General features: G+C 49.6%; 53 protein-coding genes, 1 tRNA gene, 1 other RNA gene and 2 other annotated features (2 of these 57 running past the window's edge). Of the genes, 50 read left to right on the top strand and 5 right to left on the bottom strand.

The genetic code is table 11. The features are described from left to right. The 6 genes from NQ534_RS18235 to ilvC all read left to right on the top strand — a co-directional run. Nucleotides 1-1,096 carry the 3' portion of an MFS transporter gene (locus NQ534_RS18235; RefSeq protein ID WP_006863482.1) on the top strand. 212 nt of this gene lie to the left of the window's left edge, so only the last 1,096 of its 1,308 coding nucleotides appear in the window; the start codon falls outside the window, past its left edge; its stop codon occupies nucleotides 1,094-1,096. A gap of 96 nt (nucleotides 1,097-1,192) precedes the next feature. Further along, the gene (locus NQ534_RS18240; protein ID WP_006863481.1) at nucleotides 1,193-2,035 is read left to right on the top strand and encodes a DegV family protein; all 843 of its coding nucleotides are present in this window, start codon (nucleotides 1,193-1,195) and stop codon (nucleotides 2,033-2,035) included. 11 nt (nucleotides 2,036-2,046) lie between these two features. Next, nucleotides 2,047-3,210, top strand: a complete 1,164-nt coding sequence (locus NQ534_RS18245) for a C39 family peptidase (protein WP_006863480.1) — start codon at nucleotides 2,047-2,049, stop codon at nucleotides 3,208-3,210. A gap of 197 nt (nucleotides 3,211-3,407) precedes the next feature. Next, entirely contained in the window at nucleotides 3,408-3,833 is a 426-nt protein-coding gene (locus NQ534_RS18250) for a CBS domain-containing protein (RefSeq protein WP_006863479.1), read from the top strand. Nucleotides 3,834-3,951: 118 nt separating this feature from the next. After that, nucleotides 3,952-4,428 (top strand): acetolactate synthase small subunit, encoded by a 477-nt coding sequence (gene ilvN, locus NQ534_RS18255; RefSeq protein ID WP_006863478.1) that lies wholly within the window; start codon nucleotides 3,952-3,954, stop codon nucleotides 4,426-4,428. Nucleotides 4,429-4,617: 189 nt separating this feature from the next. Beyond that, nucleotides 4,618-5,637 (top strand): ketol-acid reductoisomerase, encoded by a 1,020-nt coding sequence (ilvC, locus tag NQ534_RS18260; protein WP_006863476.1) that lies wholly within the window; start codon nucleotides 4,618-4,620, stop codon nucleotides 5,635-5,637. Nucleotides 5,638-6,044: 407 nt separating this feature from the next. On the opposite strand, the gene NQ534_RS18265 is transcribed toward ilvC, so the two are convergent. Continuing rightward, the gene (locus NQ534_RS18265; protein ID WP_006863475.1) at nucleotides 6,045-7,373 is read right to left on the bottom strand and encodes a serine hydrolase; all 1,329 of its coding nucleotides are present in this window, start codon (nucleotides 7,371-7,373) and stop codon (nucleotides 6,045-6,047) included. A 114-nt stretch (nucleotides 7,374-7,487) separates the two neighbouring features. On the opposite strand from NQ534_RS18265, the gene leuC reads away from it, so the two are divergent. Continuing rightward, the gene (leuC, locus tag NQ534_RS18270; RefSeq protein WP_006863474.1) at nucleotides 7,488-8,756 is read left to right on the top strand and encodes a 3-isopropylmalate dehydratase large subunit; all 1,269 of its coding nucleotides are present in this window, start codon (nucleotides 7,488-7,490) and stop codon (nucleotides 8,754-8,756) included. A 14-nt stretch (nucleotides 8,757-8,770) separates the two neighbouring features. Beyond that, complete coding sequence (gene leuD / locus NQ534_RS18275; RefSeq protein ID WP_006863473.1) at nucleotides 8,771-9,256, top strand: 3-isopropylmalate dehydratase small subunit; 486 nt, start codon at nucleotides 8,771-8,773, stop codon at nucleotides 9,254-9,256. Nucleotides 9,257-9,368: 112 nt separating this feature from the next. On the opposite strand, the gene NQ534_RS18280 is transcribed toward leuD, so the two are convergent. Both NQ534_RS18280 and NQ534_RS18285 read right to left on the bottom strand, forming a co-directional pair. Further along, complete coding sequence (locus tag NQ534_RS18280) at nucleotides 9,369-9,941, bottom strand: DUF305 domain-containing protein (protein WP_006863472.1); 573 nt, start codon at nucleotides 9,939-9,941, stop codon at nucleotides 9,369-9,371. A gap of 180 nt (nucleotides 9,942-10,121) precedes the next feature. Next, entirely contained in the window at nucleotides 10,122-12,359 is a 2,238-nt protein-coding gene (locus NQ534_RS18285; protein ID WP_006863471.1) for an LPXTG cell wall anchor domain-containing protein, read from the bottom strand. 248 nt (nucleotides 12,360-12,607) lie between these two features. Between NQ534_RS18285 and NQ534_RS18290 the strand changes: the two genes are divergently transcribed. The 6 genes from NQ534_RS18290 to NQ534_RS18315 all read left to right on the top strand — a co-directional run bounded on the left by NQ534_RS18290 (nucleotide 12,608) and on the right by NQ534_RS18315 (nucleotide 19,037). Continuing rightward, a tRNA-Pro gene (locus tag NQ534_RS18290) sits at nucleotides 12,608-12,681 on the top strand. A 163-nt stretch (nucleotides 12,682-12,844) separates the two neighbouring features. Next, nucleotides 12,845-13,204 (top strand) — a binding site (T-box leader). Between the two features lie 126 nt (nucleotides 13,205-13,330). Next, nucleotides 13,331-14,998, top strand: a complete 1,668-nt coding sequence (locus tag NQ534_RS18295) for a 2-isopropylmalate synthase (RefSeq protein ID WP_040784650.1) — start codon at nucleotides 13,331-13,333, stop codon at nucleotides 14,996-14,998. A 223-nt stretch (nucleotides 14,999-15,221) separates the two neighbouring features. Continuing rightward, the gene (locus NQ534_RS18300) at nucleotides 15,222-16,094 is read left to right on the top strand and encodes a cell wall hydrolase (protein WP_006863467.1); all 873 of its coding nucleotides are present in this window, start codon (nucleotides 15,222-15,224) and stop codon (nucleotides 16,092-16,094) included. A 126-nt stretch (nucleotides 16,095-16,220) separates the two neighbouring features. Beyond that, the gene (locus tag NQ534_RS18305; protein ID WP_040784645.1) at nucleotides 16,221-17,192 is read left to right on the top strand and encodes a carbohydrate kinase family protein; all 972 of its coding nucleotides are present in this window, start codon (nucleotides 16,221-16,223) and stop codon (nucleotides 17,190-17,192) included. Continuing rightward, nucleotides 17,176-18,678, top strand: coding sequence for a threonine synthase (gene thrC / locus NQ534_RS18310; RefSeq protein ID WP_006863465.1), 1,503 nt, complete (start codon nucleotides 17,176-17,178; stop codon nucleotides 18,676-18,678). Before NQ534_RS18305 ends, thrC begins: the two co-directional genes overlap by 17 nt. A gap of 14 nt (nucleotides 18,679-18,692) precedes the next feature. Next, nucleotides 18,693-19,037: a hypothetical protein gene (locus NQ534_RS18315; RefSeq protein ID WP_006863464.1), complete on the top strand. Its 345-nt coding sequence runs from the start codon at nucleotides 18,693-18,695 to the stop codon at nucleotides 19,035-19,037. Between the two features lie 35 nt (nucleotides 19,038-19,072). Here NQ534_RS18315 and NQ534_RS18320 read toward each other — a convergent pair whose 3' ends face one another. Further along, the gene (locus NQ534_RS18320; protein WP_006863463.1) at nucleotides 19,073-20,431 is read right to left on the bottom strand and encodes a citrate/2-methylcitrate synthase; all 1,359 of its coding nucleotides are present in this window, start codon (nucleotides 20,429-20,431) and stop codon (nucleotides 19,073-19,075) included. Nucleotides 20,432-20,621: 190 nt separating this feature from the next. On the opposite strand from NQ534_RS18320, the gene ssrS reads away from it, so the two are divergent. The 8 genes from ssrS to queA all read left to right on the top strand — a co-directional run bounded on the left by ssrS (nucleotide 20,622) and on the right by queA (nucleotide 30,415). After that, a non-coding RNA gene (ssrS, locus tag NQ534_RS18325) (6S RNA) lies at nucleotides 20,622-20,804 on the top strand. Between the two features lie 159 nt (nucleotides 20,805-20,963). Then, nucleotides 20,964-22,007, top strand: coding sequence for an aldose epimerase family protein (locus NQ534_RS18330; protein ID WP_006863461.1), 1,044 nt, complete (start codon nucleotides 20,964-20,966; stop codon nucleotides 22,005-22,007). A 184-nt stretch (nucleotides 22,008-22,191) separates the two neighbouring features. After that, a complete protein-coding gene (locus NQ534_RS18335; RefSeq protein ID WP_006863460.1) occupies nucleotides 22,192-23,625 on the top strand; it encodes a SpoIID/LytB domain-containing protein in 1,434 nt (477 codons plus the stop codon). 114 nt (nucleotides 23,626-23,739) lie between these two features. Beyond that, nucleotides 23,740-24,672: a YihY/virulence factor BrkB family protein gene (locus tag NQ534_RS18340; protein ID WP_006863459.1), complete on the top strand. Its 933-nt coding sequence runs from the start codon at nucleotides 23,740-23,742 to the stop codon at nucleotides 24,670-24,672. Nucleotides 24,673-24,705: 33 nt separating this feature from the next. Then, nucleotides 24,706-24,957, top strand: a binding site (T-box leader). A 203-nt stretch (nucleotides 24,958-25,160) separates the two neighbouring features. Further along, a complete protein-coding gene (pheS, locus tag NQ534_RS18345; RefSeq protein WP_074679882.1) occupies nucleotides 25,161-26,180 on the top strand; it encodes a phenylalanine--tRNA ligase subunit alpha in 1,020 nt (339 codons plus the stop codon). Nucleotides 26,181-26,272: 92 nt separating this feature from the next. After that, complete coding sequence (gene pheT / locus NQ534_RS18350) at nucleotides 26,273-28,690, top strand: phenylalanine--tRNA ligase subunit beta (protein ID WP_006863455.1); 2,418 nt, start codon at nucleotides 26,273-26,275, stop codon at nucleotides 28,688-28,690. A 17-nt stretch (nucleotides 28,691-28,707) separates the two neighbouring features. Continuing rightward, a complete protein-coding gene (locus NQ534_RS18355) occupies nucleotides 28,708-29,316 on the top strand; it encodes a histidine phosphatase family protein (protein ID WP_006863454.1) in 609 nt (202 codons plus the stop codon). Nucleotides 29,317-29,389: 73 nt separating this feature from the next. Beyond that, nucleotides 29,390-30,415 (top strand): tRNA preQ1(34) S-adenosylmethionine ribosyltransferase-isomerase QueA, encoded by a 1,026-nt coding sequence (queA, locus tag NQ534_RS18360; RefSeq protein ID WP_006863453.1) that lies wholly within the window; start codon nucleotides 29,390-29,392, stop codon nucleotides 30,413-30,415. A 433-nt stretch (nucleotides 30,416-30,848) separates the two neighbouring features. Here the strand turns inward: queA and NQ534_RS18365 are convergent, their stop codons facing one another. Next, complete coding sequence (locus NQ534_RS18365; RefSeq protein ID WP_157200752.1) at nucleotides 30,849-31,415, bottom strand: TetR/AcrR family transcriptional regulator; 567 nt, start codon at nucleotides 31,413-31,415, stop codon at nucleotides 30,849-30,851. A 520-nt stretch (nucleotides 31,416-31,935) separates the two neighbouring features. Here NQ534_RS18365 and NQ534_RS18370 point away from each other — a divergent pair. The 28 genes from NQ534_RS18370 to NQ534_RS18505 form a co-directional block, all read left to right on the top strand. Next, a complete protein-coding gene (locus tag NQ534_RS18370) occupies nucleotides 31,936-33,372 on the top strand; it encodes an ABC transporter ATP-binding protein (protein WP_006863451.1) in 1,437 nt (478 codons plus the stop codon). Nucleotides 33,373-33,424: 52 nt separating this feature from the next. Further along, nucleotides 33,425-33,799, top strand: a complete 375-nt coding sequence (locus NQ534_RS18375) for a TnpV protein (RefSeq protein ID WP_006863450.1) — start codon at nucleotides 33,425-33,427, stop codon at nucleotides 33,797-33,799. A 111-nt stretch (nucleotides 33,800-33,910) separates the two neighbouring features. Continuing rightward, the gene (locus NQ534_RS18380) at nucleotides 33,911-34,363 is read left to right on the top strand and encodes a MerR family transcriptional regulator (RefSeq protein ID WP_006863449.1); all 453 of its coding nucleotides are present in this window, start codon (nucleotides 33,911-33,913) and stop codon (nucleotides 34,361-34,363) included. Next, the gene (locus NQ534_RS18385) at nucleotides 34,353-35,147 is read left to right on the top strand and encodes an SDR family NAD(P)-dependent oxidoreductase (RefSeq protein WP_006863448.1); all 795 of its coding nucleotides are present in this window, start codon (nucleotides 34,353-34,355) and stop codon (nucleotides 35,145-35,147) included. Before NQ534_RS18380 ends, NQ534_RS18385 begins: the two co-directional genes overlap by 11 nt. Before the next feature lie 120 nt (nucleotides 35,148-35,267). Further along, nucleotides 35,268-35,942, top strand: a complete 675-nt coding sequence (locus NQ534_RS18390) for a DUF5680 domain-containing protein (RefSeq protein ID WP_006863447.1) — start codon at nucleotides 35,268-35,270, stop codon at nucleotides 35,940-35,942. After that, on the top strand, nucleotides 35,943-36,776 hold the full coding sequence (locus NQ534_RS18395; RefSeq protein ID WP_006863446.1) for a radical SAM protein: 834 nt from the start codon (nucleotides 35,943-35,945) through the stop codon (nucleotides 36,774-36,776). A 440-nt stretch (nucleotides 36,777-37,216) separates the two neighbouring features. Further along, entirely contained in the window at nucleotides 37,217-37,660 is a 444-nt protein-coding gene (locus tag NQ534_RS18400) for a sigma factor-like helix-turn-helix DNA-binding protein (RefSeq protein ID WP_040784601.1), read from the top strand. 66 nt (nucleotides 37,661-37,726) lie between these two features. Next, on the top strand, nucleotides 37,727-38,200 hold the full coding sequence (locus tag NQ534_RS18405; RefSeq protein WP_006863444.1) for an RNA polymerase sigma factor: 474 nt from the start codon (nucleotides 37,727-37,729) through the stop codon (nucleotides 38,198-38,200). 151 nt (nucleotides 38,201-38,351) lie between these two features. Then, nucleotides 38,352-39,347 (top strand): AAA family ATPase, encoded by a 996-nt coding sequence (locus NQ534_RS18410; protein WP_006863443.1) that lies wholly within the window; start codon nucleotides 38,352-38,354, stop codon nucleotides 39,345-39,347. 410 nt (nucleotides 39,348-39,757) lie between these two features. Further along, complete coding sequence (gene mobV, locus NQ534_RS18415) at nucleotides 39,758-40,723, top strand: MobV family relaxase (protein ID WP_006863442.1); 966 nt, start codon at nucleotides 39,758-39,760, stop codon at nucleotides 40,721-40,723. 8 nt (nucleotides 40,724-40,731) lie between these two features. Next, nucleotides 40,732-41,586 (top strand): ParB/RepB/Spo0J family partition protein, encoded by an 855-nt coding sequence (locus NQ534_RS18420; protein ID WP_006863441.1) that lies wholly within the window; start codon nucleotides 40,732-40,734, stop codon nucleotides 41,584-41,586. A 78-nt stretch (nucleotides 41,587-41,664) separates the two neighbouring features. Further along, nucleotides 41,665-41,895 (top strand): YdbC family protein, encoded by a 231-nt coding sequence (locus NQ534_RS18425; RefSeq protein ID WP_006863440.1) that lies wholly within the window; start codon nucleotides 41,665-41,667, stop codon nucleotides 41,893-41,895. A gap of 111 nt (nucleotides 41,896-42,006) precedes the next feature. Further along, nucleotides 42,007-42,156, top strand: coding sequence for a stage II sporulation protein R (locus NQ534_RS18430; protein WP_465220233.1), 150 nt, complete (start codon nucleotides 42,007-42,009; stop codon nucleotides 42,154-42,156). 54 nt (nucleotides 42,157-42,210) lie between these two features. Continuing rightward, complete coding sequence (locus NQ534_RS18435; protein WP_006863438.1) at nucleotides 42,211-44,439, top strand: recombinase family protein; 2,229 nt, start codon at nucleotides 42,211-42,213, stop codon at nucleotides 44,437-44,439. Then, on the top strand, nucleotides 44,436-46,193 hold the full coding sequence (locus tag NQ534_RS18440) for an ABC transporter ATP-binding protein (RefSeq protein WP_006863437.1): 1,758 nt from the start codon (nucleotides 44,436-44,438) through the stop codon (nucleotides 46,191-46,193). The genes NQ534_RS18435 and NQ534_RS18440 overlap by 4 nt, the downstream gene beginning before the upstream one ends. A gap of 14 nt (nucleotides 46,194-46,207) precedes the next feature. After that, nucleotides 46,208-46,813: an MptD family putative ECF transporter S component gene (locus NQ534_RS18445; RefSeq protein ID WP_157200751.1), complete on the top strand. Its 606-nt coding sequence runs from the start codon at nucleotides 46,208-46,210 to the stop codon at nucleotides 46,811-46,813. Nucleotide 46,814: 1 nt separating this feature from the next. Then, a complete protein-coding gene (locus NQ534_RS18450) occupies nucleotides 46,815-47,507 on the top strand; it encodes an energy-coupling factor transporter transmembrane component T family protein (protein WP_006863435.1) in 693 nt (230 codons plus the stop codon). Between the two features lie 4 nt (nucleotides 47,508-47,511). Further along, nucleotides 47,512-48,789, top strand: a complete 1,278-nt coding sequence (locus tag NQ534_RS18455) for an ATP-binding cassette domain-containing protein (RefSeq protein WP_050778356.1) — start codon at nucleotides 47,512-47,514, stop codon at nucleotides 48,787-48,789. Nucleotides 48,790-48,922: 133 nt separating this feature from the next. Beyond that, complete coding sequence (gene pckA / locus NQ534_RS18460; protein ID WP_006863433.1) at nucleotides 48,923-50,527, top strand: phosphoenolpyruvate carboxykinase (ATP); 1,605 nt, start codon at nucleotides 48,923-48,925, stop codon at nucleotides 50,525-50,527. A 137-nt stretch (nucleotides 50,528-50,664) separates the two neighbouring features. Beyond that, nucleotides 50,665-51,279 (top strand): DUF1349 domain-containing protein, encoded by a 615-nt coding sequence (locus NQ534_RS18465; protein ID WP_006863432.1) that lies wholly within the window; start codon nucleotides 50,665-50,667, stop codon nucleotides 51,277-51,279. A gap of 106 nt (nucleotides 51,280-51,385) precedes the next feature. Further along, complete coding sequence (locus NQ534_RS18470) at nucleotides 51,386-52,528, top strand: metallophosphoesterase (protein WP_006863431.1); 1,143 nt, start codon at nucleotides 51,386-51,388, stop codon at nucleotides 52,526-52,528. A 308-nt stretch (nucleotides 52,529-52,836) separates the two neighbouring features. Continuing rightward, on the top strand, nucleotides 52,837-53,298 hold the full coding sequence (locus NQ534_RS18475; RefSeq protein WP_006863429.1) for a MarR family winged helix-turn-helix transcriptional regulator: 462 nt from the start codon (nucleotides 52,837-52,839) through the stop codon (nucleotides 53,296-53,298). Between the two features lie 95 nt (nucleotides 53,299-53,393). Beyond that, entirely contained in the window at nucleotides 53,394-54,089 is a 696-nt protein-coding gene (locus tag NQ534_RS18480; RefSeq protein WP_006863428.1) for a cytidylate kinase-like family protein, read from the top strand. A gap of 3 nt (nucleotides 54,090-54,092) precedes the next feature. Then, entirely contained in the window at nucleotides 54,093-55,421 is a 1,329-nt protein-coding gene (locus NQ534_RS18485; protein WP_006863427.1) for an MATE family efflux transporter, read from the top strand. A 16-nt stretch (nucleotides 55,422-55,437) separates the two neighbouring features. Further along, on the top strand, nucleotides 55,438-55,863 hold the full coding sequence (locus tag NQ534_RS18490) for a hypothetical protein (protein ID WP_006863426.1): 426 nt from the start codon (nucleotides 55,438-55,440) through the stop codon (nucleotides 55,861-55,863). A gap of 120 nt (nucleotides 55,864-55,983) precedes the next feature. Continuing rightward, nucleotides 55,984-56,313, top strand: a complete 330-nt coding sequence (locus NQ534_RS18495) for a helix-turn-helix domain-containing protein (protein ID WP_242655393.1) — start codon at nucleotides 55,984-55,986, stop codon at nucleotides 56,311-56,313. Nucleotides 56,314-56,317: 4 nt separating this feature from the next. After that, nucleotides 56,318-57,136 (top strand): ImmA/IrrE family metallo-endopeptidase, encoded by an 819-nt coding sequence (locus NQ534_RS18500; RefSeq protein WP_006863424.1) that lies wholly within the window; start codon nucleotides 56,318-56,320, stop codon nucleotides 57,134-57,136. 195 nt (nucleotides 57,137-57,331) lie between these two features. Continuing rightward, nucleotides 57,332-57,671: the 5' portion of a hypothetical protein gene (locus NQ534_RS18505; RefSeq protein ID WP_040784594.1), read on the top strand. The gene runs 92 nt beyond the window's last position; the window shows 340 of its 432 coding nt (coding positions 1-340); it begins with the start codon at nucleotides 57,332-57,334; the stop codon falls past the right edge of the window.

Below are 57,671 nucleotides of genomic sequence, written 5' to 3' on the forward strand. Positions count from 1 at the left end.
CGTACAGAAGCTGACGGCAATTCTTGCCGGTCTGACACTGCTCGCATTGCTTTTGCAGTACGCCGTACCGGACAGGATTCTGCCGGTGGCAGCGCTGTTTATCATTGCAGACGCGCTGCTGCAGGTGCTGCAGCCGCTGGTGAATTCTGTCAGCGTCTATTATATCAACCGCGGCGTCAACGTGGATTTTGGCATAGCCAGAGGTATCGGCTCCCTCTGCTATGCGATTATCTCCAGCGTTCTCGGCGCGCTGATTGCCAGAAGCGGAAGCAGCATAATTCTGGCAGTGGGAAGCATTCTGCTTGCCGTCATGATTATCCTGCTGTGCAGAATGCCTGTATATAAGGGCGCGTATACATCTGCAGCGAAGGCGGATGCAAAGCTGTCCCCGGACGAAAAAACGGAGGCGGATGCAGCCCAGGCTGCCGGAGGGGAAGGCGCGGGTGCGGTATCCTCTGCCGGGAAACCGGACGCAGAGGCGTCTGGCGGGACCGGGCGTACAGTGAAGGCTCCGGGCGGTTTTATCCGGCGCTATCCTTATGTCTGCATTGCAAGTATCGGTCTGACACTGCTGATGATGAACCACAATATGCAGAACAGCTATCAGATTCAGATCATTACCCCGCTCGGCGGCGATTCCGTTGCGCTTGGCAATACGCTTGCCATTGCCGCGGTGATGGAGCTGCCGACGATGTTTCTGTTTTCACGGATGGTGAAACGGATTTCCAGCAGCCGCCTTGTGATGCTCTCCGGTGTCTTTTTCTTCGCGAAGGCGGTCGCATATCTCTTCTGCGGCAATATGACGCAGATGTACGCCGCGCAGGTGCTGCAGATGGGCGCATTTGCCCTCTATATTCCGGCGACGGTATATTATGTGAATGAGGTGATGGATCCGCAGGATACCTTCCGGGGGCAGGCGCTGATGGCTGGTACAAGCACGCTGGGCGGCGTTTTTGGAAGCCTCATCGGCGGTCTGCTAATTGATTATCTAAATGTATGTATGATGTTAATTTTTGGCACAATTATTGCATTTATCGGTATGCTGACAGTATTTTGGGCGGCGCCGAAAGCAAAAGGCGCACCTGGAAAATGTTGATTTTCTGTTAAGAATTTGTTACAATGGGAGCAGGTGGCAGAGTCTGCCACCCAGAAAAGGTTATATCTAAGAGTATAAAAAAACGGGGGAAGTAAAATGGCAATAAGGATTATCACAGATTCGGCAGCGGATTATTCCGCACAGGAGATTGCACGCAGGCAGATTACATGTGTCCCGATGTCCGTGACCTTTGGGGAGGAACAGTTTCAGGACGGCGTGGACCTGACGAAAGAGCAGTTTTTTGAAAAGCTGCTTTCCGGAAAAGTATTTCCCAAGACGTCGCAGCCATCGCCCACCATGTTTATCAACTGCTTTGAGGAGGCGAAAGCGGCACAGGATACGGTGATCGCGATTCTGGTCTCCGGGGCGCTGAGCGGTACCATCCAGAGCGCAGTGCTTGCAAAGGAAATGGTAGAATATGAAAACATCCACATCGTTGACAGCCAGAATGCCACGCTTGGGATGCGTGTGCTGGTGGACCGCGCGGTTTTTCTGCGGGAGCAGGGGTGTGATGCCAGAACGATTATAGAAGAGCTGGAGGCGTTAAGACCGCGCATCCGTGTGTATGCGGGGCTGGATACGCTGGAATATCTCCAGAAGGGAGGCAGACTTTCCAGAGGGCAGGCGGCGCTCGGAAGTCTGGTAAATTTAAAGCCGGTGGTGAAAATTACGCAGGAGGGATGCGTGGAGCTGTGTGGAAAGCAGATTGGAATGAAGCATGCTTTCCGGCAGATTGCGAACATTCTGGAGGAGGACGCTCCGGATGTGGATTTCCCGGTATATTTTCTGTATGCGTACGACCGGAAAAACTGTGTGAATTTTATCCGGTATCTGAGCAAAAGAGGAATGGATTTCGGGACGCCGAAGCTGCGCGGCATCGGACCGACGATTGGCAGCCATATCGGTACCGGGGCATTCGGCATAGTGTATGTAAAGTAAAGGAGCGGTTTATGAAAAAGAAGAAAGTAATTTCAATTCTGATGGCATGTACGCTTCTGTCCGCCGGTTTTGGAAATGCCGTTGTACTGGGAGAGGATATCGCGGTATGGGACAGCCTGGAGGGCGAAATGGCGGCCGGGGGCGGAGACGGCTATGCGGAGGCGCCCGGTACGGAGCAGTATGTGGAGCCGACGGAGAGCTATATTCCGGAGGCGACGGAGGGGTATGTGCCGGAGCAGACGGAAGGCTATGTGCCGGAGGCGACAGAGGGCTATGTTCCGGAAAATACGGACAATTTCCAGGAGTGGACGGAAAGCTATTATTATGAGGAAGCAGGAACCGTCAGCTATACGGAGGAATCGTATCAGCCGGAGGAGCGCCAGGAATTCTGGGACGAACGCGAGGCTGCCTATGAAGAACACCGGGAGGGCACCATCAGCAAAAACTCGGACGAGGTGTATACGGTGGAGGATTTCGACATTCCGGGGATAGAGGAAGCGCAGGAGGGTTTTCAGCTCAGTGAGACATCCGAGCTGCCGGAGCAGATGTATCTGCAGGTCCCGGAAATCCTGCAGAACCCGGAGCTGCCCACGGGCTGCGAGGCGGTGTCGCTTACGATGGCGCTGCAGTACGAGGATTTTGATGTGGACAAGATTACGATTGCAAGTGATTTCCTGATTTATAATCAGGAGACGGACAATATGGCAATCGGCTACGTCGGCGACCCGTTTTCCGAGTCGGGTGCGGGCTGCTTTGCGCCGGCAATCGCCGCGACCGCGCTCGCTTTCTTTACAGACCAGGAGGCGGAGTATAAGGCGTACGATATCACAGACACGGATTTTGAGGATTTATTCGCCTATATTGCTGCCGGAACTCCGGTGATTCTCTGGACGACCATGTATATGGCGGATCCGGAATTTACCCGCATGGATGCAGAGTACGAGGGGCACGTTTATCGCTGGTACAGCCAGGAGCACTGCGTTGTGCTCTCCGGTTACAACCGCACGGAGGGAACCGTGCAGGTCAACGACCCGCTGGAGGGAATCGTGACAAGAAATCTTGACGAGTTTGCCGCGATTTACAATCTGACAGGGAAAAATGCAGTCGTTTTAAAGGAAATTACGGAAACGACGTCCGACAGCGCATCCGTCAACACCGAAGTGGGGCTTCCGTAGCGCAGGCTTTTCTGCACAGAAAAGCGTGCTGGTCGCGCTGCATGGAGCACCCCGGTATGCGACCGGGCATTCATGGTGAAAATCGTAAAAAAATGTGTTTGAAATCTTAAAAATATGTGAATTCTGCACAGGGCGCGTTGACGCATTCCCGCCTTTGGAGTATACTAGAGACATCAAGAAGAACAGGGCGGGTGATTATGAATATCTTATTTTTTTTAAAGCCAAAAAGTGAAGTGGCATATTTGTACGAAGATTATTCGCTCCGTCAGGCACTGGAAAAAATGGAGCATTACCGCTACAGCGCAGTGCCTGTCATCAACCGGAGCGGTCATTACATAGGAACACTGACAGAGGGGGATTTACTCTGGTACATTAAAAAGATGCGCCTGGGTGATTTGTATGAGGCGGAGGATATTCCGCTGCGGTCGGTAGAGCGCCGCTGGGATAACCAGCCGGTCAATGTGCAGTGCAACATTGAGGATCTGATGCTCACCTCCATGAACCAGAACTTTGTTCCCGTGATTGACGACAACCGTACTTTCATCGGGATCGTTACCAGAAGGCAGATTATGCAGTACATCTGCGAAGGCTATATGGAAGCAACGGGAAGCAGCGCCGGATAGGCGCTGCTTATATTTTTAGAGGATTGACAAAAAAAAGCATAGTTGGTAGAATAAAATAAATGTGCATCCGCACAGTTTTTGCAAAGGAGTGAGAAGAGTGAAACAGAGAGTTTTATCTATGCTGGTAGACAATACCTTCGGCGTTCTCAGCCGTGTGGCTGGTCTGTTCAGCCGGAGAGGCTATAATATCGACAGTCTGACAGTAGGAGAAACCGCAGACCCGCGTTATTCGCGCATGACGGTGGTTGTCAGCGGCGATGAGCAGATTCTCGACCAGATCGTCAAGCAGCTCGGAAAGCTGATCGATGTGGTTGATATCAAGACCCTGAAGGAGGGCGAGAGCGTAAACCGCGAGCTTGTCATGATCAAGGTGCGCGCGGAGGCGAAGGACCGTCAGGGCATTAACGCTATCTGCGATATTTTCCGCGCGAAGGTCGTGGACGTGGCAAAGGATTCTATGATTATCGAGCTGACAGGCGACCAGAGCAAGCTGAAGGCATTCCTTGAGCTGATGAATGATTACGAGATTCTGGAGCTGGCGAGAACCGGTATTACCGGTCTGTCCAGAGGCGCGGAGGATGTGCGCTATCTGTAAGCGCAGACTCCGGCCGTGCGGCTGTTTCCGGCTGCGGTCAAAGCGGGATATGTGTTTCTGGCTGCATACAGGCGGAATAAAGCAGACGTTTTTGTATCTGTGTGCAGACGAATGACTGCGGCACGATAGATGCGTGCTAGAGGTAAAATTTTACCTTTAACCAATATATTTTTATGGAGGAGAAGAAAAATGGAAGCGAAGATTTATTATCAGGAAGACTGTAACCTGTCACTGCTGGAAGGCAAAACCATTGCCATTATCGGTTATGGAAGCCAGGGACATGCTCACGCGCTGAATGCGAAAGAGTCCGGCTGCCACGTAATCATCGGTCTGTACGAGGGAAGCCGTTCCTGGAAAAAGGCTGTGGAGCAGGGATTTGAGGTATATACCGCGGCGGAGGCTGCAAAAAAGGCAGACATCATCATGATTCTGATCAATGATGAAAAGCAGGCTGCAATGTATAAAAAGGATATCGAGCCGAACCTGGAGGAAGGCAACATGCTGATGTTTGCGCACGGTTTCAACATCCATTACGGATGCATCGTACCGCCGGCAAATGTTGACGTTACCATGATTGCGCCGAAGGGACCGGGTCATACGGTAAGAAGCGAATACCAGGCTGGCAAGGGTGTTCCGTGTCTGGTAGCGGTACATCAGGATGCAACCGGAAAAGCACTGGATACGGCGCTGGCATATGCGCTGGCAATCGGCGGTGCGCGTGCTGGCGTTCTGGAGACGACCTTCCGCACCGAGACCGAGACCGACCTGTTTGGTGAGCAGGCAGTGCTCTGCGGCGGTGTATGCGCGCTGATGCAGGCGGGCTACGAGACGCTGGTAGAGGCAGGCTACGACCCAAGAAACGCTTACTTTGAGTGTATCCACGAAATGAAGCTGATTGTCGACCTGATTTATCAGTCCGGCTTCTCAGGCATGAGATACTCTATCTCCAACACGGCAGAGTACGGCGATTACATCACCGGTCCGAAGATTATCACCGAGGAGACCAAGAAGACCATGAAGAAGATTCTTTCCGACATCCAGGACGGAACCTTCGCAAAAGACTTCCTGCTGGATATGTCTTCCGCAGGCGGACAGGTACACTTCAAGGCGATGCGTAAGCTGGCGGCAGAGCATCCGTCAGAAATCGTCGGCGAAGAAATCCGCAAGCTGTATAGCTGGAACGGCGAGGACAAACTGATCAACAACTAGCGCGAAGGCACCAAGCCGTGCACGAGTGAATAACAATTCTCCCGGCGAGAGTTTACTCTCAGCCGGGAGAATTGTTATAAACGAGTATAGGGCGGGAGCCCGCGTGCGAGCAATCACCGATTGCGAGAACGGAGCACGGCTTGCAGGCAGGAGGCGGGAGCCCGCGTGCGAGCAATCAACGATTGCGAGAACGGAGCACGGCTTGCAAGCAGGAGTACGCGTGAAAAAATCCCGGCGAGAGTTTACTCTCAGCCGGGAGAATTGTTATAAACGAGTATAGGGCGGGAGCCCGCGTGCGAGCAATCAGTGATTGCGAGAACGGAGCACGGCTTGCAGGCAGGAGCCCGCGTGAAAAAATCCCGGCGAGAGTTTACTCTCAGCCGGGATTTTTTTCCTAAAAAGCTTTTTTAGTTAAAGTAATTATACACGATTTTTGAAAATTTTGTAATGTTCGCCGTACTGGCCCAGCCGGAACCCGGCGTATCGCCCATGACGACCAGTATGTAATCTGCTCCTTTGGAGTAGACAATCGCCGCATCGTGCGTAGTATCATCTGTCTCGCCGGTCTTGTTGGCTACCGTCACGCCGGAAGGAACCCCGGCGGGAATCTTGGAGCGCCGCGTCTGCTTTTTCAGATAACCGAGCATTTTTTTGGAGGCGGATTTGCTGACGCAGGTTCCGCGGTAAATGCTCTCCAGGAGCTTTCCGCAGTCGGCAGCGGTCGTCACATTGGAGCCGGTGCCGTTTGACAGACCGTAATTGTTGCTGGACGGGGAGAGCCCGTGCCCCTGGTTGGTGCCGGTGTAGCCGTTCGCCTTACACCAGGTATTGATATAGGAGGTGCCGATTGTGCGCACGATCGTATTAAAGGCGGTATTGTCGCTGACGGTAATCATGCTGCTGATAGTGTTCTTTACGGAGGATTCCTTCAGCTTTCCGTCCTTTATGCGCTGATAGGCGGCGCTCATGGCGTAGAGCTTAATCAGGCTTGCCGCATATACGCGGCGGTTGTTGATCGTGAAGGATTCGTTGGTGTCCAGATTCTTTACATAAATGGACCAGGTACCGCTGCAGGATTTGATGGCGGTTTTCAGCTCCTTCTGCAGATTGGAAAGCGGCGGCTTTTTGCCGGGCACATAGGCGCCTGCGGAATTTACGTAGCGCTCTCCAATCCAGGTGCTCCTTGCCATCACACCGTTTTTGTCAAAGTAGTATTTTTTGCCGTCGATTTTTGTCCAGCCGGTCGCAGCCGCTCCGGTGGAAGGAGAGAGGTAGTACGTCTTCTTGTCTTTCGTATACCAGCCTGTCTGCATAATGCCGGTCGACGCAAAAAGATAGCGTTTTCCTTTGATGGTCTTCCAGCCCGTGGAGACCCTTCCGCTGGAATTTGCGTAATATTTTTTGCCGCGGTATGTGCAGATGCGGCTTTTCTGCAGGACTCCCTTATACGAAAAGATATAGCGTTTGCGGGAGATGACGGCGATACCGGTGGCGGCGGAGCCGTCTTTGGTGAAATAATATTGTTTGCCGCTGATGGTTTTCCAGCAGTTTTTAACGATTTTTCCTTTGGAATTGTAGTAATAAATTTTTCCGTCAACGGTGCGTAGCTTATTTTTATATGTAATTTTTGAAGCCGCGCTGACTGTGGTATCCACAGAGCGGATGCCCGGAAGCGACGGAAGAATGCCGGCGATAAGAAATGCCAGCAGAAGCGTGATACATAGTTTTTTCTTCATTCTCTTTCCCTCGATTTCAATGTTTATACTTTAGTATATCATATTTTTTACTGACAGACCAGAAGATTTGTGATATAATAACAGACAATGATTTAAGAAAGGCAGGAAAAACTCATGGGAATGACAATGACACAGAAGATTCTGGCGGCAGCGGCTCATCTTCCTTCCGTAGAGGCGGGGCAGCTGATTGAGGCAGATCTGGATCTGGTTCTGGGGAATGATATCACCTCCCCGGTGGCAATTCACGAAATGGATAAATTCACAAAGGAAGGCGTTTTCAACAAGGATAAAATTGCGCTTGTTATGGATCACTTTATTCCGAATAAAGACATCAAATCGGCGGAGCACTGCAAATGTGTGCGTCAGTTCGCGGCAAAGCACGACATCACAAACTATTTTGACGTCGGGCAGATGGGCATTGAGCACGCGCTGCTCCCGGAGAGTGGTCTGACTGTGGCGGGCGATGTAATTATCGGAGCAGATTCGCATACCTGCACCTACGGCGCTCTGGGCGCGTTTTCCACGGGTGTTGGAAGCACCGATATGGCGGCGGGCATGGCGACCGGAAAGGCATGGTTTAAGGTGCCGTCCGCAATCCGCTTTCATCTGGTCGGAAAGCCGTCAGAATGGGTGAGCGGCAAAGACGTCATTTTACATATTATCGGCATGATTGGCGTGGACGGCGCGCTGTACCGTTCTATGGAGTTTACCGGTGAGGGCGTGAAGAACCTCTCGATGGACGACCGTTTTACCATCGCAAACATGGCGATTGAGGCGGGCGGAAAGAACGGCATCTTCCCGGTGGATGACCTGGCGATCGCCTATATGAAGGAGCATTCCCAGCGTCCGTATAAAATCTACGAGGCGGACGAGGACGCCGTATACGATGAGGAATACACCATTGATCTGAGTGCACTGAAGCCGACGGTTGCTTTCCCGCATCTGCCGGAGAACACGAAAACCATCGATGAGATTACAGAGGATGTGGTAATCGACCAGGCGGTAATCGGTTCCTGCACAAACGGAAGAATTGACGATCTGCGCTGTGCGGCAAAGATTCTGGAAGGGCGCAAAGTGAAAAAAGGCGTGCGCTGCATCGTAATTCCGGCGACGCAGAAGGTGTATCTGCAGGCGATGGAGGAAGGACTGCTGAAGACCTTTATCGAGGCGGGCGCAGTTGTCAGCACGCCGACCTGCGGTCCGTGCCTTGGCGGCTATATGGGCATCCTGGCGGAGGGCGAGCGCTGTATCTCCACCACAAACCGCAACTTTGTCGGAAGAATGGGACATGTAAATTCAGAGGTATATCTGGCGAGCCCGGCGGTGGCAGCGGCGAGCGCTGTGACCGGTAAGATTTCCGCGCCGGCTGAACTGGGATTATAAGGAGGAAGAGAAGCATGAAAGCACATGGAACAGTTTTTAAATATGGCGATAACGTGGATACGGATGTCATAATCCCGGCAAGATATCTGAATTCCTCCGACCCGGCGGAGCTGGCGACGCACTGTATGGAGGATATCGACAAGGAATTTATCCATAAGATGCATAAGGGCGACATTATTGTTGCGAAAAAGAATTTCGGCTGCGGTTCCTCCAGAGAACATGCTCCGATGGCGCTGAAGGCGGCAGGGGTGAGCTGTGTGATTGCGGAGACCTTCGCGCGTATTTTCTACCGCAATGCTATCAATATCGGTCTTCCGATTATCGAATGTCCGGAAGCAACAAGAGGAATTGAAGCGGGAGACGAGGTGGAAGTGGATTTTGACAGCGGCATCATCTACAACCGCACGAAGGGAACGCAGTTTAAAGGGCAGGCGTTCCCGGAATTCATGCAGAAGATTATCGAGGCGGAAGGTCTCATAAACTATATCAACCGGCAGTAAATCAGGCAGAAGGGCGGGGCAGAGTCCGGGACGGACCCCTCCGGCGTACTTGTTTTCTGTCTTTACCGCGTTGTCTGCGTTAATGACGGATACAGGCTTTTTACGCCGGCATTCACTGGCAGGTGCTGCTGCAAAGAAGCTGCTGCATTTCGCGGATACCCGCTTCCTGTGAGGTAATGATTGCCCGGAGGATTGGCTTTAGTTCCGGGCAGATGGCAAAGCAGAGGGCATTCTCCGACATGCGGACGGCGCCCTGGTGATGCGGAATCATTTCCCGCATAAAATCAGAATTGAGATTATTCGTTGCGCAGGCGGTTTTCATTTCCGAAAACATAGCCTGCGTAATTTGTCCGAAGCGGAGCTGATAACGGCAGAGCTGCTGCTGCGGATTCTGAAAGCGGCAGCAGCTTTTCAGCGCGTTCTCCATATCCTGGATGCTTTTTGTCTGCTCCGTTATGATGCGGAGGGCAATTTCCTGCAGCGGGATGCAGGTGGTGTACTGAAGAAGATTTTCTGACATGCGGATGGCGGCGCGGTGATGCGGAATCATCTGGACAATAAAATTGTGGGAGATACTTCCGGTCAGCTCCGCCTGTGTCATCTGGCATATCATTTCCTCCAGAATATTCCGGTATTCTTTCAGATATCTTTGTGTGACAAGACTGAGTTCAGAAGGGGTTTTCATTCATGGAAATCCTTTTTTTATTCCAGTATATGCGAAAGAGATACCGGTGTGCCCGGTAAGGAGAGAGGCTGTAATTTTTCAAAAAAGATACCGGTGTGCCCGGTAAGGAAAACAGCTGATTTTTTCAAAAGAAAAGCCCGGAATTCTCAGAATAAGAAGCCGGGCTTTTTGCAGGTTATTTTATTTGTTGCGTTTCTTTTTGTAAATGACAGCCGCGATAATGACTACAAGTGCAACCACCAGTACGATGATGATGGCAGCAATCGGTGTGCTGTCGCCGGTCTGCGGGTTAATGCGGATAGCGTTGTTATTGGCTGTCGTGTTTGCGGAAATCACATCGCCGACGGTAATCGTGATGGATTTGCTGTCTGCAATATCCGTTACCTGCCAGCCGTTGTCATAGACCTGTTTCTGGTAGGTGACGGTCAGCGTATAGCGTCCCGACTGTGTGATGGAGAAGGAACCGCTGAAGTTGTCGCGGAAGGTACCGGGGGTACTCTCAACCATCCAGGAGGACGGAACGTAACGGACATCGCCGTTAATCGGGTTGCTGTTTCCCATTCCTGCGCCGTAAGCCGTAAAGGTGAGGGCAGTATTGAGATTGTAGTTTGTACCGTCTGTCAGACCGGAAATGCCGTTGTTTGCCGGGTCTCCGATGATATTCAGCGGTCTGGTCTCGGAATAATCGCAGTTGTCACGCTGGCAGTAGCGGATTTCCTCGCCGTGCTCCGTATCGGTGGAAGCGGTAACTACCTTCCAGTTATCGCGCAGATCATGTCCGAGCGCCTTGCCTTCTGTTGCGCCGCAGCGTTCACATGTTTTCGGTTCTGTGCAGGTAGCGGGCGTCCAGTCGTGTCCGAGCGCCTCTCCCTCTGTTGCACCGCAGCGCGTGCAGGTTTTCGGGGCTGTGCAGGTCGCGTCTTTGAAATCGTGTCCGAGTGCCGGTGTATTTTCCGCTCCGCAGACCGTGCAGGTCTGGGCGGTGGTGCAGGTAGCCTCCGCGCCCCAGGTGTGATTTGCTTTTGCAATTTCCAGGGTAAACGGATACGTAATCTGGTTGCCGTTTGCGTCTGCAGCGTAGATTTCATAATTCTTTGCGCCGGTCGTATAATCCTGCGCGGTAACCGGTGCATACGACAGGGCAGCGCCGGTGTAGGCATCCGCAAAGGAAACGGTGATGGCGGACAGATTCATGGACGAATTACACGGAAGCGTTACCTGCGCCCTGTTTTCTCCGTCAGCCGGATCCGCCTTCAGCGTAACGATATTATTGTTCGTATCGCTGTAAGAATTTGTGCCGTCTGTGATCGCAAATGTGACAGCCAAATCAGCAGCCGGTGCGTCTGTCTGGGTGGTTTCTGCTTCGGAAGTCTCCGACTCAGATGCCTGTGTCTCAGATGCCTGTGTCTCAGAGGCCTGTGTTTCTGATGTCTGTGTTTCCGAAGCCTGCACGGTGGTCTCTGTCTGTCCGGCCGTCTCCGTCTGCACATCCGATGAGTCTGTGCCTGCGGTCTCTGTCTCAGAAGAAGCAGTTTCTTCTGTTCCGGAAGCAGCGGTTGTCTCAGTTTCCGTTTCGGATTCTGTCATGCCGGAGGCTGTTACGGTCTCGCCGTTTACCATGACGGTGCCGTCCGCATTGATCAGGGAATCGTCCGTGTTGTTAATATAGTCCGGCTCCGATTCTGTCTCTGCGTCTGTTCCTGTTTCAGAGGACAGCACGTTTTCGTCATCCGGCACATCTGTTGTTTCGGATTCCTGTCCCTCAGAGGCAGCTTCTGTGTCTGTTGCATCTGTTTCCGTATAATCGGAAATGATTTCTGTTTCGGAAGCTTCGGTATAGGCGGCTTCCGTCGTCTCTGTTTCTGTTTCCGGTTCTTCGGTCTGCGGTGCGGCGATCGTCACCGTCAGGGAAGGAGTGCGGGCGTCATCCGCCAGTTTGATTTCATCATAGGAAACGCTGCCGCTCTCCAGATATTTATCAAAGTCCGGAACGAAGGTATAGGACCCCTCCGGGCTGCTCTCCGAATACAGCTCTCCGGTATCGGATTTTAACTTCCAGACCATCTGGGAAAATGTGGTATCTTTTGCAGCATCGGGACCGTCAGATTCCAGATAACCGGTAACCTTTAAATCTACCGGCAGACCGAGATTTTCCAGTGTGGTTCCAGGTTCTGCTGTAAGATTGCCGTATTTTTCCTGGATACTGCTGTCCGTAAAATTCCCTTCCGAATCCTTTTCAAGCTCCGGAAAACCGGTGATTACGAAGACGGATGTGCCGTCATCTTCCGGTTGCGCTGACTCTGTGGTGTATTCTCCATCCGGAGCCTCAGCCGACACGGCGGGCACCCAGGAGAAAGCCAGCGCGAGCGACATCAGCCAGGCAGTGCCTTTGGCTGGCATAAAAATGTTCTTCTTCATAATAATTGCTCCCCCTTTCAAAAGGAAATCTCTTTGTGAGATTTAATTGTTACATTTATATTAACACATTATGAAGGAATAATCTATGGAAAAATTGTGAACTTTTTCATAAGGGGGAAACTGGCAGTCTGACGGGACGGCTACTGTAAGGGGGTGAAAGGGAAATTTAATGAAATTAGGTCTTGAAAAAAAAGGCGGCTTCTGTTATACTGATACAAGTCTACATTAAGTCTATCTGGACGGATTTTCGGAGTGTGGCGTAGCTTGGTAGCGCGCTCGGCTGGGGGCCGAGAGGTCGCAAGTTCAAATCTTGTCACTCCGACTGGATGATACTGGGTCTGCGGGAATTTCCGCGAGAGATGCTTTTGCGGGAAAAGCAGGGCGGGCTAAAAGCCGGTTCTGGCAGCTTTACAGGCGGTCAGGCAGGTATCGTCATAGCTGGAAGCTTTTGTATTCCAGCTTTGTTAATAAATATAAATGTAAAGATAAAAGCGATGAAGAGGAATAGTACGGGTATATTTGAATCCAGAAAGCTGCCGGGTGATGCGAGGCAGCAGAGAAGATATCCGGAACTCGCCTCGGAGCGGCTGCCCCAAATTCTGCAGCACAATAGCAGGAACTGTTGCCCGTCGTAAAGCGGAGCAGTGTAAAACCGGACGATATTGTTATGGAAGAAATGCAGAAGAGTAGACGCAGACGGATACCCGACCGTTATCCGGGAACGATATAAGGTTCAGACAGAGGCAGATAAGGTTTTGTCAGGATCCGTATCGGGTGAGTGTATGAAGAGATTCATAAAACAGAGTGGTACCGCGCAGGACAAAAATATGTCTTTCGTCTCTGGTGACAGCATAAGCATGTCAGAGAGATGGAAGATTTTTTTGTTTTTATATGTCGCTTATGCGGCTCAGAATTCTGCGGAGCGGGATTCTGTTTCCATTCAAAAAAGCAGAAGAAAGGGAGAGAACATTATGGAGCAGTTTAAGAAGTACAAACGGCAGTATTTTATGCCGCCCACGGAGTGCATGGACTGGGCGAAAAAGGATTATGTGGATAAGGCGCCGATCTGGTGCAGCGTGGATTTGCGCGACGGCAACCAGGCGCTGATCGTGCCGATGACGCTTCAGCAGAAAATCAGCTTCTTCAAGCTTCTGGTGAAGGTGGGCTTTAAGGAAATCGAGGTGGGCTTTCCGGCGGCGTCGGAGACGGAGTACCAGTTTCTGCGCGCTCTGATAGAGCAGGATCTGATACCGGAGGATGTGACCATCCAGGTGCTTACGCAGGCGCGCGAGCATATTATCAAAAAGACCTTCGAGGCGCTCAAAGGAGCCAGACGGGCGGTTGTGCATGTATATAATTCCACGTCCCTGGCGCAGCGCGAGCAGGTGTTCCGCAAATCGAAGGAGGAGATTCTGAAAATCGCCGTGGACGGAGCGGCTCTGCTGAAAAAGCTCGCCGAGGAGACGGAAGGAAACTTTGCGTTTGAGTACAGTCCGGAGAGCTTTACCGGAACGGAAATGGAATATGCACTGGAGGTCTGCAATGCCGTTCTGGATGTGTGGCAGCCGACAGCGGATAATAAGGTGATCATTAATCTGCCGAGCACGGTGCAGCATTCCATGCCGCACGTTTATGCGAGCCAGATCGAGTACATGAGCAAAAACATGAAATACCGCGAAAATGTGATTCTTTCCCTGCATCCGCACAATGACCGCGGCAGCGGCGTGAGCGATGCGGAAATGGGTATCCTGGCGGGCGCGGACCGTATTGAGGGCACGCTGTTCGGCAACGGGGAGCGCACCGGAAATGTGGACATTGTCACGCTTGCCATGAATATGTATTCCCAGGGAGTGGACCCGCAGCTTGACTTTACCAATATGCCGGAAATCTGCGAGGAATATGAGAAGTATACCGGCATGACCATCGATATGAGAAGTCCGTACAGCGGAGCTCTGGTGTTTGCAGCTTTCTCCGGCTCCCATCAGGATGCTATTGCGAAGGGCATGAAGTACCGCGAGGAGAACAACTGCGAATACTGGACGGTGCCGTATCTTCCAATCGACCCGACCGATATCGGCAGACATTACGAGGCGGATGTTATCCGCATCAACAGCCAGTCTGGAAAAGGCGGCGTAGGCTATATCCTGGAGCAGTATTATGGTCTGAATCTTCCGCCAAAGATGCGCGAGGCAATGGGCTATGCGACGAAGGCGGTTTCCGACGAGCAGCATAAGGAGCTTCTGCCGGATGAAATCTTCAATCTGTTCAAGACGAGATACGAGGACATTACGGAGCCATTCAGCGTTGCGGAGGTACATTTCAAGCAGCATAACGGCATCATCGCCGAGGTGACGGTAAACTACAACGGTGAGACGAAGGTGGCGGTCGCTTCCGGAAACGGACGTCTGAACGCGGTAAGCAATGCGCTCAAGAAGCAGTTCCGTCTGCAGTACGACCTGGTCGTATACCAGGAGCATGCTCTGGAGGCAAGCTCCAGCTCCCGCGCGATTGCGTATGTCGGCATCAAGGATAAGGACGGCGGGCTGCACTGGGGCGCCGGTCTGGACCAGGATATTATCCGCGCGTCCATCAATGCGCTGTTTACAGCCATCAATAATATGACGGCTGGCGTTCTGTAAGGAGTCTGTACAGGCAAAAAACAAAATATTTCATAAATGTTAAGAAAAAATAAAACGCGAAATCCCTTTAAAACAGCGGATTTCGCGTTTTTTGTCGAAAAATATTGCAAAAAATCGAAATAAATGTTACGAAAATGTAAAATATTGCTTGACAATGTAATAAAAATTAAATATAATGTCAGTGCATGGGGGTGTATAAAAGAGCAAGAAAGGAAAGCAGCATATGGAAGTGTCAAAAGCGCTTCTGGAGATGATGTATAAAAGAGCAAGGCGTTTTGGGAGACGGATATATCGGAAACATTCTGCTGTTATAATCACGACATGCATGCTGGTGATAGCGTTTCTGTTCGCAATAGGGGTGAGCGGGGGAAGCAGAAATCTAATCAGACAGGGGGACAGCCGCCTGGTGTCGGCAAGCGTCGGCGCGGGAGAGGTACTGGCGGCGGAGGAAACATCACAGACGGAGGAGCTGCAGGCCGGCCTGAAGGGTGTGGTCCAGAGTGCGGTTACGATGGAAGAATATTATAAAGCAGCGGAAGAAATCGATATGGCGGGCGCCAACGAGGAAATCCTGGTCGGCGCGTCGAAAACCAGCCGGCAGAGAGTAATCCGGCAGGTACTCGGAGAGGGCGCAAAGTCGTCGGAAAATGTGATAGCCTGCGCAACACAGTTTGTGCGGGACAACCAGATGCCGGAGAGCGAATACTACACGCTGCTCCGTATTGTGGAAGCGGAAGCGACCGGGGAGGATATCACAGGGAAGATGCTGATTGCAAATGTGATTTTAAACCGCGTTGCGGACGAGCGTTTCCCGGATACGATTGAAGAGGTAGTATATCAGCGCATCGGCGGCAGCGCACAGTTTCAGCCGACCATCGACGGCAGGATCGATTCTGTGGAAATTACGGACGAGACGATTGAAGCGGTGGACCGGGTGCTTGCGGGAGAGGATTATTCGCAGGGCGCATTGTACTTCATGGCGCGCAATGCATCGGATGACAGCAGTGTAGGGTGGTTTGAAGAGAACCTTATCTGGCTTTTCCAGCACGGCGGACATGAATATTATACATTATCAAAAGACGCAACAGTATCCTGAAAATGGGATTACAGCAGAGGAAAGCTGGAATAAGTCCGGCTTTCCTTTGTTTTTTTAAGTTGATTTTTCCGGGAAATATGGTACACTGAACGCATGGGATATTTCAATAAAAAAGGAGCGAAGGAAATGAATAGAAAATATGACGTAGTAACGCTTGGAGAAATGCTGATAGATTTTATCGAACACGGCAAAAGTGAGCAGGGAAATCCGCTGTTTGAGGCGAATCCGGGCGGAGCGCCGTGCAACGTGCTTGCCATGCTGACAAAGCTCGGCAAAAAGACGGCTTTTATCGGGAAAGTGGGAAAGGACCAGTTTGGATATCAGTTGAAAAATGCGGTGGAAGCTGCCGGCATTGATACAACGAATCTGGTGATGGACACAGAGGTGCACACGACGCTGGCGTTTGTACATACCTTCCCGGACGGAGACCGTGATTTCTCCTTCTACCGCAATCCCGGAGCAGATATGATGCTTAGAAAGGACGAGGTGATGGAAAATCTGATAGAGGAAGCACGGCTGTTTCATTTCGGCACGCTTTCCTCCACGCACGAGGGTGTGCGCGAGGCGACACGCTACGCTATTTCCGTGGCGGAAAAGAACCATCTTCTGATTAGCTTCGACCCGAATCTGCGCCCGCCGCTCTGGAATTCCCTGGAGGATGCAAGGGCAGAAATCGATTACGGGATGCAGCACTGCGATATGCTGAAAATTTCGGACAATGAGATTGAATTTATGACCGGCTGCAGCGATTACGAAGAGGCGGCGAAGATGCTGAAAGAGAAATATCAGATTCCTCTGATTCTGGTGACGCTCGGAAAAGAGGGCAGTCTGGCTTACTATAAGGACCATGCGGTATCCTGCGCGCCGTTTTTGCAGGAGAAAACTATCGAGACGACCGGTGCGGGCGATACCTTCTGCGCAAGCGCGATCAACTATGTGCTGGAGCACGGCATCGAAGATCTGACAGATGAAAATCTGAAGGAAATGCTGACATTTGCGAATGCTGCCGCGTCGCTGATTACGACCAGAAAGGGAGCGCTCAGTGTGATGCCGGAAAAAGAGGAAGTGGAGGAATTTATCAATGAACGTCATGTATAAGAGCACAAGAGGACAGGCGGAGGCAGTGCCGGCTTCGCAGGCGATTTTAAAGGGGCTTGCAGAGGACGGCGGTCTGTATGTGCCGGAGCGGATTCCGGCGCTGGAGGTGACGCCTGGACAGCTGAAGGGCATGAGCTACCAGGAGACGGCGTATGAGGTGATGAGGCTGTTCCTTACGGACTTTACGGAGGAAGAGCTGAAGGGCTGCATCAGCAGGGCGTACGACGAAAAATTTGATACGCGGGAAATCGTGCCGTTAAAAGAGGCGGACGGCGCCTGGTATCTGGAGCTGTTCCACGGCGCGACCATCGCTTTTAAAGATATGGCGCTCTCCATTCTGCCGCATCTTCTGACGACGTCCGCGAAGAAAAATAACGTAAAGAATGAAATCGTGATTCTCACGGCGACCTCCGGCGATACCGGCAAGGCGGCGCTTGCGGGCTTTGCGGATGTTCCGGGCACCCGCATCATCGTGTTTTACCCGAAGGACGGCGTCAGCCCGATACAGGAAAAACAGATGGTCACCCAGAAGGGAAAGAATACCTATGTCGCCGGCATCCGCGGAAATTTCGACGATGCGCAGAGCGGCGTGAAAAAGATGTTCGGGGATAAGGCACTGGCAGAGGAGCTGGACCGGGCGGGCTTTCAGTTTTCTTCCGCAAATTCCATCAATATCGGCCGTCTGGTGCCGCAGGTGGTTTACTATGTCTATGCCTTTGCGCGTCTTTATGAAAAAGGCGTTCTGAAGGACGGGGAAGCGATGAATGTGGTGGTTCCGACCGGAAACTTCGGCAACATTCTGGCGGCATATTATGCAAAGCAGATGGGCGTTCCGATTGGAAAACTGATTTGCGCTTCAAACGACAATAAGGTGCTCTATGATTTCTTCCAGACAGGGGAATACAACCGCAACCGTCCGTTTATTCTGACAAGCTCCCCGTCGATGGATATTCTGGTATCCAGCAATCTGGAGCGTCTGATTTATAAAATTGCCGGGGAGGATGCGGAGGCGGACCGCAAAATGATGCAGGCGCTGGCATCTGATGGCAGATATGAGATTACAGAAGAAATGAGGGCGCGTCTGGCGGATTTTGCCGGCGGCTACGCATCGGAGGAGGAGGTAGCGGAGGAAATCCGCAGCCTTTATGAAAAAACAGGCTATGTGCTGGATACGCACACGGCGGTTGCTTCCTGCGTTTACCGCAAATACCGCCGGGAGCAGGAAGACGGGCGCGTGACAGTGATTGCCTCCACCGCCAGTCCGTACAAGTTTACGAGAAGCGTGATGAAAGCCATTGATGAAAAATATGACGGAATGCCGGACTTTGACCTGGTGGATGAGCTCTCCCGTATTTCCGGGACGCCGGTACCGCGTGCAATCGAGGAGATCCGCACAGCGCCGGTGCTTCACGATGCGGTGGTGGAGAAGGATGGCATGAAGGAGTTTGTTAAGAAGGTTCTGGCGGCTCCGGGGTCTGACGTTTAAAGGAGGAAGCTGTTATGGATTCCATGTTTTCACTGATGGATATTGTGATTGCCGTGTGCGGTGTCTATATACTGTACGTCTGGTATCTGCTGAAATATAAGGGAGAGATTAAGGAAAACATTCTTCTGCCGAAGGACGTCCAGGTGAAGCACTGCAAGGACAAGCCGGCATATGTGGCGGAAATGTCGCCGAAGGTGCTGATTTACGGCTGTGTGGTGACGGTCTGCGGCTTTATCGGAGTGGCGGAGGATGTGTTCCATATCCTCGGAAACACATACATGCTTGTGCTCACCATCTTTTTGCTGGCGACGGTATGGTTTGTAATGCAGGCGCGCGGCGCGTTAAAAAAATACTGGTAAAAAAGATTCCCCGGAAATGCTTCCGGGGAATTGTATTATCGTTCGTCGATTGGAAGATAGGGAACGGTCTCGTGTACGGCGCGGTAAGCGGGACGGATGATTTTTCCGTTGTTTACCAGCTCTTCGATGCGGTGCGCACTCCAGCCGACCATACGTCCGACAGCAAAAATCGGTGTAAACAGCTCTGTGGGCAGATCGAGCATACTGTAAACGAAGCCGCTGTAGAAGTCAACATTTGCGCTGACGCCCTTATAGATGCGGCGCTCCTTTGCGATAACCTCCGGTGCCAGACGGGCAACGGCGGCGTAAAGCTGATATTCGTCCTCGCGTCCTTTTTCTTTGGAGAGCTTCTCCACGAATGCCTTTAATATATTGGCACGCGGGTCGGAGAGAGAATATACGGCATGTCCCATACCGTAGATCAGACCGGCATGGTCGAATGCTTCCTTGTTCAGCAGGGCGGAGAGGTAAGCGGAGACTTCGTCCTCGTCCTTCCAGTCTTTTACCACCTGCTTCATATCCTCAAACATGCGCACGACCTTGATGTTTGCACCGCCGTGGCGCGGACCCTTCAAGGAGCCCAGGGAGGCAGCCATCGCGGAGTAGGTGTCGGTGCCGGAGGAGGTAACGACATGGTTTGTGAAGGTGGAGTTGTTTCCACCGCCGTGCTCCATATGCAGAATCAGCGCAAGGTCCAGAATACGCGCCTCCAGCTTTGTGTATTTGCTGTCCGGGCGCAGAAGCTGCAGGATGCTCTCCGCGGTGGAGAGGTTCTGCTGCGGCACATGGATAAACAGACTGTTGCCGTCGTGATAGTGACTGTACGCCTGGTAGCCGTAAACCGACAGAATCGGGACAAGGCTGATAAGCTGCAGACACTGGCGCAGGACGTTCGGAATGGAAATATCATCCGCGCGGTCGTCGTATGCGTAGAGCGTCAGAATGCTTCTGGCAAGCGTATTCATCATGTCCGGGCTTGGCGCCTTTAAGATGATGTCTCGCACGAAGCTGGTCGGCAGAGAACGGTAGCCGCCCAGACGCTCCGAGAAATCGGCAAGCTGCTGCCGGTCGGGGAGCTGTCCGAAGAGAAGCAGATAAGTGACTTCTTCAAAACCAAAACGGTCGTCCTTCAGGAAACCTTTTACAATATCTTCTACATTAATGCCGCGATAGAAAAGTTTTCCTTCACAGGGAACCTTTTTCCCGTCAACTATTTTGAAAGCATCAATCTCGGAAATCTCCGTCAGACCGGCGAGCACGCCCTGTCCGTTGATGTCACGCAGCCCGCGCTTAACGTCGTAGGTTGTATAAAGTTCCGGATCAATGGCGCCTGAAGACTCGCAGAGCTTTGCATAAGTAAGGATATCTGGTGTGATTTCAGAAAAATTCGTCATAGGGTATATCCTCCAATCTGTAAATTATTTCATCATAACAAATCTATTATAACACAATATGGAAATAAAAACTAATGAATAAAATATTAACAATGTGTAAAGATATAAGAAAAAGCCGTAAGCCGGGAAAACATTACTACTTGACTTTTTTACAGCAAGATGCGATAATGAAGTCGGTAATAAAAAGTGAATATTCCTGGAATGTTCGACAACTCCTGCCGTTTTGAACCTACATTTACTTTAAACGGGATTCCTACATTGCCGGATTGGATGTCAGGCCCCCATAGGTCAGGGGAAGGCAGAAAAGCGGTTGCGGTTACCCACCTAGCATTGCTAGGAGTCAAGAGGCAGGAACCGGCATTCTGGGTGAGAAAGAGAGCCGCAGGGCTCTCTTTTGTAATATGAGCGGATTTTGAATGCTTTTTATCGGCGCGGAAAGCGCGAAGCATGGAAAATCAGTGGAGCTCATTTACCGGGCAGCTCATAATACGATGAGCCAGAGAGAAATTCAGCAGGAAGGAGCATTTCATTTATGGGAATCAAAATCAGCAGGTTCGGGAAATTAAGCGATGGAAGAGAGGCAAAGCTTATCACGCTTGCAAATAAAAACGGCATGACGATAGAGGTGACGGATTACGGCGCAACGCTGGTGTCGGTCGTCACAGCGGATAAAAACGGAAAGTACGCGGACGTTGTGCTGGGTTATGCGGATGTCACCGATTACGCGAAAAACGGCGGTTATTTCGGCGCGACGATCGGAAGATGCGGAAACCGCATCGGCGGGGCGGCTTTTACGATAAACGGAAAAGAATATCAGATCGATAAAAACGAAAATGGAAACAGCCTGCACAGCGGCTTTAAGGGCTATGATAAAATCATCTGGGATACGCAGGTGGACGAGGAGAATCTGACGGTCACCTTCTCGCATCACAGCCCCGATATGGAGCAGGGATTTCCGGGCAATTTTGACGTGACGGTTGCATATACTCTGACAGAGGACAATGCAGTAAAGATTACATATGACGGAAAGACGGACAGGGATACCATTGCGAATATGACGAACCACAGTTATTTTAACTTGGAGGGGCACGACAGCGGCAGCATCCTTGACCACATCCTCTGGATTGATGCGGACGGCATCACGGCGGTGGATGCGGAGTCGATTCCGACGGGAGAGATTCTTCCGGTGGAGGGAACGCCGTTTGACTTCCGCACGGAAAAACCGGTCGGCAGAGATATTGAGCAGGATAACGAGCAGCTCAGGATGGGCGGCGGCTACGACCACAACTTTGCGCTCAACACGGACGGCAGCCTGAAGAAAATCGCGCAGGTGAAGGCGCCGGTGAGCGGACGCGTGATGGAGGTATTTACGGACTGCGTGGGCGTGCAGCTTTATACCGGCAATTTTATCGAGAAGACACAGATTGGCAAGGACGGAAAAGCGTATGATAAACGCTGTGGTCTCTGCCTGGAAACACAGTTTTATCCGGATGCGGTAAACCATGAAAACTTTGCGTCACCGGTTCTGAAGGCAGGCGAGACCTATCACACGGAAACGATTTACCGTTTTTCCTGACGGATGATGCACCGGGAACAGATGGACGGAGCGTTTGCCGGGTAAACGCACAGGAGGCTGCCAGGGCACAGTCCTGGCGGGAGTTTTCCTGGCAAAGTACAAAAGAGGGGACAGATGAGGACCTGCGGGCGGCGTCTGTCCCCTCTGCGATTGTCTGAAAAACAGTTCCGGGAGGCAGAAATCTATGAAAAAAATCGTGATACTTTGCGGCTGCATAGCCGTTGTGCTTCTGCTTGGCTTTGCGGATGGCGTCATGCAGAAAAAAAGAATGACGGAGGAAACCATGCAGACGAAGCGTGATACGGCAGACCCGGAGGCAGAGAGCGGAGGCGGGGAGCGCACGGCGGCTGTCACAGACGGTGCGGATAACGGGGATTTCCGGACGAACCCTGCCACGGACGGCGCGGATGACGGGGATTTCCGGAGAAACCCTGCCACAGACGACAGCACGGATGACGGGGATTTCCGGAGAAACTCTGCCACGGACGGAAGCGACGCCGGAGAGGACATCCGCGTGCTGATAAAGACAGCCGGATTTGCCGGGGAATACCATGAGGAAATTGCTGTTTCCAGCGCGTCCGGCTTTTCCGTATCCGGAGAGAGCGGCGTCTGGCAGGTGCAGGGCGGGGAAACCCGGATATTTACCGCACAGTCGGAGGTCTTTGGCAGCGACGGTGTGCTGTATCTGGAGGCGGAGAACGGGCAGTTTGAGATTCACGGGCTGCAGCGGGCGCGGCCGTCGGAAACCTACGAGGGCAGGCTGGAAATCCGCCGGATGGAAGAAGGACTTCTGCTGATTAACGAGCTTTCGCTGGAGCGCTATCTCTGCGGCGTCGTTCCGAGTGAGATGCCATCCTCTTACCCGGAAGAGGCGCTGAAGGCGCAGGCTGTCTGCGCCAGAACCTACGCTGCAAAACGGATGCGGGAGGAGAGCGCCTCCGCTTTTTTTGCGGATGTGGACGACAGCGTATCCTATCAGGTGTATAACAACCAGGAGCATTCACAGGCAGCGGATAATGCGGTGGCGGCGACGGCGGGCAGAGTGCTCGCGGAGGCGGACGGACTGATTGACGCGCTTTATTATTCCACCTCGTGCGGGCTTGATCTGCACATGGATCTGTCCGGGGAAACGGTTTTTGCGGCATTTCTGCAGACGGACGGGACAAGGGCATACGAGGCGGGAGAGCCGTGGTACCGCTGGCAGACGGAGATTTCTCTGGCAGACCTGCCGGGCGTCCTGGCGCTTACCGTGCAGGAGCGGCAGGAGAGCGGGGTGATAGAAAAGCTGGAGGTCACATATGAAAACGGCGGGAGCGCCGTTGTGGAGGGCGAGTATGAAATCCGGAAATACCTCGCCGGGGCAGCCGGAGCCGTCACTTTGCAGGACGGCGAGATATTTACGGAAATGGAGCTGCTGCCGAGCGCTTTCTGTATTCTGCAGCCGCAATACCGGGAGGGCGACCTTACCGGCTATCGTGTGCTGGGCGGAGGCTACGGTCACGGAAACGGCATGAGCCAGAACGGTGCAAAGCATATGGCGGAGGAGGGACTTGACTATCAGGAAATTCTGCATAATTATTATGAAGATGCGGAATTATTATCATTAAGTGAGGAATGAATGTGAATGGAGTGAACATCAATGAAGAAAGTTACTGTGGACGAAGGGAACAGTAACGGAAGATTTGTCCACACCCGGATATGGAGGTGGTAGACAGCAAAAAAGAAAAGTGGTATGATTTATCTGTCTGAAAATACGGCAGAGGGACGCCGGGGATGCAAAAAGGACGGAGCAGAAGAGAAAAACGCATGGGAGAAGGATACTATGGAACGGTTCTGGAAGTTTTACAAATTATTCCGCCGCTTTATGAGAAAAATGAAAAAAGACAGGGTAGATGCGTTTGCAGCGCAGTCCGCTCTGTTTATTATCATGGGCTTTTTTCCGTTTTTTATGCTTCTGCTGACCCTGATCCAGTATACGCCGCTGACGTCGGATATGGTGATGGATTTGCTGATGGAGATACTTCCCTCCAGCTTTTATGATTTGATTGCCGGAATTGTGGAAGAGCTTTTCAGCAGCTCTACGGCGCTGCTCTCCGGAACGGTGATCGCGGCTCTGTGGGCGGCGGCGAGAAGTGTGCTCGCAATTACAAACGGACTGAATTCGGTGCGCGGTGTTGAGGAAAACCGGAACTATGTTTTTATGCGTCTGCGCTCCGGTCTTTATATTTTATTTTTGATTTTTGCTATTGTGCTCGCCTGTATACTGCTTCTGTTCGGCAATCTGCTTCAGAATACGGCATTCCAGTATTTCCCGGTGCTGGGCAGCTTTACCGGGATGATTGTTCTGGTGCGCGCAGTGATATCCATGCTGGTTCTGTCGCTGGTATTCCTTGCGATGTACTGCTCGCTGCCGAACTGCAAGATAAAAATTATCCGGCAGATTCCGGGCGCGGTATTTGCGGCGTCCGCCTGGGCGATTTATTCCTATGGTTTTTCCCTTTACTTTGATTACGCCAGCCATTCCACCAGTATTTACGGAAGCCTGACGACCGTCGTGATGATTATGCTCTGGCTGTACTTCTGTATGTGGCTGTTATTTGCCGGGGCAGAGGTAAACTGCTATCTGGAATATCCGGATGCATTTATGGAAGAAGAAAGCACTTGACAGAAAAAGGATTTGTGGTAAACTAAAAGGCAGATAAAGGCAATGAAGGTGTCAGTAGAGCATTATTTTCCGCCAGAGAGAGGATGTCAGCGGCTGGAAGCATCCCTAGGTTCCTGTAATGCGTCGAATTTCCCACCGGAGCTGCATTTCTGAACGCAGGGCAGTATTCTTCGTTATAAGGCGCATGTCAGTAGGAAATGACGTCTAGGCACGTTACGCTGATACGAGTGCCTGCCGGCGGCAGGAAACAGGGTGGTACCACGGATTATAAGCTTCGTCCCTATGCGGGACGGAGCTTTAGTTTTTTGCGCGAAAGCAACAAGCCGTGCGAAGACAAAAGCGCGGGGCTTTCGCGTATGCTGGCATACATGCAGAGACATGAGCTTTTGTCTTCATAGGGCGAAAGCCCGCGACCGGGGAAATGCGGAGCATTTCCGAGGGGCACGGCTTGGAAGATACCGCTTACAACCAGATGGAAGGAGAAGATTATGAAAGAAAAATTGCAGGCTATCAGAGAAGAAGCCATGAAACAAATCCGGCAGTCTGACGCGCTGGACAAGCTGAACGATGTGCGTGTGGCGTTTCTTGGCAAGAAAGGAGAGCTGACGGCTGTTTTAAAAAGCATGAAGGACGTTGCTCCGGAGGAGCGTCCGATGGTCGGTCAGATGGTCAATGAGACAAGAGCCGCTATCGAGAACGTTCTGGAGGAAACAAAGCAGAAGCTGGAGGCGGCCGCAAGAGAGGCGCAGCTTAAAGCGGAGGTAATCGACGTCACACTCCCGGCGAAGAAAAACAACGTCGGGCACCGTCATCCGAACACGATTGCCCTGGAGGAAGTGGAGCGCATCTTCATCGGCATGGGCTATGAGGTAATCGAGGGTCCGGAGGTGGAATACGACCTTTACAACTTTGAAAAGCTGAACATTCCGGCAAATCATCCGGCAAAGGATGAACAGGATACTTTTTACATCAATAAAGACATTGTACTGCGCACACAGACCTCCCCGGTGCAGGCGCGCCGCATGGAGCAGGGAAATCTGCCCATCCGCATGATTTCTCCGGGACGCGTGTTCCGCTCCGACGAGGTGGACGCGACGCATTCGCCGTCCTTCCATCAGATTGAGGGGCTTGTCGTTGACAAAAATATCACCTTTGCCGATCTGAAGGGTACGCTGGAGGAATTTGCCAGAGAGCTGTTCGGACCGGAGACAAAGACGAAATTCCGTCCGCATCACTTCCCGTTCACAGAGCCGAGCGCCGAGGTGGATGTAAGCTGCTTTAAGTGCGGCGGAAAGGGCTGCCGTTTCTGCAAGGGTTCCGGCTGGATTGAAATCCTCGGCTGCGGCATGGTTCATCCGCATGTACTGGAAATGTGCGATATCGACCCGGAGGAATATACCGGTTTTGCGTTCGGCGTCGGTCTGGAGCGTATCGCACTGCTGAAATACGAAATTGACGACATGCGTCTGTTATACGAAAATGACATTCGCTTCTTAAAGCAGTTTTAGTTACCATGCATCCGAAGGGAGCTGCCGGCGGCAGGTTCTGAAGGTGTTACGGTGAAGGGCTGAAAGATGGGAAAACAGAAAGGATATCAGTTATGAATACTTCATTATCATGGATTAAGGCATATGTTCCGGAGCTGGAATGCACAGCCCAGGAATACACAGACGCAATGACACTGTCCGGCACGAAGGTGGAGGGATTTGAAAAGCTCGACCGGGATCTGGAGAAGATTGTCATCGGACAGATTCTCTCTATAGAAAAGCATCCGGATGCGGATAAGCTTATCGTCTGCCAGGTGGATGTCGGGACGGAGACGGTGCAGATTGTCACCGGCGCCCCGAATGTAAAGGAAGGCGATAAGGTTCCGGTCGTTCTGGACGGCGGCCGTGTTGCCGGCAATCACGACGGAAAAATGACGGAAGGCGGCATTGCGATAAAGAAGGGAAAGCTGCGCGGTGTGGAATCCTGCGGCATGATGTGCTCCATTGAAGAGCTTGGTTCTACCAGGGAAATGTATCCGGATGCGCCGGAGTACGGCATTTATATCTTTCCGGAGGACGCAAAGGTCGGGGAGAGCGCGGTGAAGGCGCTCGGCCTGGACGACGTGATTTTCGAATATGAGATTACCTCAAACCGTGTGGACTGCTACAGCGTGCTCGGTATCGCGCGCGAGGCGGCGGCAACATTTAACAAACCGTTTGTGCCGCCGGTGGTAAAGGCGACCGGAAACAATGAGGACGCAAACGATTACGTGAAGGTAACGGTGAAAGACACGGATCTGTGCCCGCGCTACTGCGCAAGAGTAGTGAAAAATATCAAAATCGCCCCGTCACCGCTCTGGCTGCAGCGCCGTCTGGCGGTGAACGGTATCCGCCCGATCAACAACGTGGTCGACATCACAAACTATGTGATGGAGGAATACGGGCAGCCGATGCACGCTTACGATTATGACACGCTTGCGGGACATGAAATCGTGGTGCGCCGCGCGGAAAAAGGGGAAAAGTTTGTAACGCTGGACGGGCAGGAGCGCACGATGGACGATTCTGTGCTGATGATCTGCGACGGCGAGAAGGCGGTCGGCATCGCCGGTATCATGGGCGGAGAAAACTCCATGATTACGGACGACGTAAAAACGATGATGTTTGAGGCAGCCTGCTTCGACGGCACCAATATCCGTCTTTCCGCAAAGAAAATCGGTCTGCGCACCGATGCGTCCGGAAAATTTGAGAAGGGGCTGGACCCGAACAATGCCCAGGCGGCAATCGACCGCGCCTGCCAGCTTATGGAAGAGCTGGGAGCCGGTGAGGTAGTTGGCGGTATGGTGGACGTGTACCCGGAAAAGAGAGGCTCCGTGCGGGTTCCGTTTGAGCCGGAGAAGATAAATGCGCTTCTGGGAACCGATATTTCCGCAGAGGAAATGCTGGGCTATTTTAAGCGCGTTGATCTGGAATACGATGAGGCGGCAAAGGAAGTCGTTGTGCCGAGCTGGCGTCAGGATGTGCTGCGCACGGCGGACCTTGCGGAGGAAGTGGCAAGATTTTACGGATACGACAATATACCGGTCACCCTGCCGAAGGGAGAGGCGACCACCGGAAAGCTGCCGTTCTATCTGCGCGTGGAGCAGGTAGCGCGCGATATCGCGGAATACTGCGGATTCTCCCAGGGATACTGCTATTCCTTCGAGAGCCCGAAGGTGTTCGATAAGCTGCTGCTTCCGGCGGATGATAAGCTGCGCCAGGCGGTGCCGATTTCCAACCCGCTGGGTGAGGATTTCAGCATTATGCGCACGCTGCCGCTGAACGGTATGCTGACCTCGCTGGCGTTCAACTACAATCACAGAAATAAAAATGTGCGTCTCTATGAGCTGGGCAATATCTATCTGCCGAAGCAGCTTCCGCTGACAGAGCTTCCTAAGGAGCGGATGCAGCTTACGCTTGGCATGTACGGGGATGGCGATTTCTATACGATGAAGGGCGTCGTGGAGGAGCTCTTTGAGAAAACGGGACTGCGCGATACGGTTACGTATGACCCGAAATCCGGCAGACCCTACCTGCATCCGGGACGCCAGGCAGATATTATCTATAAAGGAGAACTGCTCGGCTACATCGGCGAGCTGCACCCGGCGGCTGCAGATAATTACGGAATCGGCGAGCGCGCTTATATCGCGGTGCTTGATATGCCGGCGGTGGAGAAATTTGCTACCTTCGACCGCAAGTTTGAGGGTATTGCCAGATTCCCGGCAGTTACCCGCGATATCAGTATGGTTGTTCCGAAGAGCGTGCTGGCGGGCGACATTGAGGCGATGATTGCACAGCGCGGCGGAAAGTATCTGGAGAGCTACCGTCTGTTCGATATCTACGAGGGCGCCCAGATCGAGGAGGGCTATAAGTCGATGGCTTACTCTATTGTGTTCCGGGCAAAAGATAAGACGCTGGAGGAAGCGGACGTCGCGGCGGCAATGAAGAAGATTCTGCACGGTCTGGAATCAATGGGTATCGTGCTGAGACAGTAAGGTGATAGTCTGTGAAAATGTATATTATACGCCACGGGGAGACGTCCTGGAACCGGGAACGCCGCCTGCAGGGCAGAAGCGATATTCCGTTAAATGAAAATGGACGTGCGCTCGCGCGGGCGACGGCGGCGGGAATGAAGGATATTCCGTTTGACCTGGCGTTTACCAGTCCGCTGCAGCGTGCCAGGGAGACGGCGCAGCTTGTGCTGGCGGGCAGGGATGTTCCGCTGATAGCAGATGAGCGGCTGATAGAAATCAGCTTCGGTGTCTGCGAGGGTATGCACTGGACAGAGGAGGATTCGGCGGAGGGCGGCGAACGCATTTCCAATTTCTTCAATCACCCGGAGCGCTATGTGCCCGCGGAGGGCGGCGAGACACTCAGGCAGCTTGCAGAGCGGACTGCGGATTTTATGCGGGATGTCTGCAGCCGACCGGAGCTGGCAGAGAAGACCATTCTGGTTTCCACGCACGGCGCGGCGTCGCGGGGGCTGCTGAACAGTCTGCGCACCTGCGATACAGATGATTTCTGGGGAAGCGGCGTTGCGCCCAACTGCGGAGTGGCGATTGTGGAGCGCAAAGAGGACGGTACGCTGGCGCTGCTTAAAGAGAAACTGATTTACTACTGAAAATACAGAGAAGAAAACGGCAGGCGGAAGCGTGCCGTTTTCTGGGATTCTGACGGATAGGAGTTTTTATTATATGAAAACATCTGATTTTTATTTTGATCTGCCGCAGGAGCTGATCGCGCAGGACCCGCTGGAGGATCGTTCCTCCTCACGGCTTCTGGTGCTTGATCGCAGAACCGGGCAGATGGAGCATCATATTTTTAAGGAAATCGTACATTATCTGAATCCGGGCGACTGCCTGGTAATCAACGATACAAAGGTGATTCCGGCGCGTCTGTTTGGCAGTAAGGTGGGAACGGACGCGAAGATTGAGATCCTGCTGCTGAAGCGGCGCGAGGGAGACGTCTGGGAGACGCTGGTAAAGCCGGGTAAAAAGGCGAAGCCGGGCACGCAGATTTCGTTTGGCGATGGAATTCTCATGGGAGAGGTGCTGGAGGTCGCTGAGGATGGAAACCGGCTGATTCGTTTTACGTATGAGGGTATTTTCGAAGAAATCCTCGACCGGCTCGGACAGATGCCGCTGCCGCCGTACATCACCCACCAGTTAAAGGATAAAAACCGTTATCAGACAGTCTATGCGAAGCACGACGGCTCTGCGGCGGCTCCGACAGCCGGACTGCATTTTACACCGGAGCTTCTGCAGGAGATACGCGATAAGGGCGTCAATATCGCGCATGTGACGCTGCATGTGGGGCTTGGCACCTTCCGTCCGGTGAAGGTGGAGGAAGTTACGCAGCATCATATGCACTCCGAGTTTTATATGGTGGAAGAGGAGCAGGCAGAATTGATCAACCGTACAAAAGCGAACGGTGGAAAAATCATCTGCGTGGGAACGACAAGCTGCCGGACCATTGAATCTGCAGCGGATGAAAACGGTATTCTTCATGCGGGCAGCGGCTGGACGGACATTTTCATTTATCCGGGTTACCGCTTTAAAATTCTGGATGAACTGATCACCAATTTCCATCTGCCGGAATCCACCCTCTTGATGCTGGTATCGGCGCTTGCCGGAAAAGAAAACATCGAGAAGGCATATGCGGAGGCAGTGAAGGAGCGGTACAGATTCTTCAGTTTTGGCGATGCTATGCTGATTAAGTGAACAAAGAAATGTTTTTGAGATAATTATAAACAAAATGTATCAAAAAATAGTAGAAAAGATGTAAAATATATGTTATGATGAATGTGCTGCCGAACCTCCAGCAGAAGGGAGGTGATTGCTTATGATAGACGTAATCGCATTTCTTGTCTCGGTCGCAGCAGGTGTAGTCAGCTACTATATCTGCAAATGGCTGGACGGGGACGAATAGGCAGCACAGTCTAAAGGTGTAAGCCACCTTACATAAACGGCATAGAAAAACCCAGGGGAAGCAGCCCCTGGGTTTTTCGATTGCTCATGAAATTTGTAATCGCATTTCTTAGCTGTTTTCATTATATGCCATTCTGGCAGGGAAGTCAACCTTTTCTTTTGAAAAGCTTATCCATTACTAAACAGTCTGCCTGTCCATTTTTCCTGTGCATAAACGGTAACATGTTCAGATTAGCTTCGCCATTTCCGAAAAGGTATCCAGGATATGCTCTGTCAGGACAGCCGGGCTCTGCTTCATTCCGGTGTGTACCCAGTAAATGAGAGCGGACCACAGACCGCCCTGCGTGAAATAAAAGGCGTACTGACCAAATTCCACAGTTTCCGAGAGGGTGTCCGGGAGATTATCCTGCACCCGGTGCCCGACATGGTGATAAATCATCAGCTCCTGCCGCTCTCCGAGAAAATGAAGAAGGCGGTGCTTATCCAGCAGTGTAAGAAAATCCGTATGCTTCTGCCAGAATTCAAAATAAGCCAGACAGAAGGAGCGGGGCGTGAGCGCGCCCTTCTGGCTGGTCAGCTCCGCCATTTCATGCAGCAGCCCCGCGTAATACAGGCAGAGGATATCGTCCCTGGATTTAAAATACCGGTAGAAGGTGCGCCGGTCATACTGCGCCCGCTCTGAAAGCGCGGAGACGGTAATCTCCCCGTAGGGCTTTTCCACCATCAGGGCGAGCAGCGCGTCAATAAAGCATTTCTGCGCCCGGTTTATAGTTTTATCTGTCGTATCTTTCATGATGATAAGCTCCCTTTTCTTAAACTCACTTTTCAGGATACTTCTGTCCGGTTCCCTGCAAAGAACGGAAAGCCGCTTTGCACATCTGTAAAAATGGAAATACTTCCTATTTTTCTGCATGTCTGAACTGTAATGTCACAAAAACGCAGAAATGTAGCACTTTTCGCCGGGCATTGACAAATGTCTGCCGTCATTATATCATAGATACAGGGATGTCACAAGTGCGACATTTTTAGAGGCTGCGAATCAGATAACAGGAGTTACCGCTTATTCCGTTCGCAGTAGCTGACAGGACGTCAGATGCGATATGACCCGGAGAACGGGTATTTTATTCCCGCGAGCAATGAGCCAAGTGCCGTGCTTGCACGAGCATTTGGCGGTGCTGTGTGCCGGGGGCACACGTTTAGCACCGACCGAAGTGAAACGCAGACCTGCCGCGAGGGTCAAAGACCCCGCTGCAAGCAACGGGGTCTTTGATTTGAATGCAGGTTAGTTAAAACTAACAAAAGGAGGGAGCAGTATGAAAAAAGACAGTGCGCAGAGAAAGACCGGATTTGCCAGACTGATGGAGCTGGCGGGGCAGAAGAGACGGAAGCTGATTGTGGCGTGCAGTCTGTCGGTACTGTCGTCAGCGGCGCGTATGGTGCCGTTTTTTACGATTTACAGTGTGATTTCCATATTAATCATGTCGCGCTTTGATTTGTCTGCGATATCGCGGGCGCAAATCGGGGTGCCTGCCGGGATTACGCTGGCGTCTGCACTGGTGTACGGGATCTGCGCATATATTTCCTCGGCGCTGGCGCACACCGCCGCCTACGATGTGATTTATGAGCTGCGCATCAGGCTGATGGACAAGCTGGCGAAGCTGCCGTCCGGCTATTTTACGGCGACTACCCAGGGCAGTATTAAAAAGATTATGTCGGACGATACGGAGCAGATAGAGGTTTTTATCGCGCATCACCTCTGCGATATCGCGGCGGCAGTCGCGACGCCGGTATTTACGCTGCTGTATCTTTTTTGCATGGACTGGCGTCTGGCGCTTGTTGTGCTGCTGCCGATACTGATTTCCTTTCTGCTGCTCGGCATCTGCCTGGCGCGGCCGGATAAGGCGGCGCTGCAGACAGAGATGCACGATGCGCAGGAAGCCATGCAGGGAACGATTGTGGAATACATACACGGAATGGCGGTGATTAAAATTTTCAACCGCAGCCTGAGCGCCTTCCGCCGGTATGAGGGAGATATCACGCGATTTGTCAATGCGGTGAAAAAAACGGCGAAAGCAAATGCGTGGCCGATGGCGGCTTACTACGCCTTTTTCGGGGCGCAGCTCCTTTTCCTGCTTCCGGCGGGCGTGCTGCTTCTGCTGCGGGCGGAGGATTACGCGGGCTTTCTGCCGGTGGTCTTTCTGTTTTTCCTGGTGGGCAGCGGTCTGAAGGAGCCGATTGAAAACATGATGCAGATGGTAATTGTTTCGGGAAAAATCATTGAGGGCGTCAGCCGGATGGACGGGATTCTTCTTGCGGAGGAAATCAGCGAAGGCACAGGGGCGGCGCCGCAGGAATACAGCGTATCCTTCGAGGATGTATCCTTTTCCTATGTGGACGGCGTGAAAGCGGTCGACCATGTGTCCTTTACCATGCGGCAGGGAAGCGTGACCGGACTGGTCGGTCCCTCCGGAGGCGGAAAATCCACACTGGCACGGCTTCTGCTGCGGTTTTATGAAACGGGAGAGGGCTGCATCCGGATCGGCGGCGTGGATATCCGGGACATTCCCCAGGAACAGCTGACGCACATCGTTTCCTACGTCTTTCAGGAGAATTTCCTGTTTCATGATACGGTGGAGAATAACATCCGCATGGGCGACCGGAGCGCAACGATGGAACAGGTGCGGGAGGCGGCAGAAAACGCCGGCATCCATGATGTGATTATGCGGCTTCCAAGAGGCTATCAGATGTAGGACGGATTTTGCGGACATTCAAAATAAAAAAGAATGTGGAGGTAACTAGACAATGGCAAAATCATTATTTGAGGAACTGGGCGGCAGATACGAGCGGCAAGGCGATTATTTAATACCGTGTTTAACCGTACCCTCCGAAGAAGAACAGCCGATAGGCACATGGGGACAGCGGCACTTGGACTATCTGAAACAGTACCGTAAGGTTACATACACCAATCTTCTCACAAGCGGCAAACTCAACGCTTATCTTGCCGACATCGACAAGCAGGCACAGGAACGCTTTGAAAGGCTCATAGAGGGCATGAAACAGGCACAGGGCATAACGGAACGCTTAAAGGAAGAAAATGCTTTAGAATGGCTAGGAAGAATGAATAACATAAGGGCGTGTGCGAGGGAGATTGTAAACGAGGAAATCATTTATACATAATAGGTTGGCGGCTGAAATGCCGCCTTTCTAAATTTCCAAAAGATAAATTTGTACTTATATATTGACATGGAGCGTACACCATAGTTTATTTTTATTTGAGGAGGTGTCCATATGAACTATACAACAAATGAGGTAGCGCAAAAACTAGGGATTACGAAAGACACATTATTTTATTATGAGAGGGAAGGTCTGTTACCCCAAATTGAACGGGATGAAATGAATAGACGGATTTATTCTGAATCGGATATTGAATGGATATTTTTAATCCGTTGTTTACGGGATACCGATATGCCGATGTGCAAAATAAAACAATATATTTCTCTACTTAAACATGGTGGGGAAAACTCCATACCAGAGCGAAAAAATATTTTAGTTGAGCATGAAGCTTTTATTATAGGGAAGATAAAGGCATACCAAGATTTATTAGTGCTGATAAAAAAGAAGATTGAATTTTATGACGAAGTTTTAAATGATAAAAATACTGAATCTCAAAAGTGTATGGATTATCTCATGGAATGGGAACATTTCAAAGAACTTCTCGGAGGGATTGCATATGAAAAATAATAAAATAGCTTTGATAACAGGCTGTACAAGCGGAATAGGAAAGGCTCTGTCTGTCAAATTTGCACAGCAAGGTTACAACTTGATTTTGGTAGCAAAAAATAAGGATAAATTGAAAGAATTATCAAATCATCTGTCGCAGACTTTCCGCATAAAATCAGTTTTCATTGTTTATGGACTAGAAAAGCCAGAAGCCGCTGAATATGTATTCCGTAGAGTACAGGAATTGGATTTGAAAATTGATGTGCTTGTTAATAATGCGGGTTTTAATGAGTTTGGAAGTTTTATTAAAACAAGCAGGGAAAAAGAGCATGATATGATGTACTTACATATGTTTTTTGTAACAGATATGATGAAATTATTCCTGCCCTCAATGGTAGATAACAAAGAGGGAAAGATTTTAAATATTGGTTCAACAGGCTCTTACATATCATGTCCCTATGATGCTGTTTATGCGGCAACAAAATCATATATTTTATCTGTGTCAAAAGGAATTAGTTCAGAACTCAAAGGCACTGGCGTAACAATCACAACTCTATGCCCAGGTTCTACAAAAACAGAATTTGCAGCTAAAGCAGGCATGGAAGATACTTTATTATTTAAATTGTTTGTTATGTCGCCAGAACGGGTTGCTGATATAGCTTATAAAGCTGTTATGAAAAGAAAAACGATAGTCGTGGCAGGAATTTACAATAAGATACTCGTTATGTCATCTTACATCCTACCAAATAGATTCGTTGATTATATTAGTAAGATGATGTTAGGAAAACAACGTCAAGTAGGATAAATGAAAGGCAACATTCAGAAGAAAATTCACTCTTGCATATTAAGGGTGGCATAATTGCCTACTTCCCGTGGTGGCTTTCCATAGAAAAACATATATAATGTTATTTTAGAGGTGATATATATGAATTTAGAAGAAAAATTACAAATGCTAAGGAAGAAGAATGGTTATTCTCAAGAGCAACTGGCAGATAAGATTGGGATAGCAAGGCAGACTGTAAGCAAATGGGAAAACGGACAGGCAATTCCAGAATTGAATGGCTTGATATTATTAAGCGAATTATATGGCGTAACCATTGACAGAATAGTGAAAGATGATGATGAGTGCAACATTTTATTATGCAAGAGTGCGGATATTGACCTCAATAAAGTTGTTTCCTTTTTGGTTTCGGCAAAAAAGAATACTTATCCAGTCAATGAAAATAAAGTACAATCTTCCAGAATGAAATCCAGTGATTTTTGTTATGCAGAAAATGAGTATACATATTATGATACATATTTAGGTGGAGAAAAATTTACTGGTGAAGAAGCGGTATGGTACTATGATAATCCTATTTGGTGCATGAATTATACTGGTCGGATTATAGGGGATAATTTTAACAATGGCTTTTTGAAAGAAGTTTTGTTGCAGGTTACGGAAAAATTCCCTTATCGGGGACCACAAATGTATACAAAAGGCGATTACCATTATCATTGTAAAGTAGATGGTGAATTTGTTTGGTTTCAAGGGTACGAAGATATTTTTTATTTGGATGAAAAAATTTATGAATGTTATTTTCATGGAGGCGTGATTCAATAGATGGATATTATAGAACAAAAAATAAATACGAAGGACTATTTAACGAAATCAAATTTGCCAGCAAGTGATTATGTGATAAATCCCTATGTCGTCTGTACTCATGCTTGTAAATACTGCTATGCAAGATTTATGAAAAGATTTACAGGGCATAAGGAAGAATGGGGAAAATTTATAGACATTAAGCAGTGTGAAAAACCTATTAACCTAAAGAGATTAAAGGGAAAATCTGTTTTTATGTCGTCTGTAACAGACTGTTATAATTCTTATGAGGAGAAATACGGCATCACAAGAAAGATATTAGAACAGCTTGTGAATGCAGATTGCCAACTTACAATTTCAACGAAATCAATGCTTATTTTACGGGATATAGAATTATTGAAAAGGATGTCCAATCTCAAAGTGGCATTTTCAATCAACACTTTAGATGACAATTTTAGGGCGGATATGGATAAAGGCAGTTCCATAAAGGACAGGCTTCATGCGATAGAGAAATTACATAATGTGGGTATCCATACGGTTTTGTTTATGTCTCCTATTTTTCCGTATATCACAGAATGGAAAGACATCATTGATAGTACGAAAGAGAATGTATGTGAATATTGGTTTGAAAATCTGAATCTTAGAGGGGCATACAAAAGCAGTATCCTCTCTTATATCAATACACACTATCCAGACTTAAAAGAAAAATATGAAGCAATTTATTTAAATAAAGACAGTGCATATTGGAATACGTTGGCTGATTTGCTCAACACGTATTGTGATGAACTGGGATTAAATTATGTCAATTACTTTTACCATGAAAAACTTGTTAAGGAAAAATTAAATAATCAATAGATAAATTGTAAGAAGGCAAATACGTCCATTGAATAAAAAAAACGATGTTCGATGGGCTGTATTGCTGTACCTTAATTACCCTCTAACTTTGTTTTTGAAGTTTGGAGGGATTTTTTTATGTCATTTTTTCGGGCAGTAACCTATCTGCTCATGCAATGCAGAGTTTATCTATACATAGCATATCGGGGATTAGCAGGAAGCCAGTTAAAAAAGTTTCCGTCTATGTCACGCTACTTCTCACTATGAAATCAGAAGTAGAATATCTACTTAACAGAAATTATATCACTTATAACCGTAAAGGTCACAGAGCCTTTGCGGTTTTTCTTTTGTCGTTTTTTATCGGAATATGCCGCATGGCTGTTTCTAGTGCGGGTTGTCGTTCGCCGCCTTTCCAATCTGGATTTTTACATTTTCAAAAATTCAGATTGGAGGAAATAAGGATGGCATATAACCACGGACGTGAGGACAGAAAGTGGCGTATCTGGAAAGAAGCCGAAGAAAAAGTATTGCGTGAGCATGGCGTTGATGAAGCGGTCATTGAGCAAATCCGCATAGAAGACAGAGCGGACTTTAATTCTAACAGGCGGTTTTACCGATGGACGAGCGACTTCGGGGAATACCTTGAGGGAATGGCGGACACCGAACAGCAGGCAGAACCGAATACCGTTGCGGACTTGCTGGACGAGATTGAGAACGAAACACTGTACCAGACACTGCTTACAGTGGACAAGCATACCCTGCTCATTCTCCTGCTGAAAATGCAGGGGTATTCCACAAGGGAGATTGCGGCAATGGCAGGGCTTACCGAAAGGGCGGTCTACAAACGCCTTGAAAGGCTCCGTAAAAAATTAAAGCCTATTTTTTATCCTTTCGGGGAAATTTAAGCATCCCCACGGGCTATTGGGTGAGAGGGCAATCCTCTCACTCAATTTTTTTCGGGAGGAAAGGAAATGGCATACGGGGCAAAGACATACACGCTTCGGGAGGAATCCACCGAAAGCGGCACAAGGTATCTTATCAGTTTTAAGGACGGGCAGGGGGAACACCACGAGTTAGAAGTGTCCGAGCAGTTATTCATTGAATTTCGGCAGATGGAGCGGAAAAACAGAAACCTTCAGCAATGGAATCAGCGGCACAGGGAATTTAACGAGGTATGGGATGAAACCCTTTACAGACGAGCGTTGCGAGTGCCTAAAACGCTTGATGAAAGAATGATTGAAAAAGAACGGAATGAATTGTTTTACAAAGCGGTTGCCCAACTGCCAGAGATACAAAGGCGGCGTTTCCTGCTCTATTACGAGTATGATTTCAACTTTTACCAAATCGCCGAGATGGAGCATTGCACCGCTTCTGCAATTCAAAAATCCGTTTCAGTTGCAAGGGAAAAGGTTAAGGCAGAAATGAGAAAGTATCTCCAACCGTGATTATTACCGCCCGAAAAAGAAATCCGCTTTTTATCGGCATGGGGATGGCGGAATTACATACTCTCACTTTTTCCGTGGGAGTAAATCTATTTTAAGGAGGTCACGCCTATGTGCAACAAAACCAAAGACACCGCCCGAAAGGAGGAATCCCATGCAGAAGTTACAGACGGTCAACGCCGACACGCTCCTTTATGAACCACTTGAGAAGCCGTCCTTTGTGGTGGACGGTCTGATCCCCACGGGCTTAACCTTGTTCTGCGGCTCACAGAAAATCGGCAAGAGCTGGCTCATGCTAAAACTCTGCCTTTGCGTGTCGCAGGGAATCCCCTTATGGGATATGCCCACACAGGAGGGCGATGTGCTTTACCTCTGTTTGGAGGACACGTTCTGCCGCATACAAGACAGGCTGTTCCATTTGACGGATGAAGCGAGCGGGCGGCTTCACTTTGCGGTGGCAAGCGACAAGCTGTCAGACGGTCTTATCGTGCAATTGGAGGATTATTTAAAAGAATATCCCGACAGCAGACTCATTGTCATTGACACCTTGCAGAAAGTCCGCACCGCTTCCAAAGACAACGCCTATGCAAGCGATTACGGGGACATCTCCCTTATCAAAGACTTTGCCGACAGGCACTCTCTGGCGGTCATTGTCGTCCACCACATCCGAAAGCAGAATGACAGCGACGTGTTCAACAAAGTGTCTGGAACGACGGGATTGACGGGGAGTGCGGACGCAACCTTTGTTTTAGAACAGGAAAGCCGTGCGTCCAATGCCGCCAAGCTGTATGTGACGGGCAGGGACACGCCCTATCAGGAGTTTACGCTCCGTTTCCATGATTGCAGTTGGGAACTGGTGGAGCGTAAGGAGCAGGAACAGCTTGCAAAAGAAGCGATACCAGACGTCCTTTTTCGGCTGGTGGATTTCATGCAGGGCAGGGAGGGATGGACTGGGACGGCAACGGAGCTTCTGGAACAGATGGGGGAAACGGGAACGCCGCCCAACATCATGACGAAGCGGCTCAACGAATACCGTGCCAGTTTCCTAAGCGAAAACAACATCCGTTACGGCTACCACAGGAAGAAAGGATGCAGGGAGATTTCCCTCACAAGGCAGTCGGGTGACGGTGGTGACGGTGATGACGGTTAGTTTGGGATACCCCCTGCTATTGTTACCGTCATAGCAAATGTATGTAAAGTCGGCGGCTCTGCCCTTCGGGAGAACACCCCGTAAACACAACATGCAGGCGTGGGCATTACTCGCCTTTTTCGGCTCGTAAAGCCACTCCTGCGGTCAGAAAAATCTACCGATTTTTCCGACTGCGTTTACAGGGTGTAACACACTACACTTTGCTCCGCAAAGTCGTGTGCCAGACGTTCCCTCTGGACTCCCTAAAAGCAGGGCTTGAGCCCTGCCCATCCTGCGCCCTGCGGCTACGGATGGAAGAATGTGCGGTGACAGTTGGCGGCTCCCGTGGGGGTATCCCAAAAACACCGTCACCACCGTCACCAACCGTCACCCTTTGGAAGATTACCTGCCGAAAGAAAGGAAGATGAACTATGCCCTATGCAATCCTGCGTTTCCAGAAACGAAAAGCAGGCGGCGTTGCGGCTTGCGAACGCCACAACGAGCGGAAGAAAGAAGCCTATAAAAGCAACCCAGATATTGATATGCAACGCTCCAAAGATAACTACCATCTTGTGAATCCGCCCCGTTACACCTACAAGAAAGAGATAAACCGAATGGTAGCCGAAGCGGGCTGCAAGGTAAGGAAAGACAGCGTGATGATGGTGGAAACGCTCATCACAGCTTCGCCAGAATTTATGAACCAGTTACCGCCCGAAGAACAGAAAGCGTATTTCCAGACAGCTCTTGACTTCATTTCGGAGCGTGTGGGGAAGAAAAATATTCTCTCCGCAGTTGTTCATATGGACGAGAGGACGCCCCATATGCACCTATGCTTTGTGCCGCTTACTCCAGATAACAAGCTCTCCGCAAAAGCCATCTTAGGCAACCAGAAATCCTTATCTGAGTGGCAGACCGCTTACCATGAGCGGATGTCCTCACGGTGGAACGAATTAGAAAGAGGTCAATCTTCAATGGAAACCAAGCGGAAGCATATCTCCACATGGCTCTATAAACTAGGCGGCAGGCTGGATAAACAGTATGAAGAAATCGTGTCTGCCCTCTCCGACATCAACGCCTTTAACGCAGGGAAAAAGCGTGATAAGGCTCTGGAACTGATTGCGGCATGGCTTCCAGACGTGGAGAAATTCTCTAAGGAAATCGGCAAACAGCAGGCGTATATCGACAGCTTGAAAGAGAGAATCGGGCAGGAATCCGACTATGCAGGGCGTATGCGTGATGAAAAGTACGAACAGGAACTAAAGGTACAGAAAGCCAACCAGAGGATATTTGAGTTGCAGAGAACCAATGAGCAGATGGGGCGGCTACTATCTAAAATCCCACCAGAAGTATTAGAGGAATTACAACGAACAGGCAAAACCAGACCAAAAGAAAGGTAGGAATGTGAATGAAGAAACAGGATTTTAAGGTATTAAAGACCGCAGATTTATATCCGTTTCCCGACAATCCTTTTCATGTGGTGGAGGATGAAATGTTATCAGAATTAGCGGAAAGCATTAAGGAGTTTGGAATCGTAACGCCGATAATCACACGCCCGAAAGAGGACGGGAACGGTTATGAGGTCATTGCAGGACAGCGGCGTGTCCGTGCTTCGGAGCTTGCAGGGATAAATACAATCCCCGCCTTTGTCCTGCCCTTAGACCGTGACCGAGCCATCATCACCCTTGTAGACAGCAACTTGCAACGAGAAAATATTCTGCCGAGTGAGCGGGCGTTTGCCTACAAAATGAAATCCGAAGCCATGAAGCGGCAGGGATTTCGCACAGACTTAACCTCGTCACAAGTTGGGACGAAGTTGCGGACGGACGATAAAGTGGCGCAGGGCTTCGGCGTTAGCAGGATGACCGTGCAGCGTTTTATCCGCTTGACGGAGCTGATACCGCCGATTCTGCAGATGGTGGACGAGGGGAAAATCGCCCTCACGCCTGCGGTGGAACTGTCCTTTCTGAAGAAAGACGAGCAGGAAAACCTATTCGCCACAATGGAGAGCGAGGAAGCAACGCCCTCACTCTCACAGGCACAGCGGATGAAAACCTTGAGCCAGAGCGGGCGGCTTGACATGGATACCATCTTTGCGATTATGACGGAGGAAAAGGGAAACCAGAAAGAAACCGTGAAAATCGGCATGGAGAGGTTAAAGAAATACTTCCCGAAAGGCACAACGCCGAAGCAGATGGAGGACACCATCATCAAACTTTTGGAGCGTGAATTGCAGAGGAAACGGGGCAGGGACAGCCGCTAATCTTCTCTTTTCGGGAGGTAAATAGAAAGCATTGCGAGAAAAAAGACAGCCAAATAAGACAGAGAGTTGAGGTAGTGAATGAAAGAAATCCAGTATGAGATTGTAAAGGAAATCGCCGTGTTGTCTATGAGCGACAGCGGCTATACAAAGGAAATCAATTTAATCTCATGGAACGGGAACGAGCTAAAGTATGACATCCGCAGCTTTTCCCCTAACCGTGAGAAGTGCGGAAAGGGAATCACGTTGACCGCTGATGAAGCGGCGGCTCTCCTTAAAGCATTGCAGGAAGAATTGAACAGCGGGGATTGATGGTATCTGATTGGCAGAGCAGGGGGATTTTATATACTCCCCTGCCTGTCTGGAAAGGAAGATTTGAATATGGGCGAGGATAAGAAAGCAAACAAAAAGAGAAAGCGTATTATGCCAAAAGCACCAGTGCAAATGATTATCAGTCGGGAATATGTCGGCACACAGACCGTTGCGGAAGCATTTATCCCGATTATCTCCGAGGATATACGGAGGGAGATAGCCGAAGATGACACCTTCGACAATGAGGATATATCCGCTTAGAATGTACGCAATGGAACATGAAACCTATTAGAGCAAAGACGGAGGTTTAACAGCATGGCAGGGATAAGAACGGAAAATAAGATTTATGAAGTCGGCATTTACTGTCGGTTATCAAAAGACGATGGCACGGATAACGAGAGTGCAAGCATTGCCACGCAGAAATCCATCCTCACGGATTATGTAAAAAAGCAGGGCTGGCACTTGGCAAAAACGTATGTGGACGACGGGTATTCTGGTACGAATTTCCAAAGACCGAGTTTCCAGAACATGATTAAGGACATTGAAAACGGACAGATAAACTGCGTGATTACGAAAGATTTATCCCGTCTGGGGAGGAATTACCTTGATTGCGGGCTGTATCTGGAAGTCTTTTTCCCAGAGCATAACGTGAGGTATATAGCGATCAATGACGGCGTGGACACGCTCAATAAATCAGCGATGGACATTACCCCATTCCGCAATATCCTAAACGAAATGTATTCCGCCGATGTGTCAGTCAAGATAAAATCGGCGTACCGTGCGAGGTTTCAACAAGGGAAATTCATGGGGACGTATGCGCCCTATGGGTATGTCAAAGACCCTGCCGACCACAATCATCTGCTGATTGATGATAAGGTGGCGCACGTTGTAAGGGAGATATTCGACCTTGCATTGGCGGGAAACGGACTTGGAAAAATTCGCAAGCACATCAATAGTCAGCACGTTTTACGCCCTGCCGCTTATGCGGCGGAGCAGGGGGCGACAGGCTATGAGAGATACTTTGAGGACAATGAAGAAAACCGTTATATCTGGAGTGAGAACAGCTTGAGGAATATTTTAAGAAGCCCTATCTATGCGGGGAACCTTGCAGGCTACAAACGGATTGCCGCCAATATGAAAAGCAAGAAACGTCCCTCTAAGCTGCCCGAAGAATGGGAAGTGATACCCAACACCCATGAGGGCATAGTCACGCAGGAGGAATTTGACACTGTCCAACAGCTTATGACGAGCCGCAGACGGGAAAAGAATAAGGGCGACTTTGAGAATATTTTTGCAGGCGTTATCAAGTGTGCGGACTGCGGCTACGCTCTGCGGGCTATGAGTGCCAACAGGAGGAAACGCCCCGACATCATCGACTGCGTACAATATACCTGTAATAATTATGGCAGGTATGGTAACGTCATGTGTACCGCACACGCCATTGAAGCAAGGGATTTATTTAACGCTGTCCTTGACGACATCAACCGTTTTGCGGATATGGCGGTGAATGACGAGCGGGCGGTGAGGGCGATTGAGAAGCGGCTCACGGAAACAGACCAGAGCAAAGCAAAAACAATGGAGAAAGAACGGAAGAAGCTGAACAAACGCCTTGCGGAGCTTGACAGGCTGTTTTCCTCTCTCTATGAGGATAAAGTCATGGAACGTATCACCGAGCGGAATTTTGAGATGATGTCGGGGAAATACCAGAAAGAACAGCTTGAAATCGAAGCAAGACTGAAAGAAGTAACGGAAACGCTCAATGAAAGCTATGAGAAATCGCAGGGAATCCGTGACTTCCTCTCCCTTATCCGCAACTATCAAGGCTTAAAGGAACTGGACGCAACAGTGGTAAATGCACTGATAGACAAGATACTTGTTTCGGAGCGTGAGAAGTCAGCGGACGGAACAGTAAAGCAGGAAATCAAGATTTACTATAAATTCATCGGCTTTGTCGGTGAATTACATATCACACCCACAAAGCGGTGGACAGCATTGCCCGCCAAACACTGTATGGTGTGCGGTGTTGAATATGTCCCTGGCTCTGCTATCTCAAAATATTGTCCGATATGTGCGAAAAAGGTGCAGAGGGAGAAGTCAAACGAGAGCAGACGCAGGAGCAGGACAAGGGACAGACAAGTATGTATTGAACTGTCCGCAAAAAATGACCGACTGACGGTAATCGGAGAGAAGGACGCATATCTCTCCGGCGGAGAGCGGCAGCGGGTGGCAATCGCCAGAGTGTTTCTGCGCAATACGCCGATTGTGGTGCTGGATGAGGCGACTGCCTATGCGGATGCCGGCAACGAGGCGAAAATCCAGGCGGCTTTTGCCAGGCTGGCGAAGGATAAGACGGTGCTCATCATTGCCCACCGGCTGAAAACGGTGGAGAAAGCGGATAAGATTCTGGTCATGAAAAACGGCGCTTTGCAGGGGCAGGGCAGCCATGCGGCTCTGCTTAAGAGCTGCCCCATGTACCGGGATATGGTGGACGCCAATGAAAGAAGAAGCCGGTGGACGATTAAAGATAGGGAGGCTGCGTTATGAGTGCTTTCAGAGAGTGGTTTGAGACCATGACGCTGGGACAGACGAAAAAATACATGGAGCTGCTGGCGTGGAGCCTGTTCGACAGCTTTGTGGTGTCGATTCCGTATGCCGTCATGATAATGGCGATGTATGTGCTTCTGATTCCGGTATTGTCTCCGGAAACAAAGCTTCCCCTGAACCGGATGGGGATTTTAACCGGGATACTGCTGGCGCAGTTTATCGGCTATCTGTTTATCCGCAGAAAATCTTATCTTGATTTCTGCACCGGCTTTGCCGGAACGACCCGGACGTCCCGCATCCAGATGGGAGAGCATCTGAGAAGTCTCAGTATGGGCTTTTTTGCCAGCCGCGATGCCGGAGATTTGTCTACGGTGCTTTTGCGGGATTATACGGAGATTGAAAATTTTGCCCAGCAGCTTCTGCCGCAGGTGGCGACGATTCTGATACGATTCCTGCTGGCTGTTGTGGTGCTGTCCGCTTTTGATGTGCGGATGACGGCGGCTGTGTTTCTGGTTATTCCGCTGGCGCTGCCCTTTGCCTTTCTGTCCCTGAAGCGGATGGAAAAAGAGAGCAGACGGCTGCAGACTTCCCAGCAGGAGGTGGCGGCGGGAATTCTGGAATATGTGGGCGGCATACAGACCCTGAAGGCTTTTCACATGGCGGGAGAGCGGTTTGAAACGCTGAAGGCATCTGTGGCTGGATGGCAGCATGCCTCCATCCGGCTGGAAACGGGGGCGGCGGCACCGGTCAGTATGGTGGGACGCTGTCTGCTGAACTGCGGAATCGGCGTTGTCATGCTGACAGGCGGCTTCCTGCTGACAAAAGGAGAGCTGTCACCCTTTTACTACATGGCGTTTATGCTGCTTTCCCTGACGATTTATGACCCGGTGCTGATGCTTTTTACCTTTATCGCGGATTTTTCGCGGACGGCAAGGAGCGGCGGCCGCATCCGGAGCCTGTTTGAGGAAAAACCGCTGCCGGAGGCAAAGGAAGGGGCGGCTCCGGAAAAATACGATATTGTATTTAAGGATGTAAGCTTTGCATACGGCAGGGAGGAGGTGCTTCACCGCATCAATCTGACCTTTCCGGAAAGAAGCGTCACCGCGCTGGTGGGACCGTCCGGCTCCGGAAAATCGACCATTACGCGGCTGATTGCCAGATTCTGGGATGTGACAGAGGGGGAAATCCGGATGGGCGGCATTCCAATCCGGAACATTCCTTCGCAGACGCTGCTTGGGAATATCAGCGTGGTGTTCCAGGACGTCTATCTGTTTCATGACACCATTGAGGAAAATATCCGCATGGGCAGGGAGGACGCCACCCATGAGGAGATTGTGGCGGCGGCAAAAAAGGCAGCCTGCCACGATTTTATCATGGCGCTGCACAGGGGGTACCAGACGATGGTGGGAGAGGGCGGCTCCACATTGTCCGGCGGGGAAAAGCAGCGGATATCCATTGCCAGGGCGCTTCTGAAGGACGCACCGGTGGTTCTTCTGGATGAAGCCACCTCGTCGCTGGACCCGGAAAATGAGGTTCTTATCCAGCAGGCAATCTCGGCGCTGGTGGAAGAAAAAACGGTGATAGTAATTGCCCACCGCCTGCAGTCCATAAGCAACGCGGATAAGATCGTGGTGCTGGAGGAGGGAGCGGTGAGCGCGTGCGGAACCCATGAGGAGCTTCTGCGGGAGCCGGGAATTTACAGCCAGCTCTGGCAGGAGCAGCAGAATGCGGGAAGCTGGCAGATTAAAGCATGACGGAAGGAGAGAAAATGAAACAATTTACCGGACAGAAAATGCAGGGGAGGGATTATATTACCTGCGGAATTTTTAGTTTACTGTGCATGGTGGCAATGATACTGGCGGCTGTTATGAACCTGTCGGGCTATACCGCCATCTTTTATCCGGCGGTGGCGGCGTTTTTTATCGGAATTTTATACGTTATCATAACCGCAAAGGTGCCAAAAAGCGGCGCCGTACTGATTTTTTCTATTGTGCCCTGCATTTATTTCTTCACCAGCGGTCTGCTGGAGGGGCTTATCGGGGCGGCAGGAGTGCTGCTGTTTGCGGGACTGGCGGAGCTGATATTACGAGAAGACCGCCGCAGCCTGCGGCGTGTGACAGTCTCCGGCGTGGTGTATACGCTGTATATGTCCACGTTGGGGCTGGCGGAGAACTTTATTGCAACGGATATCTACTGTGATAACGCGCTGGAGCATGGAATCAACGCGACGGTGGTAGAGCAGATGCGGCATATGTACGGCATAAAGCCGCTCTGGCTGGTCGTTATCGCCGTTACGGCGCTGCTGACCTTTGCCGGAATTCAGACCGGAAAGAGGCTGATAAAGAAGCATTTAAAGAAAGCGGGTATGCTGTAAGATGAAGCTGGATATCAGAACCTATCTGATTTTAACGGTATTATCCGCCACCTGCGCAAGCATGAATACCGATATCCGGGTGGAGACGGGACTGTTTGCTGCGCTGGGGGTGTTGCAGCTTTTATCGGGAAAAGGCGTTTTTATGCCAGGGCTTGCGGCGGCATACGGGGCGATGGTTCTGACGCAGTACCTGCTGCTTCCGCGTATGCCGGAAGCGCTGGCGATGATACTGTCGATGCCGGTGGTGAATATCCGCAGCTTTTTTCCGGTCGTCATGTGCCTGGTGCTCACGTATAAAAATACCAGGGTCAGCCAGATGATCGCCACCTTTACGAAAATGGGGATGCCGAAAGGAGTGACGGTCACGGTGGCGGTTGCCGTCCGCTATATTCCGGCTCTGAAAGAGGAATGGCGGCATATCTGCGACGCTATGCGGCTTAGAAGGGTAACGGCGGGTATCCGGAATCCGTTTCGCAGGCTATCCTGTCTGCTGGAGTGCTATCTGGCGCCGATGTTTGTTTCCTGTCTGAAAACAGCGGACGAACTTTCGGCGGCGGCTGTCACAAGGGGCATTGATAATCCGGCGACGCCCACCTGCCGGAATTACCGGGCGATGGGAGCGGCTGATTATCTGACAATCTCTTTCGCGGCGCTGGCAACTGCCTTTTGTATCTGGAACCGTTATGGAGGATGAAAGAGTGATTACATTTAAAGAGGTAAGCTTTCAATATGAAAAGGACGAGGGGCAGAGGGAGGAGAGCGGCATCCGGGATATGGCGGAAATGCCGCTTTATGAACGCGCCGGGTATGTGGCAAGCGTATTCCAGAACCCGAAGTCCCAGTTTTTTAACACTGATGCAGAAAGCGAGATTGTCTATGGGCTGGAAAACCGTGGGCTTTTGGTGGAGGAAATCGACAGAAGGCTGGAGCGGACGGTGAAGGAGCTTCATCTGGAGCAGCTTTGCACAAAAAGCATGTTTGCGCTCTACGGCGGGGAAAAGCAGCGGATTGCCTTTGCCAGCGCGTTTATTACCGATGCGCCGGTGGTTGTGCTCGACGAGCCATCGGCGAATCTTGACGCAGAGGCGGTGAGGAATATACGCGGCATCCTTGAGAAAATAAAGCGGCAGGGAAAAACCATTCTGATTGCGGAGCACAGGGTCGCGTACCTGAAAGGACTTGCGGACACGGTGTGCTTTATGGAGGAGGGGCGAATTCGCAGGAAATATACGGCGGAAGAGTTTTATGCGTTTAGCGATGAAAAACGGAGGGCAATGGGGCTGCGCTGCCTGATGGAGGAGGGCGGCTTTCCGGATAGTCTCCTGAAGAGGGATGTTCCAAAAAGAGAGACGGTGCTGGAGATAAAGGACCTGACTTTAGCTTACAAAAAGCAGATTGTGCAGGAGCATCTTTTGTTCCGGGCTTCTGCGGGGGAGATTGTCGGGATAACAGGAAGAAACGGAAGCGGAAAAACGACCTTTCTGCGGGCAGTCAGCGGTCTTGCGGCTGTGAAGTGTGGAAGCATTCTGATAAACGGGAAGAAAACGGGACGGCGAAAGAGAAGAAAGCTGTGCGCAATGGTGATGCAGGATGTGAATTACCAGTTATTTTCTGACTGCGTGGAAAACGAATGCTTACTGGGAAATCCGGGGGCTGCGCGGGAGAAGGTGAAGGACATTCTGAGTGAAATGGGGCTTTCGGACTGTCTGATGAGGCACCCGCAGAGCCTGTCGGGCGGGCAGAAGCAACGTCTTGTGATGGCGGCTGCCTGTGTTGCCCAAAAACAGCTTTTGCTGCTGGATGAGCCGACCAGCGGTCTCGATTACCGGAGTATGCAGGCGGCGGGAAGGGCCTTGAAGCGGCTGGCACAGAAGGGGATGCTGATTCTGGTGGTGACTCATGACAGGGAATTTGCAGAGACAGTCTGCGACCGCCTGTTTTTCCTGGAGAAGCGCCGGGAGCCTGCGGATTGTTAATAAAATATCATTTTTTTGCCATTTCGAAAAAAAATCGGGAAATCTTGTTGATTTTATTGATTTATTATGTATAATATGATAAAGGAAGAAGAAAAACTTCCCAATACTATGAAAGAAAGAGGTTAAATGTAAGATGGCAGAGATTAATTTAAGTAAGTATGGCATTACTGGAACAACTGAAATCGTGCACAATCCTTCTTACGAGATGTTATTCGAAGAAGAGACCAGACCGGACCTGGAAGGCTATGAAAAAGGACAGGTAAGCGAGCTGGGCGCTGTTAATGTAATGACCGGTATCTATACAGGACGCTCTCCGAAAGACAAATTCATTGTTATGGACGAGAACTCCAAAGATACAGTATGGTGGACCTCCGACGAATACAAGAACGACAACCATCCGGCTTCCGAGGAAACCTGGAAGGCTGTAAAAGAGATTGCTCAGAACGAGCTGTCCAATAAGAGACTTTTTGTAGTAGACGCATTCTGCGGTGCAAACCATGATACCCGCATGGCTATCCGTTTCATTATGGAAGTTGCATGGCAGGCTCATTTCGTAGAGAACATGTTCATCATGCCGTCCGCAGAGGAGCTTGAGAACTTTGAGCCGGATTTCGTTGTTTACAACGCTTCCAAGGCAAAAGTAGAGAATTACAAGGAGCTGGGTCTGAATTCTGAGACCGCAGTTGTATTCAATATCACAAGCCGCGAGCAGGTTATCATCAACACCTGGTACGGCGGAGAAATGAAGAAGGGTATGTTCTCCATGATGAACTACTATCTGCCGCTGAAGGGCATCGCTTCCATGCACTGCTCCGCAAACACAGATATGAACGGCGAGAACACCGCAATCTTCTTTGGTCTGTCCGGAACCGGTAAGACCACACTGTCCACAGACCCGAAGCGTCTTCTGATCGGTGATGACGAGCACGGCTGGGATGACAACGGTGTATTCAACTTCGAGGGCGGCTGCTATGCAAAGGTTATCAACCTGGACAAGGAGTCCGAGCCGGATATCTACAATGCAATCAAGCGCAACGCTCTTCTTGAGAACGTTACTCTGGATGCAGACGGAAAGATTGATTTCGCTGATAAGAGCGTAACCGAGAATACCCGTGTATCTTACCCGATTGACCACATTAAGAATATTGTACGTCCGGTTTCCGCAGCACCGGCAGCTAAGAATGTAATCTTCCTGTCCGCAGATGCTTTTGGCGTACTTCCGCCGGTATCTATCCTTACACCGGAACAGACACAGTACTACTTCCTGTCCGGATTCACAGCAAAGCTGGCTGGTACGGAGCGCGGCATCACAGAGCCGACACCGACCTTCTCCGCATGCTTTGGACAGGCATTCCTGGAGCTTCATCCGACCAAATACGGCGAAGAGCTGGTTAAGAAGATGGAAGCAAACGGCGCAAAGGCATACCTGGTAAATACAGGATGGAACGGAACCGGCAAGCGTATCACCATCAAGGATACCCGCGGCATCATCGACGCTATCCTGAACGGCGATATCCAGAAGGCTCCGACCAAGAAGATTCCGTACTTCAACTTCGAAGTTCCGACAGAGCTTCCGGGCGTTGACACCGGTATCCTCGACCCGCGCGATACTTATGCAGATGCTTCCGAGTGGGAGACAAAGGCAAAAGACCTGGCACAGAGATTCATCAAGAACTTCGCAAAATACGAAGGCAACGAGCATGGTAAAGCTCTGGTATCCGCTGGTCCGCAGCTTTAATCTGCAACGGAATCCTATAAAGAATAAAATAGCTGTCAGCATCTGCTGACGAAAACCGTTACTGCGGATGAAGGAAGCAGTAACAGATAATCCCGGAGCTGCGGCTCCGGGTTTTTTGTAATAGTGGAGGGAGACAAATGATTACTTTTGACAAAAACAATCTGCAGTGGACGAGAGAGCCGCAATCCTTTCGGATAGAGGAGGAGAGGATTGCAATAACGACAAAACCGCACACGGATCTGTGGCAGAGAACGTATTATCATTTCCGGAATGACAACGCGCCGGTGCTGCAGATGGAAACAGATGAGAAATTCTTTTCTTTTATTGTAAAAACGGATTTTACAGAAAGTCATCACCGCTTTGACCAGTGTGGGATCGTGATGTATCTGGACGGAGAAAACTGGCTGAAGGGGTCGGTAGAATATGAAAATGAGCACTTCCAGCACCTGGGCTCTGTTGTGACAAATGCGGGTTACTCGGACTGGGCAACCACGGAGATTCCCGCTGATGTGAAAATTATGTGGTACCGCTTCAGCCGCAGGGAGGACGATTACTGCATCGAATGTTCCCCGGATGGAGAGCATTTTCACCAGATGCGTGTGTGTCATATGCACAAAGGCGGCGGGAAAATCCGCTTTGGCATTTATGCCTGCAGTCCGGAGGAATCCTCCTTTACAGCGGTGTTCTCCGACATGAAGCTGACAGAATGCGCCTGGAAGGCGCACGACGGACAGGCACCGGATGAAATGTAACATGATTTAAAAAACTGGCACAGGACAGAGGCTGATGGCGGGAGAACGGACAGCGATTCTTATGGAAAAGTGATTTATGTGGAAAGGATGACAGGAAGGTGGATATATGGAAAGCAGATTTGGAAAAATGATATCCGGAAAAGCATTCCGGAGGATATTCGTGATTGCCGCGGCACTGCTGGATTTTTACAGTATGTTCCGTCTGGGGTATGCTGTGTGGCAGATATGGGATGTCCGGCTGTACATCCCGCTGTTTGTTTTTGCAGCCTGTATGCTGGTTCTTGCTGCAGCGGTGCAGCGAAAGCACAGTCATTCGCGGCGGTACCGGCAGGGAGTGTGGCTATCCGGTATTTATATTTGCCTGCTGGTTTATTTCCTGCTTTATCTGGCAGTAGCGGACGTAGTTTCTGCCGTATGGAATCTGCTGGCGCATACGTCCGGGGTAAACGGGATACTTGTAGCTGCCGCTGCCGCCGCATCTGCCCTGACGGTGATATATGGCGTGCTTCATGCCGGAAAGTTAAAGACGGTAAGGTATTCTTTTTCTGTTGGCAGAGGAAAAGATGATTACAGAATTGTCCACTTAAGTGATTTGCATTTTGGCGTGATTATTGGCCCGGCACATATGGAGCGGGTTGTGAATGCGGTAAATGAGCTGAAGCCTGATATGGTGGTGATTACAGGCGATATTTTTAACAGTGCCTATTTGGAGGAATGTGTTGACTGTGATAAGATTGCGGAGCAATTTCGCAGACTGCAGACGAAAGATGGAGTATTTGCCATCCTGGGGAATCACGACCCGGACAGAAAGAATCCGGCGCTGAATGAATTTATAAAAAAGGCGGGCATCCGGCTCATTGATAATGAGGTGGCTGCTTTCTCCCGGTTCTATCTGGTCGGAAGAACCGGTATCATTGACAAAGGAAAAGAGCGGATGACGCTTGAAAGCCTGCTTCAGAATATAAACAGGGAGAAGCCTGTCATTGTTCTGGATCATGACCCGCAGGAAATCCGGGAGGCGGCTGAATGCAAGGCGGACCTTGTCTTGTGCGGTCATACACACAGGGGACAGTTTTTCCCGTTTACATTATTTACAAAATGGGCAAACGGGAAAGAGTATTTTTACGGATACCGTATTTATGGGAACGGGAGAACGCGGGGCGTGATATCAGCCGGCACCGGTTATTTTCAGCTTCCGGTGCGGGTCGGGACAGACAGTGAAATCGTCTGTCTGGATATGAAAATATGATTTTTTACAGCGAAAGGATTCTGGGAGATGAATCAGCGGTGGGAGAAGTTCGCAGAGCAGGTGTTGATATTGGCGTCATATTTTATCCTGTTAAATATTCTTGTGCGAGAGTACCTCTGTTCCGGAGAAACGGAAACCAAAGTCCTCCTCAAAATTATCTTTTCATTCTGCGTGACACAGCTTACCTGTTTTCGATGTAAAAACAAGCCCGAAATAAAAATATGAAAGTTTTTCTAAAATAGATGCTTGACAGGAATCCGATTTCAGATTATAATGAATCCGAAATCGGATTTTAGGAGGCGGGATGCTTGGATGTAAAAGAAGGAAACGAACTGAAAGAATTTAATATGCTTTATAAGGAGGTAGACGAACTATATCACAGAATTGCACTGGAAATAGGACTGTCTGACAGCGCCTTTTTTATCTTATATTCGATAGTTGAATTTGGAGATGGATGTCTGCAAAAAGATATTGCGGACCACTATTTTATCAGCCGGAAAACAATCAATTCTTCCATTAAGAATTTGGAATCGAATGGCTTGATTGAGTTAAAAAAGGGAAAACGGCGGGATATGCACATATATCTCACGCAGGCAGGGCAAAAATTTGTGGAAGAAAAAATGATGCCGGTATTTGAACTGGAAAACGGTGTGTTTGAAGAATTTACCGGGGAAGAATGCCGGCAGCTTATACAACTGACAAAGAAATACGTCATGTTGTGCCGTGAAAAGATAAAAGAAACATATCATTTGTCATCGGAGGACTTATAGCCGCAGCTATAAAGTCGATTAGAAGATGTCGGGTGCGCTCGGTTAAAAATGACCGGGCGCATATTTTATTTACGCGAGCAACGAGCCAAACGAATATGCTTGCATATTCACTTGGCGACTGCTGCGATAACGAGCAAAGCGGGCTTCAGATTATTTTATACGAGGAGGATTTTAGTATGCAGATTATTACAATCAGCCGTGAGTTTGGAAGCGGCGGCAGAGAATTAGGAAAACGTCTTGCAGAATTATTGCATTACGATTATTACGACAGGGAAATCATTACTGCTATTGCAGAGAAAAAGGAGATGAATGCGCAGTATGTGGAACAGACTCTGGAAAATCATGGGTGGCGCAGCATCCCTTTAACATACCGGCACTCTTTTGCCGGTATCCAGACCTTACAGCAAATGCAGATCGAGCTGCTGATAGAGCAGAGCCGCATCATTAAAGAAATTGCCAGAGCAGGGAAAGACTGTGTGATTGTAGGCAGAAATGCAGATGTGCTACTTGAGGAATATAAACCTTTCCGAATTTTTGTGTGTGCCGGGATGGATGCTAAGATCCGGCGTTGTATCGAACGCTCAGATAAAAATGAGGCGTTATCTCGAAAAGAAGTGGAAAGCAATATACGGCGCATCGATAAGAACAGGGCGAAAACCTGCGAGATGACCACAGGCAGCAAATGGGGCGATTGCAAATCCTACCATCTTGTGATCAATACTACAGACTGGAATATCAAAGAATTAACACCGGCAGTTGCAGAGTTTGTTTCCTGCTGGTTTGGGAGGTAATTTATGCACATTCAGATTTCAGACCACTTTAATTATAATAAGCTGCTGCGTTTTGCGCTTCCCTCCATTATCATGATGATTTTTTCATCGCTATATAGCGTTGTGGATGGTTTTTTTGTATCGAATATTGCAGGGAAAACATCTTTTGCAGCAGTCAATCTGATCGTACCTGTCATTATGATCTTGGCTTCCAACGGTTTTATGTTTGGGGCTGGCGGAAGTGCCTTAATATCAAAAACAATGGGTGAAGGAGATCATGATAAGGCACAGCGCCTGTTCTCTTTGTTTGTATATTTTATTGCAATCAGCGGGATTGTGATTTCCGTTGTGGGCTTTATTTTTATACGCCCGATTGCCGTTTTGCTGGGCGCGGACGGCGTGCTTTTGGAGGACTGCGTATGCTACGGACGGATTTTGCTTTGCAGTATGCCTTTTTATATGCTGCAGTTTGGTTTCCAGAGCTTTTTTGTGACTGCTGGGAAACCCAATATGGGGCTTGTGGTAACGCTGATATGTGGTATTATAAATATGATTTTGGATGCGCTGTTCATGGCGGTTTTCTCGTGGGGGATTGCCGGTGCGGCTCTGGCAACCGCAGCCAGTCAGATACTGGGCGGAATCATACCGCTGATTTACTTTGGCAGGGAAAATACAAGCCTGCTTCGTCTGACAAAGACAGGGTTTGACGGGAAAACCCTGTTAAAAGCCGGCACTAATGGCTCTTCTGAATTGATGACTAATATTTCTACTTCGGTTGTAAGTATCCTGTATAATGCCCAGCTTATGAAATACGCAGGGGAAAACGGGATTGCCGCATACGGGGTACTGATGTATGTCAATATGATTTTTGCCGCTATATTCCTTGGGTATTCCACCGGAACCGCTCCAATCGTGAGTTATCATTTCGGCGCAAAAAATCATAGTGAAACAAAAGGGCTGCTGAAAAAGAGCATCCTCATTATCACTGTTTTTTCGGTATGTATGTTTGTCCTGGCTGAGATTCTGGCAGCGCCTCTGTCCAGAGTTTTTGTAAGTTATGATGCGGAGCTTCTGGCAATGACAATCAGGGCTTTCCAGATTTTCTCCTTTTCATTCCTGTTTGCCGGTATTGCAGTCTACGGTTCCGCTTTCTTTACTGCATTAAACGATGGGCTGGCTTCCGCAGTCATTTCTTTCCTCAGGACGTTGTTGTTCAAAATACTTGCAGCCCTGATCCTGCCTGTTTTTATGGGAATCGACGGAATCTGGACATCGATTGTTGTGGCGGAAGTGGCTTCCTTTTTTGTGACGATTTTATTTATTCGTCTGAAAAAATCAAAATATCACTATTAAGAGGTGAAAATAACTTATGGACAGAATTGACAATTTATTGGAGAAAACCTGTTATATCATGGACTTCCTTCCCGAACAGGTAAAAGAAAACGCAGGAGGACAATTTTTTGACGTGGAAAATTATCTGATAAACAGCGATAAGTACACGGCCTTTGTGGAGAAATTTAAGGGTATCATTTTGAAACTGATGTGTTATTATCATACATCTATCTTCTGGAATAAGTGGGTTGATTATCCCAGGCCGGAAAAGATTGCAGAAATCATCAGTGAAATGTCAGAACATCATTCGGGGACATTAAATGTGTTATTCCCGCAGGAAAATACACTTCTGGTCTTTGAATGGGGCGACTTGAATTTGTCCGTATATAATCCGCCGGAACAGGTACAGACAATTATGAAAAAATTAGCTTCCTCCGAAAGCCTGTTCTGGCGAAAGATATAAATACTTAAAAAGTGCAATCGATGGAAATAAGGGTTTCCGCGAAGCCTGCTTCGTAGGAAGAGGACGGAGCTTTTGTGCCTGCATGAAAGCGAGATTATTAGTAACAATATAATGAATATTATGAAACAGAATGGAAAAAAGCAGATTGACCTTGCAGACTATCTTGGTGTGTCTAAGCAGGTTATAAGCAAGATGCTTACCGGTGGCAGGATGATCAATGCAATTGAGCTACAGAAGATTTCGGAGTTTCTTGGCACTTCCATGGAGAATCTGGTTAAGCGTCCAGAGGTATTTCAAGAAACTAATGCCATAAAGGCATTTATGGGTAAGGTGGAAACCCAGGAAGCAAGAGATGGACTTGGAATTGCAGATGAGATCGCAAATCTTATTTGTTTTTATGCGCGCACCCGTGAGAATGCAGAGGAAATGATGAAACCGTGGGAGGCTTAGAATTATGTGCCGAGTTTTGGATAATAGTCTTTTTGTTAAAGACAGAAAGAAATATATAAAAATAAGTGAATGTGCAACAAGTTTCAATTCACTCTATAATAAAAACAATATTATTCAGGATGATATCTTCAATGTGTTGGAGAATTATGTGGCACGCCATGATATGCCATTTGAGATGCTAAGATATCCTATTGAGGATACGGATTTGTGTGCATGTACTTTTATTCGCAAGGGACGTATGTTTGTTATGATTAATTCTGCTTTGCCATTATCAAAGCAGATATTTGCTGCAGCACATGAACTGTATCATATTTATTGCTATTTTGAAGAGCATAATTCTGAATTGTTACAATCTGGATCAATTTTGGCATCTAGTATTATAGATGAAGAAGCAAAAGAGATTGAGGATATGGAAGCAAATGCTTTTGCTGCTATTTTATTGGCTCCAAAGGAACGACTTGATGAACAAACAGATGTGTACAATTTATCATATAAAAATATTTCTGTGCAAACTATTCTTAAGATAATAGACATTTTTGCAATTCCATATAAGGCGGCAGTAATTCGCCTTTTGGAGGAAGATAGGATTGATGCAAAAGATGCAAAGAAACTTTTGCAGGTCACTGAAGAAGAGATTAGCAAACAAATGAAACTCACGGGAAAAGCTGCACGGTGGCAGGAAATACATAAGGATTTTGTTAGATTTGGAAGTTTATCAGAATTGATGTATGACGTTGAGCAGATGGATGCAGTTCGTGATGAGCGGTTGTCAAGTGATAAGAGCAGATTAACTGAAATTATGAAAAACTTAAGAAAACAGTGAGGTAGTGCCTATGGGAATAGACAAAAGATATGCCTTGCTGGATACTGACTTTTTGTATAAATCACATTTGGCAAGAAACGCCAAAAATTATACACTGACAGACTTATATATTTAGAATTACTAGAAACGAGTTGCGATACTTTTAATGCAAATTTTTATAAACAGTACTACGGTTCGTTGAATGAGATGGAAGACTTGAACGATGTTGAGGCATTTTTGGCGGCATTAAAGGAATGTGATGATAATGTTCCGCATAAAATGGGTTTGGGTGAGAAAAAGACCTATGTGTTAATTCAAATGATGGAGATTATGCATAGCAATCGGGTGTATGTATTTTGCTCAGATGATTTTAAAGCAAGACAGAGTATCGCAAGTTTAGAAACACCGGTTCATTGTATTAGTATATTAGGTGTTTTCTATAAGCTGATGAAGATGGGAAAGGAAAAATCTGAAATGCAGGAATATTACGATCATCTGGCTGCATTTTTGAAAAAACAGACGGAATATAAGGTTTGGTCTATATCTGGTCACCAAC

The sequence above is a fragment of the Marvinbryantia formatexigens DSM 14469 genome (assembly GCF_025148285.1).
In the GTDB taxonomy this organism is placed as follows: Bacteria; Bacillota; Clostridia; order Lachnospirales; family Lachnospiraceae; genus Marvinbryantia; species Marvinbryantia formatexigens.

Coding starts and splice junctions, on each gene's coding strand:
- NQ534_RS18240 (WP_006863481.1), top strand. CDS start 1,193: ATGGCAATAAGGATTATCACAGATTCGGCAGCGGATTATTCCGCACAG.
- NQ534_RS18245 (WP_006863480.1), top strand. CDS start 2,047: ATGAAAAAGAAGAAAGTAATTTCAATTCTGATGGCATGTACGCTTCTG.
- NQ534_RS18250 (WP_006863479.1), top strand. CDS start 3,408: ATGAATATCTTATTTTTTTTAAAGCCAAAAAGTGAAGTGGCATATTTG.
- ilvN (WP_006863478.1), top strand. CDS start 3,952: ATGCTGGTAGACAATACCTTCGGCGTTCTCAGCCGTGTGGCTGGTCTG.
- ilvC (WP_006863476.1), top strand. CDS start 4,618: ATGGAAGCGAAGATTTATTATCAGGAAGACTGTAACCTGTCACTGCTG.
- NQ534_RS18265 (WP_006863475.1), bottom strand. CDS start 7,373: ATGAAGAAAAAACTATGTATCACGCTTCTGCTGGCATTTCTTATCGCC.
- leuC (WP_006863474.1), top strand. CDS start 7,488: ATGGGAATGACAATGACACAGAAGATTCTGGCGGCAGCGGCTCATCTT.
- leuD (WP_006863473.1), top strand. CDS start 8,771: ATGAAAGCACATGGAACAGTTTTTAAATATGGCGATAACGTGGATACG.
- NQ534_RS18280 (WP_006863472.1), bottom strand. CDS start 9,941: ATGAAAACCCCTTCTGAACTCAGTCTTGTCACACAAAGATATCTGAAA.
- NQ534_RS18285 (WP_006863471.1), bottom strand. CDS start 12,359: ATGAAGAAGAACATTTTTATGCCAGCCAAAGGCACTGCCTGGCTGATG.
- NQ534_RS18295 (WP_040784650.1), top strand. CDS start 13,331: ATGGAGCAGTTTAAGAAGTACAAACGGCAGTATTTTATGCCGCCCACG.
- NQ534_RS18300 (WP_006863467.1), top strand. CDS start 15,222: ATGGAAGTGTCAAAAGCGCTTCTGGAGATGATGTATAAAAGAGCAAGG.
- NQ534_RS18305 (WP_040784645.1), top strand. CDS start 16,221: ATGAATAGAAAATATGACGTAGTAACGCTTGGAGAAATGCTGATAGAT.
- thrC (WP_006863465.1), top strand. CDS start 17,176: ATGAACGTCATGTATAAGAGCACAAGAGGACAGGCGGAGGCAGTGCCG.
- NQ534_RS18315 (WP_006863464.1), top strand. CDS start 18,693: ATGGATTCCATGTTTTCACTGATGGATATTGTGATTGCCGTGTGCGGT.
- NQ534_RS18320 (WP_006863463.1), bottom strand. CDS start 20,431: ATGACGAATTTTTCTGAAATCACACCAGATATCCTTACTTATGCAAAG.
- NQ534_RS18330 (WP_006863461.1), top strand. CDS start 20,964: ATGGGAATCAAAATCAGCAGGTTCGGGAAATTAAGCGATGGAAGAGAG.
- NQ534_RS18335 (WP_006863460.1), top strand. CDS start 22,192: ATGAAAAAAATCGTGATACTTTGCGGCTGCATAGCCGTTGTGCTTCTG.
- NQ534_RS18340 (WP_006863459.1), top strand. CDS start 23,740: ATGATTTATCTGTCTGAAAATACGGCAGAGGGACGCCGGGGATGCAAA.
- pheS (WP_074679882.1), top strand. CDS start 25,161: ATGAAAGAAAAATTGCAGGCTATCAGAGAAGAAGCCATGAAACAAATC.
- pheT (WP_006863455.1), top strand. CDS start 26,273: ATGAATACTTCATTATCATGGATTAAGGCATATGTTCCGGAGCTGGAA.
- NQ534_RS18355 (WP_006863454.1), top strand. CDS start 28,708: ATGTATATTATACGCCACGGGGAGACGTCCTGGAACCGGGAACGCCGC.
- queA (WP_006863453.1), top strand. CDS start 29,390: ATGAAAACATCTGATTTTTATTTTGATCTGCCGCAGGAGCTGATCGCG.
- NQ534_RS18365 (WP_157200752.1), bottom strand. CDS start 31,415: ATGAAAGATACGACAGATAAAACTATAAACCGGGCGCAGAAATGCTTT.
- NQ534_RS18370 (WP_006863451.1), top strand. CDS start 31,936: ATGAAAAAAGACAGTGCGCAGAGAAAGACCGGATTTGCCAGACTGATG.
- NQ534_RS18375 (WP_006863450.1), top strand. CDS start 33,425: ATGGCAAAATCATTATTTGAGGAACTGGGCGGCAGATACGAGCGGCAA.
- NQ534_RS18380 (WP_006863449.1), top strand. CDS start 33,911: ATGAACTATACAACAAATGAGGTAGCGCAAAAACTAGGGATTACGAAA.
- NQ534_RS18385 (WP_006863448.1), top strand. CDS start 34,353: ATGAAAAATAATAAAATAGCTTTGATAACAGGCTGTACAAGCGGAATA.
- NQ534_RS18390 (WP_006863447.1), top strand. CDS start 35,268: ATGAATTTAGAAGAAAAATTACAAATGCTAAGGAAGAAGAATGGTTAT.
- NQ534_RS18395 (WP_006863446.1), top strand. CDS start 35,943: ATGGATATTATAGAACAAAAAATAAATACGAAGGACTATTTAACGAAA.
- NQ534_RS18400 (WP_040784601.1), top strand. CDS start 37,217: ATGGCATATAACCACGGACGTGAGGACAGAAAGTGGCGTATCTGGAAA.
- NQ534_RS18405 (WP_006863444.1), top strand. CDS start 37,727: ATGGCATACGGGGCAAAGACATACACGCTTCGGGAGGAATCCACCGAA.
- NQ534_RS18410 (WP_006863443.1), top strand. CDS start 38,352: ATGCAGAAGTTACAGACGGTCAACGCCGACACGCTCCTTTATGAACCA.
- mobV (WP_006863442.1), top strand. CDS start 39,758: ATGCCCTATGCAATCCTGCGTTTCCAGAAACGAAAAGCAGGCGGCGTT.
- NQ534_RS18420 (WP_006863441.1), top strand. CDS start 40,732: ATGAAGAAACAGGATTTTAAGGTATTAAAGACCGCAGATTTATATCCG.
- NQ534_RS18425 (WP_006863440.1), top strand. CDS start 41,665: ATGAAAGAAATCCAGTATGAGATTGTAAAGGAAATCGCCGTGTTGTCT.
- NQ534_RS18430 (WP_465220233.1), top strand. CDS start 42,007: ATGCCAAAAGCACCAGTGCAAATGATTATCAGTCGGGAATATGTCGGC.
- NQ534_RS18435 (WP_006863438.1), top strand. CDS start 42,211: ATGGCAGGGATAAGAACGGAAAATAAGATTTATGAAGTCGGCATTTAC.
- NQ534_RS18440 (WP_006863437.1), top strand. CDS start 44,436: ATGAGTGCTTTCAGAGAGTGGTTTGAGACCATGACGCTGGGACAGACG.
- NQ534_RS18445 (WP_157200751.1), top strand. CDS start 46,208: ATGAAACAATTTACCGGACAGAAAATGCAGGGGAGGGATTATATTACC.
- NQ534_RS18450 (WP_006863435.1), top strand. CDS start 46,815: ATGAAGCTGGATATCAGAACCTATCTGATTTTAACGGTATTATCCGCC.
- pckA (WP_006863433.1), top strand. CDS start 48,923: ATGGCAGAGATTAATTTAAGTAAGTATGGCATTACTGGAACAACTGAA.
- NQ534_RS18465 (WP_006863432.1), top strand. CDS start 50,665: ATGATTACTTTTGACAAAAACAATCTGCAGTGGACGAGAGAGCCGCAA.
- NQ534_RS18470 (WP_006863431.1), top strand. CDS start 51,386: ATGGAAAGCAGATTTGGAAAAATGATATCCGGAAAAGCATTCCGGAGG.
- NQ534_RS18480 (WP_006863428.1), top strand. CDS start 53,394: ATGCTTGCATATTCACTTGGCGACTGCTGCGATAACGAGCAAAGCGGG.
- NQ534_RS18485 (WP_006863427.1), top strand. CDS start 54,093: ATGCACATTCAGATTTCAGACCACTTTAATTATAATAAGCTGCTGCGT.
- NQ534_RS18490 (WP_006863426.1), top strand. CDS start 55,438: ATGGACAGAATTGACAATTTATTGGAGAAAACCTGTTATATCATGGAC.
- NQ534_RS18495 (WP_242655393.1), top strand. CDS start 55,984: ATGAAACAGAATGGAAAAAAGCAGATTGACCTTGCAGACTATCTTGGT.
- NQ534_RS18500 (WP_006863424.1), top strand. CDS start 56,318: ATGTGCCGAGTTTTGGATAATAGTCTTTTTGTTAAAGACAGAAAGAAA.